The organism is Nocardia sp. JCM 34519.1 (genome assembly GCF_020361265.1).
Classification (GTDB): domain Bacteria; phylum Actinomycetota; class Actinomycetes; order Mycobacteriales; family Mycobacteriaceae; genus Nocardia; species Nocardia arthritidis_A.
In genome coordinates, this window is the sequence record NZ_JAIRBR010000026.1 from 1 (window position 1) to 56005 (window position 56005).

Genomic DNA, 56005 nt, shown 5'->3' on the forward strand with positions numbered 1-56005 from the left:
TCGAAGCGCGGATCCGAGAAGGACAACGACATGGAACCGGAGAAGTCCTCGATCGGCGAAAGCTCCTCGAGCACCTCCTCGAGTCCACCGACTAGGCCGACGTCACCACGAGCGGCGACCTTCTCACGCCATTCCGGTGAACCGATCAGCCATGCAAAGGAATCAGTTTGAAGATCGAGAAGACCCGGCACCTCCAAGGGTTCACGGATCTTCGCGAAAGACACCCGCTTAGGGGCTCCGGGGATTCCGGCAACTGCCTTGGTCTGGGTGGAGACTGCCAAGATGCGTCCTTCCAGCACCTCACGCGCGTCGCGTGGTGGTCCGCGACCGTCGCTTGTCTGCTACGAATTCCGCTGGTTACAACCCGAACGAAACCCGAACAGGCAACAACGGAAGTAACACCGGAAGGTGGAACTTACGTGTGCAAATCGAGGTATGGACAGGAGGCAGCCAGCGCAACGTCCAAACTTACACCAACACACACGGGGATGTCAAAGTACCACCCGTGTGGACTTCCACGTGGCTGGCGCGCCGGGCCGAATTCGCTGGCTGCGCGGTGGGCCGCGGGCGCCTGAAGCCACTGTGACAGCTGCCGCTGTTGTGAATAGCGTGACGGGTCGGGCGAAACTCGTCAAGTGGCAGGGCGCACCGCCGCGGCGGTACCGGATCGGCCGTTACGCGGCCGAGATCGACTGTCTCACTGGATGATCACCGCGATCGACCGCCCATCGGTCACTGCGGCGGGGCCTGCAGGACCGGCCGGTCCGGGATCTCGCTGGCCAGCCAGTGGCCGTTGACCTTCTGCATTCGCACGATGATGGGCCCGGTGGCGCTCGGCTGCGCCTCGCCGCCCTTGGAGGCGCTCACCACCAGGTTCACCAGCAGTTCGGCCCGGTCGTCGGTGAGCATCGTCACGCCGGTCGGCCCGGGTTTGGCATCGGCCTTGACCTGCGCCTGCCCCAGCGCGGAGAACGTGGTGTCGGCGTACTTGTCGAATTCGGCGAGCATGGTTCCGGTGAGCACGCCGCGCAGTGCGGCCTTATAGCCGTCGACGTTCTTCGCATCGGTGGAGTAGATGGTCTTCAGCGCGTTCTCGGCGGCGGCCTTGACCTCCTCCGTCGACTTGGTGTCGATGAACGCCTTATTACTGTCGTCGACGCCGGGACGCAGCGCGGCGAGCACCGCGAACGCGCCGAGCAGCACGGCGGCGACCGATAACGCCGCGACGCCGAACCAGGACCGCTTCGGACCCGCCGGGCGCGGCAACCTCAACTTCGGGCGCCGGGTAGGCGCGGCGGCGGGCTCGGGATCGCGCCGCGGTCGCGCCGCGGATCCGGAAACCCTGGTCCGCGTCGCGCGCGCGGCGGCCGGGCGCGGCTTGGCGCGCTGCGCGGTCTCCGCGGGCTTGCGCTTGGATGTGACCCGATTGACCGGTCGACCAGATGCCATCACTGTTCTCCTACGATCCGGGCTTCGGCGTCGGCTGCGCGGGCGGGGCCGGAGTCTGCGGGGCCGCCGGGTTGGCGGGCGCCTGGGTATCCGAGCCGAGCTCCACCGGCTGCTCCAGCGAGGCCACCTGCTCGGCCTTCCAGACATCGCCGACCTTGGCCATATTCAGGCTCCAGGTGTAGCGGTAGTTATCCGGCGGCTGCGAGTTGTCCTTCTTGGTCTCGGTCACCCGCAGCACCACGATGGCCGAGGCGCGATCGAGTTCGCTGTCGAGTTCGGTGAGCGAGGAGCCGACCACCTTCGAACTGACCTGCACGCCCGCGCTGGTCATCATCGCCTCGATCTGCTGCTGATTCTTGGTGGCCGAATCCAGCAGCGCACCGGTCATCGACGACCGCTGCAGCGCGGACGAGCCGGGCACATCGTCGAGGTTGGTGGTGGTCATATTGAGCGCGGCCTGCCGGGCGCCGTCCAGCGCGGCCTCGCGGGCTTGCGCGCGCGGGCCATCGGTGAAATAGGCCGCCCGCACCCAGCCGACACCGAACCAGGCGGCCGCGGCCAGCGCGACCACCAGCGCGGTAGCGGAGACCACGAATGCGATCGTGCGCGCCTTACCGGTGCCGACCTGATCGTTCGTTGACTTGGCGAGCCCCGCGGGCCGCTCGTCGGCCGAGGTTTGCCTCGGCTGCGAATCGGTTTCCTTGGTTATGTCGATGCTCACGCAAGACACCTAACGTCGTCGGTCTCGGTCACCGCTTCGGCGTGACCCCCATCAAAGTGGCCAGCTGGACGGCGACCGGGTTCAGATTCAGCTTGTCCGGATCGGTCTTCGGGACGGTATCCCACGGCTGCGCGATGCTGGGGTCGGCCAGCTCGGCGCGTTCGCCGCCGCGCACCGCCGTCGGATTACCGAACGGCACGGTGCACTTCGCGTCCTTGTTGAACGGGAACTCATCGCGGGTGTCGTCGAAATTCGGATCCTTGGCCTTCATCTCGGCCAGAATCCGCTGAGTGCCCTCGTAGCCGACCGTACACGCGGGCGGATTATTGGTTTCCAGCACCAGGCCGAAATGACTGGTGCCGTCGCCCGGTGCGGTCGAGGAACCGCCCACCGAGAGGTGCGGCAACATCTGCAACAGCGGTTTGATCGCGTAGAACTTCGGCGAGATCGTCAGCAGCAATTCGCGCAGGTTGCCGAAATCCTGGGTCAGCGCGGGGCCGCTCTCTTTGATCAATGCCTGCAGCGCCGCACCCGCATCCGTGCCGGTGCCGATCAAACGACGAATATCCGGGTCGTTGGAACGCAATTGGGCGGTGAGCTGATCGAGTCCGTCGCTGAACCTGCGGATCGCATCCGACTGGTCCACCTGGGTGCCGAGCGCGACCTTGCCGTCCTCGATCAACCGAATCGTCTGCGGCAGTGTGTCATTGAACGTGGCGGTGAACTTGTTGAGCGAGTCGACGAAGACCTTCAGATCGTCGCCCTTGCCGTTGAACGCCTTGCCGAGCTCGGTCACCGTGGTGTTCAGCGCGGTGAGATCGACCGTGCGCGTGAAGGTGTCGACGCTCTGCACCAGCGTCTCGACCGAAACCGGCGTGCTGGCACCGTGAATCACCGAACCGTCTTTCAGGTACGGCCCCTTGTCCACGTCCGGCTGCAGATCCAGATACTGCTCACCGATCGCGGAGCGGTTCGCCACAACGGCTTTCGCGTTGTCCGGGATCTTCGGCGCGTCCGAATTGAGTTCGAGATCCATGACGACACCGTCGGAGCTCAGCTCGAGATCGCCGACCCGGCCCACCGGAACGCCCCGATAGGTCACCTCGGCGCCCTTGTAGATGCCGCCGGTCTGCTTGGCCTGCACCTTCACCTGGTATTGGCCGAAGCCCAACATCTGGTTCAGCCGAATGTATTTCGCGCCGACGAAGACCACACCGACAACGGCGATCACCGCGAACGCGATCAGCTGCCACCGAACCAGCCTTGTCATCGCGGACCACCCACTCCCAGCTGTTCGAGGATCTTGCCGACCGGATCCTGCGGGCCCGGCACGCCGATCGCGGGTACCGGCGCGAGCGCCATATTCGGCGGCAGCGGCAGCAGCGACACCGTCGGCCAGCCCGGACGCGGACCGTTGCCGTTGTAGTAGGGGTTGGTCGGATTCACCGGCACCGGCGGGCCGGGCGGCGGAATGTAGACCGGATCGGGTTTGCCGACACCGAGATTGCTCAGCGTCTGACCGATCTGCAGATCCACCGACAGCCAGGTGTTCAGCTGGCCGCCGTAGAGACCGTCCAACGAGGAGTCCGGAAACGGATAGGTGGGGATCAGCGGGAACGCGGTCACCAAATCCGGTGCGGCCCTACCCAATTCCTGCAGCGTCGGCCGCAGCGAGGTGAGGTCGCGGATCAGATCGTCCTTCGACTTGTTCAGGATGTCGAAGCCGGCCTGACCGACCCGGTCCAGCTGCTGCAGCAGCGAGATCAGTTGCGGCCGTTGCTCGTTCAGGATCTTAATGCCCTGCGGCAGCTCGTCGAGCACCTTGCCGATCTGATCGTTCTGCGCCGCGACCCGGCCGCCGAGGGTGTTCAGATTGTCCAGGGCCCGGTTGATCTCGTCGACCTGCTGATTGAGACCGATCACCAATTTGTCGGCCTGTTCCAGCAGCGAGCGCACATGCGGCTCACGGCCGCCGAGGGTTTTGTTGAGCTCGGTGACGATCGGCGTCAGATTCGCCACGCCACCGCCGTTGAGCAGCAGCGACAGCGCGCCGAGCACCTGCTCCACCTCGGTGGCGTGCCGAGTGCGGGACGCCGGGATGGTGGCACCGCTGGACAGCTTCTGGCTGTCGGGCTCCTCGGTGGTCGGCTTGGACAGCTCGATGAACTTCTCGCCGAGCAGATTCGACTGCCGCACCTCGGCGCGTGCGTTGGCGGGCAGGTCGACCGAATTGTTCACCAGCACATGCACATCGGCGGTCCAGCCGTCCTTGGCCAGCCCGATATTCTCCACCCGCCCGACCGGAACGCCGTCCACCTTCACCGCCGACTGCGGCACCAGATCGAGCACGTCGTCGAATTCGATATTCAGGTTCATCGGATGCGCGCCGACATCGGCGCCGCCGGGCAGCGGGACGCTGTATATACCGTCGGACGCGCACGATGTCAGCAGCGTCGCCGAGAGGCCGATCGCCAGCACTGCGCCGAAAACACCTGCGCCGGAACGGATTCGACTACCCTTGCTCACCGGTCACCTCCCCGCTGGGACGGCGGCAGCTGATTCGACGGCGTGCCGGGCACGGTGCCGGGCACCGGGGCCCGCTGCTCGTTCTCACCGCTGAGGATGCCGAACGGCAGGATCAGCGACGGCGTCTTCACACCCGCGGTGATCTGATCGCTGAGCTCCTTGCAGTGATCGAGGATCGGCCGCATCTGCCTGCCGAGCGCCTCGAACTTGGGATCGCCCGGCCGCAGCTTGCTGACATCGATCAGCTTGCACATCACGCCGAACGGATCCTGCAGATCGGTGAAGTTGGAGCGCATATCGAGGGTGCCCGACTCGGCGTTGTGGATATTGACCAGATTGCTCAGCGCCAGCGGCAGCACCGGCAGCGCCTTGGCCAGATCGTCGCGCTGATCCGCGAGCGTCTTGGTGAGCGTGATCAGCGCGTCCGCATTGCCCTTGATCTGGTCACGGTTGTTGTCGACGAACCGGGCGACATCACCGAGCGCGACCGACAGCAGGTTCAGCGCCTGACCGAGCGTCTGGCGCTCATTGGCGAGGAAGCCGGACAGATCGGCCAGCTGCGCGTTGAAAGTCCGCACCTGATCGTCGTTCTGGGCCAGCATGGTGACGAATGTCTGCAGGTTCTTGATGGTGTCGAAGATGTCCCCGCGCGCGTCGGAGAAGTAGCGCGCGGCCCGCGAGAGCTGAGTCAGGCTGTTGGCCAACGCTTCTCCGTTGCCCGCCAGGTTCGCCGCCGAGGTGCGCACCAGCGTATTCACCGCACCGTCCTTGTTGGCACCGTTGGGGCCCAACGCATCCGACAGTTCGGTGATGCTCTTGTACAGCTGGTCCACCTCGACCGGGGTCACCGTGTGATCGCGCGGAATCGTCGCGGTGCGAGCCATTTTCGGCCCGCCCTGATAGACCGGCGTCAGCTGGATGTAGCGGTCGGACACGATCGACGGGGTGATCTGCGCGGCCCTGGCATCGGCCGGGATGTCGTACGAACGGTCAACGCTCATCACGATTTTGACCTGGTCGCCGATCGGCTGCACCGAATCGACATGTCCCACCGGCACACCGAGGATGCGCACGTCCGAACCCTCGTAGATACCCACCGAGCGATCGAAGTACGCGGTGATGGTCGTGGTGGTGAGCCGATCGAACAGCCACCACAGCGCGCCGACGGCAACCACCGCGGCCACGGTCACCAGCGCGATGACGGCCTTTGTGCCCCGGCCGGATTCGCGCAGCGCCGTGAGCGGTTCCCTACGCCAGTTCGCCAACTCAGTTACCTCCCAGGTTGCGCAATTCGCGCAGCGCGGTGGGCGGGTGAAAATGCCGATTCGCCAACTCAGTTACCTCCCAGGTTGCGTACCGGCGGACGGTTGCCCGGTACCTCCGGCAGGGCGGGCGGAATCAGGTTGACGATCACCGCGTCGAACCAGCGGCCGGTGCCGAGCACGTTCGCGTAGATGCCGTAGAACGGCGCGGCCAGTTCCAGCGTCTTGGACAGGTCCTGCTGGTGGGCGTTGAGCAGGTCGATCGCCGACTTCAGATTCGTCAGCGCCGGACCGATCTGCTGCTCGTTATCCTTCACCAGCGCGGTCAGCTCGGCGGCGACGGTGCGCGCGCCGGAAAGCAACTGCGCGATGGACTGCTGGCGGATATTGAGCTCGGTGAGCAGCTGCCCGCCGTTGCCGAGCAGCTTCTCGAACTGGGCGTTGCGGTCGGCGAGCACCTGGGTGACGCCGCGGGTGGCGGCGAACAGCTTCTTCAGCTCCTCGTCGCGCTTGGCCAGCGTCTCCGACAGCCGGGCCACACCGTCGATCGAGCTGCGGATCTCCGGCGGGGTCGTGGCGAACGCGTCGGAGAGCACCTGCATGCTGTTGGCCAGCTGGCCGGTATCGATCTGGTCGATCTGCTTGGCCGCATCGCTGAACGCGTCCACCACGTCGTACGGGGAAACGGTGCGCGACAACGGAATCGGCTTACCCGGATCGGCGGGACGCGACCCCTTGGGATCCAGCGCCAGATACTTCTGCCCGAGCAGGGTCTTGATCTGGATGGACGCGGTGGTCTCGTCCCCGATCCAGGCGTCCTGGGTGCGGAAATCGACCCGAACCTTGTTGCCGTCCAACCGCACATCCGACACCGAGCCGACCTTCACGCCGGCGATGCGCACCTCGTTGCCCTTCTTGAGGCCTGCGGCCTCGGAGAACTCCGCGGTGTACTTGGTGCCCGCGCCGATGATCGGCAACCGGTCGAGGAAGAACGCCGATACCGTCACCAGCAGGACCATCGCCAGGCCGAGCACGCCCATGAATGCGGGGCTGCGCTTGCCGAGCAGGATCCGGTCGTCCATTTAGTGGCCTCCCTTGCCACTGCAACGCGGCGCGGCGTTCGTGTAGAGCGGCTGATTGATCGTCGGCAGGTCGGCGGGCAGGTTCAGCTGCGGTGCGGAGACCGCGCCGGGACCGACGACGACATCGATACCGCACAGGTAGAACTGGAACCACGAACCGTAACTGCCGACGCGGCCGAGCTTTTCCATCTTGATCGGCAGATTCTTCAGCGCCTCGTTCACCTCGTCGCTGCGTTCGTTCAGCGTGCCGGTGAGTTGGCTGAGCCCGGCGATCGAACCCTGCAGCGTCGGGCGCACCGGAACGAGCAGGTCTGCGGTGGCCGAGGCCAGATTGCCCAGTGAGGTGACGGCGTGGCCGACGGTGTCGCGCTCCGCGGCCAGCCCGCTGACCAGCGCCTCGGTATAGGTGATGAGCTGGTCGAACTGATCGTCGCGCTTGTTCACCGTCTGCAGCACCTGGGTCAGGTTCGTCACCAGCTGGCCGATCACCGCATCCTTGTCGGCGATCTTGTTGGTCAGACTGGCGGTGGTGCCGACCAGATCCTGGATGGTGCCCTGCTCACCCTGGAAGACCTGAATGATCTCGTAGGACAGCTTGTTCACATCGTCGGCGGTGAGCGTGCGGAACAGCGGCCGGAAGCCGTTGAACAGCGTGGTCAGGTTCAGCGCCGGACGGGTCTGCTCGAGCGGAATCGTGCCGCCGCCGTTGATCTTTCGGCCCTGTGCGCCCGGCCCCTGCTCCAGCGCGATATAGCGCTGGCCGACCAGGTTGCGGTATTTGATGGTGGCGATGGTCGAGGCGGGCAGCCAATTGCGGTCGGTGAGTTCGAAATTCACCTCGGCCAGCCGCTTGTCCACGATCTTGACCCCGGTCACCTTGCCGACCCGGACACCGGCGATGCGCACCTCGTCACCGTTGTTGAGCGAGGTGACATCGGTGAACCGGGCCTTGAACGAGGTGCCGCCGCCGCTGTAATTGGCGATGGACAGCCCGAGGAAGACGGTGACGAACACCGTGACGACCACGAAGATGATCAGTTTGGTCAGCGGCCCGCCGAGGCCGCGCAGCTTCTCCCTCATCGCACGCTCACCTCGCTACCGCGCAGCGCCGGAGCGCCGATCCGGGTGATCCAACTCGGCACCTGTTCCGGCGAAACGCCTTGCGCCGCACCGTAGATCGCGCCGAGCGCGCGCTGCTCGGAGGGCGAGCCGACGGTGGTCGGCGCCTTGGCGGCCGGATACGCGCTGAACTGCGGCGGCGACAACTCACCGGTCGTCTGATCGCCCGGGTTGCGGCTGGGCACCGCGTAGGAACCGTCGCTGAACGGGCCGTGCGGATACTGACCCGGATCGACGCCGAGCGGCGGCTCGGGCACACACCACGGTCCCTCGGTGCTCAACCAGCGCGGCTCATCCTGATTCGGCAGGTAGCGGCCGCGAGTGTTGGTGAGCGCCACCGAAACTCGCGAACCGGGATGGTCCGAACCCTGGCCCATGATCTGGTCGATGCGCGGCTTCACCTTCGCGAAATTGGCCAGCGCACAGGCATAGCTCGGCGAGTAGTAGGCCAACTGTTCCAGCGCGGGCCGCGAATCGGCGGACACGTCGATGATGTTGTCGCGGTTGGCGATCAGGAAATCGGCGGTGGTCGCCGACGCCGGGGTCAGCACCGCGTACAGCGAATCGATATCGAAACGCCGCTGCACGATGGTGGCATTGGTGGTCCGGAAATTGTCCAGCGTCTCGACCAGCTGCGGCAGCGCGTCCGAGTAGGTCGCGGCGACATCGGCGAAACTCCTGATGTCCTGCTGCAGATCGGGCATCACGCCGTTGAGTCCGCGGAAGATATTGTCCAGCTTGTCGACGCTGTCACCGAGCGCAAGCCCCTGACCGGACAGCGCCTGCGCCAGCGAGCCGAGGGTGTTCGCCAGATCCTGCGGCGGAATCGCCTGCAGCAGCGGCAGCAGATCGTCGAACAGCTTGCTCAGCTCGATCGAATTGCCGCTCTTGTCCTGGTGCAGCGTGACGCCGTCGGTCAGCTTGCCGCTCGGCTGCTCCGGGACGATCAGATCCACGTACCGCTCGCCGAACAGCGTCTTCGGCAGCAGCCGCGCCGTCGCGTTCGACGGAATCTGTTGCGCCTTAGCGGGATCGATGGCCAGGTGCAACGTCACCTTGCCGCCCTCGGATTCGCTGGAGCGCACCTCGCCGACCGAGACGCCGCGCACCTTCACCTCGGCATTGCGGGTGAGCGCGTTGCCGACGGTATCGGTGATCAGGTTGACCTTCACGGTGTCGGTGAAGGTCTTGTTGTATATCGCGATCGTCGTCCAGAGGAACAGCGCGACGATCACGAAGAACGCGATACCGAGCAGCCGGACTCGCAGCTTCTCCGTCGCGCGCCAGGCCTGTACCGAGCTCATGACGCCCTCCCCAGCAACCGCCGCCTCATCCCGCGACCCGCACTGTCGTCGTCGTACCCCAAATCGCCAGGCTGAGGAAGAAATCGAGCACGTTGAGCAGCACGATCGCGGCGCGCACCGCGCGGCCGACCGCGACGCCGACGCCCGCCGGGCCGCCGGTGGCATGGAAGCCGTAGTAGCAGTGCACCAGGATGATCACGAATGCGAAGATCAGCACCTTCAGGAATGAATAGAGCACATCTTCGGGTGGCAGGAACAGGCTGAAATAGTGGTCGTAGGAACCGCTGGACTGTCCGTTGAACCAGACGCTGATCTGACGCGATGCGATGTAGGTGCCGAGCAGGCCGACGACGTACAGCGGGATCACCGCGACGAATCCGGCGATCACCCGGCTGGTCACCAGGAACGGCACACCGGGCACCGCCATGACCTCCAGCGCGTCGATCTCCTCGGAGATCCGCATGGCGCCGAGCTGCGCGGTGAAACCACAGCCCACCGTCGCCGACAGCGCGATCGCGGCGACCAACGGCGCGATCTCGCGGGTGTTGATGTAGGCGGTGAGGAAGCCGGTGAGCACCGAACTACCAAGGGCGTCAAGGGCTTTGAAACCCTGCAGACCGACGACGACACCCACCGAACCGGACATGAAGATGATCACGCCGATGGTGCCGCCGATGACGGCGAGCGCGCCGGAACCGAAGGTCACCTCGGCCAGCAGCCGCATGACCTCCTTCCGGTAGTGCACTGCGGTGCGCGGAATCCAGGCGATCGCCCTGGCGTAGAACGCCATCTGCTCGCCCGCGCGATCCACCACATTCAATGGGGCACGCACGATTTGCACGACTCGCCGGGTCGACTTGGCCAGGGCCGGGTTGCGATACGACGTTGCCACGGTTATGCGCCCTTGGCGGGGACGACCTGCAGGTACACCAGGGTCAGCACCAGGTTCACGAAGAACAACACCAGGAACGTGATCACCACCGATTGGTTCACCGCTTCACCGACTCCTTTCGGGCCCCCCTTGGGGTTGAGGCCCTTGTACGCGGCGATCACGCCTGCGATGACACCGAATATCGCGGCCTTGATCTCGCCGATCCACAGATCGGGCAGCTGGGCCAGCGCCGAGAAGGACGCCAGGTACGCGCCGGGCGTACCGCCCTGCAGGAGCACGTTGAAGAAGTAGCCGCCCGCGATGCCGACGACCGAGACCAGGCCGTTGAGCAGCAGCGCGACCAGGGTCATGCCGAGCACCCTCGGCACCACCAACCGGTGGATCGGATCGACGCCGAGCACCTCCATGGCGTCGATCTCCTCACGGATGGTCCGGGAGCCGAGGTCGGCGGCCACCGCCGAGCCCGCGGCGCCCGCGATGATCAGCGAGGTCACCACGGGGGCCGCCTGCTGCACGGTGGCGAGCACACTTGTTGCGCCGGTGAAGGATTCGGCGCCGAGCTGTTTGATCAGCGAGCCGGTCTGCAGTGCGACGACCGCACCGAACGGGATGGCAACCAGCGCACTGGGCAGGATCGAGACACTCGCGATGAACCACGACTGCTCGATGAACTCGCGCATCTGGAAGGGCCGGCGGAAGGTCTTGCGCACCACATCGATGAAGAGCGCAAAAATATTGCCGGCCTGGGCAAATCCCGACTCCAGTGGAGTCCGCAATCGCGCCAGGGTCGAATTCACGATCGCAGATGTTACCCGTTAGTTGGGTTGTGACGCACGGTGGTGTCGAACGACCCGCCCTGGTATCCCGCCAGGTCACCGTTGTTGTACGCGATCACTTGCGTATCATCGTTCTCCGCAAGTGACTCACGGATCGCCACCTGCGCCGCGTGCGGCAGGGTATGCATGATCTCTCTGACCCGCTCCTTGCGGCGTAGCACCGCCTGACGCACCGGCATGCCGGGGGTGGCCCGCATCTGCGGAATGATGCCCTCGACCTCCTCCGCACCACCGTGGTGGTGGCCGGCGTCGACCAGCGCCTGCTCGCGCGCCATCTGCGCCTCGTCCTTTTCCTCGCTCATGCCGATCGGGCCGATCATGCGGCCGTTGAGGAACTGTTTGACCACGGGCTCATCGGAGGTGAGCAGCACCTCGCGCGGGCCGAACATCACCAGCTGGCGGCGGAACAGCATGCCGATGTTGTCCGGCACGGTGCGGGCGAGGTTGATGTTGTGCGTGACGATCAGGATGGTGGCGTCGATCTGCGCGTTGATATCGATCAGCAGCTGGCTCAGATATGAGGTGCGCACCGGGTCCAGACCGGAGTCGGGCTCGTCCACCAGGATGATCTCCGGATCGAGCACCAGGGCGCGAGCCAGGCCGGCCCGCTTGCGCATACCGCCGGAGATCTCGCCGGGCAGTTTGCCCTCGGCCCCCAGCAGACCGGTGAGCTCCAGCTTCTCCATGACGATCTTCTTGATCTCCGACTCCTGCTTCTTCGTGTGCTCGCGCAACGGGAAGGCGACGTTGTCGAAGAGGTTCATGGAGCCGAACAGCGCGCCGTCCTGGAACAGCACGCCGAACTTCTTGCGGATTTCATACAGCTGCTTGTTGGTGCAGGTGGTGATGTCGACGTTGTCGATGTAGATCGAACCGCGTTCCGGGCGCAGTAGGCCGATGAGCGATTTGAGGAAGACGGATTTACCCGTACCGGACGGGCCGAGCAGCGCGCTCACCTCACCCGCGGGCAGGGTCAGTGAAACGTCCTGCCAAATACGCTGGGAACCGAAGGATTTCGTAACACCCTCGGTCCGGACTTCGACGCCCACGCCAACCTCCACAATTCTCAGCGAACTGCCCACCGGCGAACCGCGCGCTGGGACATCGCGGTGTGTCACGTCACAGTGGGTGCGGTCACTGTAACCCATGAGATTGACGGGGCACACCCCAACCTGACCGAAGAGTAACTAGGAATTGTGTCCAGCAAAACAAATCTCGGTCCGGTGTCGGCGGAAAAAGCAAACGGGCGGTCCCCCGAGTGGGGGACCGCCCGTTCAGCGATTCGCGGCGCCGCGGCGCCGAACAGATCGCGAATTACTTGACGGACACCTTGGCGCCGGCCTCTTCCAGCTTCGCCTTGGCGGCCTCGGCGGCCTCCTTGGCGACCTTCTCCAGGATCGGCTTCGGGGCGCCCTCGACCAGGTCCTTGGCTTCCTTCAGGCCCAGGCCGGAGACGATCTCGCGGACCACCTTGATGACCTGGATCTTCTTGTCGCCCGCGCCCTCGAGGATCACGTCGAACTCGTCCTGCTCCTCGGCGGCCTCGGCCGGAGCAGCGGCACCGCCGACGGCGGCGACGGCGACCGGAGCGGCCGCGGTGACCTCGAACTTGTCCTCGAACGCCTTCACGAACGCGGACAGCTCCAGCAGGGTCATCTCCGAGAAGACGTCGAGCAGCTCTTCGGTGGACAGCTTGGCCATTTGTATTTCCTTTCGGTAGTTGAATGTCTATGTGGGCGAACCCGCACAGGGTGATTACTCGGCGGCGGCTCCGCCTTCGGCCTGCTTCTTCTCCTGCAGCGCGGCGGCCAGGCGGGCCACCTGCGAGGCGGGAGCGTTGAACAGACCGGCGGCCTTCGACAGGTTGCCCTTCATGGCGCCGGCCAGCTTCGCCAGCAGCACCTCGCGGGTCTCCAGGTCGGCGATGCGCTCGACCTCGGACACGGACAGCGCGGCGCCGTCCATGTATCCGCCCTTGATGATGAGCGCCTTGTTGTCCTTGGCGAAGTTCTTCAGCGCCTTGGCCGCGTTGACCGGCTCACCGGTGATGAAGGTGATGGCGGTCGGTCCGACGAACAAGTCGTCCAGGCCCTCGACGCCCGCCTCGGCGGCGGCGCGCTTGACCAGGGTGTTCTTGGCGACGGAGTACGTGGCCTCCGCGCCGAGCGCGCGACGCAGCTCGGTGAGCTTGCTCACCGGCAGACCACGGTATTCCGTGACAACGGTGGCCGTTGAGCTCTTGAACTGCTCGACGATCTCCGCGACCGCGGTGACCTTCTCAGCTTTTGCCATACTTCGCCTCCTCTCTGAATGGTCGGTTCGTCTGCGAACTACCGATTCAGGGGCCGGCGACAAAACGAACGCCCCGGACGCAAGGCGTTCCGGGGCGCGACAGAAACAATCCGGGCCATGCCCGGATCGGTTCCCAGCCTCGGTTCTCCCTGCGTGGGCCGCCGGCAATGTCGCCGGACCTTCGACCGAACCCATGCGGGATCGGCGACCAACGGTCTTCGGTAGAACGGATTGGGTAGATATCGAACTCGTCGATAACTGACAGTCAGGGTACCTGGACCACCCGCGATCTGGCAATTCCGCCTCTCCGCGCCTTCTGGCCAGACTCGTGTGCCGCGAGACCGCCGCTGGCGCCCGGCGGTTGACATGGCATCAAGTTAGCCGGTCCCCGACGAGTTACCCATGTCCTCACGAAATCAGTTGTTTTTCAGATAATTCGTAGTGCGCATCACATTCGGCCGCGATTGTGACTGATCTCGCGCTCAACAAGCGTTACCGACAGTCACATTTACTGGTTCACTGCCAATTATGGCACTCTCCATAGTCGATCCACCGGTGTTGCTGGAACGACGTTTCCAGCGCTATCTCGCGCTCGCGGTGATCTGCCTGGCCGAACTGCTGGTTCTGCTGGACAACACCATCGTCAACGTGGCGCTGCCGTCCATCGGCGTGCAGCTCGCCACCGGCGTCAGCGGCCTGCAATGGGTCGTCGACGCCTACACCCTCACCTTTGCCGGACTGCTGCTGGCCTGCGGAAACCTCGGCGACCGCTACGGCCGCCGCCGGGTGATGACGATCGGCCTCGTCGGCGTCGGCATCATGTCGATCGCGGGCGCACTCTCCGAAACCATGGGCGGCGTCATCACCGCCCGCGCCGCCATGGGCGTCTTCGCCGCCGCGGTCTTCCCGGCGACGCTGGCGCTGATCATCAACATCTTCACCGAGAAACGCGAGCGTGCGCTCGCGATCGCGGCGTGGACCGCGATGGCCGGAATCGCCATCGCCATCGGACCGATCTCCGGCGGCTGGCTGCTGGAGCATTTCTCCTGGCATTCGGTGTTCTGGATCAATGTCCCGGTGGCCGCAGTCGCGACGCTCGCCACCATGCTGTGGGTGCCGGAATCCCGTGCGGCACAGGTGGGTCGGCTCGATCTGCTCGGCATCGCACTGTCCATTTCGGGCATCACGCTGATCGTGTGGGCCATCATCGAGGGTCCGCGCTACGGCTGGCTCTCGGTGACGACGCTCGCCGCGGGCGCGCTCGGATTCGCATTGCTCGCCGTCTTCGTCATCTGGGAATTGCGTACCAGCGCACCAATTCTCGATATGCGGCTGTTCGGAATTCGCCGATTCTCGTTGCCCGCCTTGGCAATCGCGGTCGGCTACTTCTCGATGTTCGGATTCCTGTTCCTCATCACCCAGTATTTCCAAGGGGTGCGTGAATACACACCGCTCGAATTCGGCATCGCCTCATTACCTTTCGCCTTCTCGGTGGGTGTCGGCGCACCCGTCGCGACGCTGCTGGCCCAACGGTTCGGCACCACGCCCGTCATCGTTGTCGGCCTGCTGACCATGGGCGTCGGCTTCTACCTCGGCGGCCAGGTGACGGTGGACAGCCCCTATCTCACCGATGTGCTGCCGTCGATGGTCGCGATGGCGCTCGGCGTGGCCATCGTGCAGGGTCCGGCCACCGAATCCATCATGGGCTCATTGCCTTTGGACGAGGCCGGGGCGGGTTCCGCGGTCAACGACACCACCCGCGAGATCGGCGGCACCCTCGGTGTCGCGGTACTCGGCTCCATCGTGGCCTCGTACTACACCACCCGGATGACCCCCAAGATCGACGTCATCCCCGCCGCCATCATGAACGACCGGGAAAAAGGCCTCGTCAAGGCGAGCCCGCTGAGCGTCCTCGAAATGCGCTCCCGCCCACTCCCCCCATTCCTGGACACCCAACGCGAAACCCTCATCACCGCAATGAAATCCGCGGCCCTCCAGGGCTCCCACGCCGCATCCCTAGTCGCCACCGGCGCGGTAATCGTCTGCGCCGTACTCGTAGCCATCTTCCTCCCCTGGGGCGCCCAACAGGGCGAGTCCATCCTCCTCGGCTGGCGCAAACCCCCTGAGCCCCAACCAGATTCAACCTCATAACTCAGTCAGCCGAGCCGAGCCCCACCGGTTCGACTCGGCTGATGCTCTTCACCCTATCGATTCCTCGATCGAATGAGGCGATACTCGAGCCCGGATCCGCCTCGGCAAGTGCCACCAGGTAGGCATCGGCGAAGGAGAGCCGATGGTGTTCGTAGACATCGATCGTGCGAATCAACAAGGCAGGGTCGTCGCTGATGATGTTGCGCGAACCGATGATGACTCTGGCCAACGCGGCAACCTGCGGACGTTCCACCCGATAAACGCTTTGCAGGACGTAAACCGTTTCAGCCAGTATCAGATCCGGCAAGTACAGCTCCTCGGCCTCAGCGAGGAAGGCGGTCGCTCGCTTGCCCATTTCCGGCGGATCCTGGGTGAGGTGACGAACCAGAACGTTCGTGTCCAGGAAAACCGTCACTCCCGGCCCTCCCACTGCGCGGTCCAAGCGCCATCTCTGATCTCATCCCAGGACTTCCCCCGCACATCGGGTGGGACGGGCACGCTACCGGCCAACTCCAGCAGGTCTGGGGTGCGTGCAAGCACGACGACCTGGCCTTCGACCCGGAAGTGCACGTTGTCGCCAACTTGCAGATGCAGCGCATCGCGCACCGCCTTCGGTACGGTCAGCTGACCTTTCGAGGTCAACCGGGCAAGTGCATCCATGGCTTCTCCTTACATTGGGGCCAATGTAAGGATAGCTACTAGGAGCTAGGAGCTAGGTCGAGTTTTCTGTCCGTTGCGTATTGGGCCAGGCGGGTCAGGGCATCGAGGGCGCCCTTTTGGAATTCGGGGGTGGTGACCGTGCCGTCGGGGGTGACGTCGTCGCGGAGGACGGTCAGTTTGGTGGGGCTGTTGGGGAGTATGTCGGCGCCGACGTAGCCGAGGACGGAGCGCAGGGTGGCGTCGGTGCCTTCGCCGCGGCCGGGGGCGGCGACATTGATCCAGGTGACCGGTTTTTCGTAGAGGTGGGCGGTGCCGACGGTCCAGTCGAGGAGGTTTTTGAAGCTGCCGGGGAGGGTGCCCGCGTATTCGGGGGTGCAGAGCAGGACGGCGTCGGCGTCGGAAAGGTGTTCACGCAGTGCGAGCACCGCGGGGTGGGCGGTGCCGTCGTCGTCGGGGCTGAAGGCCGGGAGTTCGGAAAGACCTTCGTACCAACGGGTTTCGATATCGGCGGGCGCCGTGGCAGCAACGGTGCGCAAGGCGGCGGTATTGGTGGACGCGGTCCGGGTGCTTCCGGAAATCAGCAGTACAACGGTCACATCATCAGGCAACGATCGCGGTGAGCGGATTAGTCCGGAAATAGAACAAGGGCGGGAACGCGATATGCGTTCCCGCCCTTGTGGTCTGCTACCTACGCGTCCTCGTCGAGGAGGTTGCGGGTGCGGTTCGGGTCCACCGGGATGCCCGGTCCGGTGTTCGTCGAAACCGTCACCTTCTTGACGTAGCGGCCCTTCGCCGTCGACGGCTTGACCCGCAGGATCTCGTCCAGCGCGGCGCCGTAGTTCTCGACCAGCTTGGCCTCGTCGAAGGACGCCTTGCCGATGACGAAGTGCAGGTTGGCCTGCTTGTCGACGCGGAAGTTGATCTTGCCGCCCTTGATGTCGTTGACGGCCTTGGTCACGTCGGTGGTGACGGTGCCCGTCTTCGGGTTCGGCATCAGGCCGCGCGGGCCGAGGACACGCGCGATCCGGCCGACCTTGGCCATCTGATCGGGGGTGGCGATCGCCGCGTCGAAGTCCAGCCAGCCGCCCTGGATCCGCTCGATCAGATCCTCGGCGCCGACCGCGTCCGCACCGGCGGCCTCGGCCTCGGCGGCCTTCTCACCGGCCGCGAACACGATGACGCGGGCGGTCTTACCGGTGCCGTGCGGCAGGTTGACCGTGCCGCGAACCATCTGGTCCGCCTTGCGCGGGTCGACACCCAGACGGACGGCGACCTCGACGGTCGCATCGGTCTTGGTGGTGGCGGTCTCCTTCGCGAGCCGCGTGGCGGCCAGCGGGGAGTAGAGCTTCGTGCGATCGACCTTGGCGGCCTGTTCCAGGTACGCCTTGCTTCGCTTTGCCATGATTCTCTGTCCTTAAAGTGCTTGGTTCAGAAGTGGTTACCGGGTCTGGCCGACCCTCCCACCGAGTTCAGCGGATCACGCCGCTGTACCTGATTGAAGCCTTCGCTTCGCTCAGGCTTCGACGGTGATACCCATCGAACGCGCGGTACCCGCGATGATCTTCGCCGCCTGCTCCACGTCGTTGGCGTTGAGATCTTCCATCTTGGTCTTGGCGATCTCGCGCACCTGGTCCATGGTGACCTTGGCGACCTTGTTGCGGTGCGGCTCGGCCGAACCCTTCTGCACACCGGCGGCCTTGAGCAGCAGCTTGGCGGCGGGCGGGGTCTTCAGCTTGAAGTCGAAGGACCGGTCCTCGTACACCGAGATCTCGACCGGGATGACGGTGCCACGCTGCGACTCGGTCGCCGCGTTGTACGCCTTGCAGAACTCCATGATGTTGACGCCGTGCTGACCGAGCGCCGGGCCGACCGGCGGGGCCGGATTCGCCTGGCCGGCCTGGATCTGAAGCTTGATGATCCCGGCGAGCTTCTTCTTCTTGGGGGGCATCTTTCTTTCCTAGGTGTTTGTAGTCCTTGCTCTTTGCAAGCCTCGTGCATCAACCCGTGGACCGGGCCGAATCATCCCGTCGTGTGTCGAACCGCCGACGGAAGCAACTAAATCTTCGCGACCTGGTTGAACGCCAGCTCGACCGGGGTCTCGCGACCGAAGATCGACACCAGCACTTTCACCTTCTGCTGCTCGGCGTTGACCTCGGAGATGGTGGCGGGCAGCGTCGCGAACGGGCCGTCCATCACGGTCACCGACTCGCCGACCTCGAAGTCGACCTCGATGACCGGCTTCGGCGCGATATCGGTGCTGGCCTCGGCGGCGGCGACGGCCGCGGCGACCGGCTTCTTCTGCTGCTGCGCGGCCGGGACCAGGAACTTCACCACATCGTCGATGGACAGCGGCGACGGGCGCGAGGTGGCGCCGACGAATCCGGTGACACCGGGTGTGTTGCGCACCGCGCCCCACGATTCGTCGTTGAGTTCCATCCGGACCAGGATGTAGCCGGGCAGCACCTTGCGGTTGACGTGCTTGCGCTGACCGTTCTTGATCTCGGTGACCTCTTCGGTCGGCACCTCGACCTGGAAGATGTACTCCTCGAGATCGAGGTTCTGCACGCGGGTCTCGAGGTTGGCCTTCACCTTGTTCTCGTACCCGGCGTAGGAGTGGATGACGTACCAGTCGCCGGGGGCGCGCCGCAGCGCCGCCTTCATCTCGGCGACCGGATCGGCGGGTTCGGCGTCGATCGGAGCGGGGGCAGCGGGCTCGGATTCCTCGACCTCGGAGTCCTCGACGGTCGCGGCATCGTCGATGGTGGGTTCCACCACCGCGTCGTCGACCGGGAACTCGTCGTTTGTGTCGTTCTCCGGGGTGCTCACTGCGGCACTCGCTTCCTGTGTCGTCACGTACATCCTCTGCTGGGCCAGGCGCGGCGGATAGTCCGCCCGTCCGCCCCGAATCGGCTACCGGCTTCGGCGTCGCTGATTCGAGCGACCTGTGAGCGGTCGCTACGGCCCGGCTAGCCGAACAGCCAGTTGACACCCTTGATGAACGCCAGGTCCAACCCGCTGATGAACGCGACCATGAAGATCACGAACACCAGAACAACGCTCGTATAGGTGACCATCTGCTTCCGGTTGGGCCAGATCACCTTACGCAGTTCCGCGACGACCTCTCGCAGGAACTTGATCAGGCGCTTGAACGGGTTACCCGTCTTGGCGCGCTTGGCCTTTCCGGCAGTTTTATCCGCCTTCCGCGACGTATCCGGCCGGTCGAGCGTGGCAATGGTGCCCGTATCGGCCGATGAGGACGAACGTGCCCGCCGGGCGGACCGCTTACCGCTCGGCCGAACCGCTGCGGCGGTGCCATCGCCCTCGTCGGCGGCATGCGCGCCGTGGCGAGTGTCCCGCTCGTCGGTCACGTCGATACCTCTCTCGTCGCTGGCATCTGGCCCTTTCGAGCGACCGGCAAGCGGCCGCTACGGAAAGCAGGGGCGACAGGACTTGAACCTGCAACCTGCGGTTTTGGAGACCGCTGCTCTGCCAGTTGAGCTACGCCCCTTCGGTTGAACCTTGGTGCTGTTCAACCATATTCAATTTTCGTGCCGGACATCGCTGCCCGGCACTGGCGTCACACAATACGCGCGCCGCTCCGGCGGTGGCCGGCCCCGTGGGCGGTGGCCGGAGCTACCGCCTGGAACCAGCCCCATAGAGCAGCGCGCAGCGGCTGGTGACCCCAGAAACCCGAGTGTACGTTACCGCCCACCGCAATAGCCAATCAGGGTCACTCGACCAGGTCAGGACAGCTGCACCGTGGCGGTGGCCCGACCGAAGATCTTCTTGCCGCCGGACTTCGCCACGATCGCGATGACCGCGGTACGCGTCTCCGGATCGACCGATTTCACTTTACCCGTGTATTCGACCTCGGCCGCCTCGTCGACGCCGACGTAGACCGGGCTGGTGAAGCGCACGTTGTATTCCTTCACCGCGCCGGGATCGCCGACCCAGGAGCTGATGAAGCCGCCGCCGAGCCCCATGGTGAGCATGCCGTGCGCGACAACGTTTTCCAGGCCGACGAGCTTGATGACCTCGTCGCTCCAGTGGATCGGGTTGGCATCGCCCGAGACGCCCGCGTAGTTGACCAGGTCGCCGCGGGTGAGCCGGACGATGCGGGGCGGAAGTTCGGCGCCCTCGGTGACGTCCTCGAAACGCAGCGCCCGCTTGCTCGGCACCACCTTCGGCTGGGTGGTGACCGGCACCGGCGGCGGTTCGACCGGCGGTGTGCTGCGCGGGTGGTGGCCCGGCTCCTCGGGGCCGATGCCGTGCATGAGCACGTTGCGGACGGCGTTGTTGAGGTTCGGGTCGATATCGCCGCCGCTGCGGCCGACGAGGGTGGTGTACGTGGTCTGCACCAGCTCGTCGTTCTGCGCGGTGACGATGTTCTTGGTGACGATGATGTCGCCGCCGAAGGCCTGCCGGAACGAGTGCAGGTAGACATCGCAGGTCAACTGGTCGCCGACCTTGATGGGCCGGTGGAATTCCAGGATCTGGTCGGTCTGCATGATCTGGCTCAGGTCGTAGCCGGTGACGATCTGCTCGAACAGCTTGCGCTGGGCCAGGATTCCGACGAGCGAGATGAAGGTGAGCGGCGCGAGCAGGCCGTCGTAGCCGTACTCCTGCGCGACGTCCTCGTCCCAGTGCACCGGGTGGTAGTCCTGCACGGCGCGGGCGTATTCGCGGACCTTCTCGCGACCGACCTCGTAGTAGTCGTCGACGCGGTAGTGGTGACCGACCATGGCCGCCGCGTGCGCAGCGGGGTCGAAGTCCTCGGCTCCGACCGCCTGGACCGCTTCGTCTGTACCGGTGTTGATTGTCACGTGGAGGACTGTACCTATCTGACTCCGCGACCCGGAGTCGACGGAGCGATCACGACCCGGCCGGACTCCGGCCGCGACATGACCGCGTTGGTGGTTGTGTCCGATCTTCGCGCGTTCAGCGACCGCACATACCCGTGAAACGCGTCAGGGCCGGACGGATGTCCGGCCCTCGCAGTTCCACGGAACCCAACCACGCGGTACTGCACGCGTGGCGCGAATCAGCGGGATTCGCGGTGCGCCCGGTGCGTGCCACAGTTCGGGCAGAACTTCTTCAGTTCCAGCCGATCCGGGTCGTTACGCCGGTTCTTCTTGGTGATGTAGTTACGGTGCTTGCACTGCTCGCAGGCCAAGGTGATCTTTGGCCGGATATCAGTGGACTTCGCGGCCACGATTCTGCCTTCTTTCCGGTCAACCAGAGGGGGTCAATCAGTATGGGGTAGCGATGGCCGGACTTGAACCGGCGACACAACGATTATGAGTCGTTTGCTCTACCGACTGAGCTACACCGCCATGCGCGGTCTGCACAGCGGCGCCCGGCTCTGGAGTGCCAAACCCGGTCACCACCGGCAATCCGGCGAGCCCCCTAACGGAATCGAACCGTTGACCTTTTCCTTACCATGGAAACGCTCTGCCGACTGAGCTAAGGGGGCATGACTACATCCGCACCGAGACTGCTTTCGACAACCCCGGGGCGGTGAAGCCTTGAACGAGGTTACACACTCCCCCGTCCCACCTCCAAACCGCGTGGTCAAACCAGGTTTTGAAACCACCGCCCGCCACCTGTGAGCCCGAGCCCCTCCACCCGAGCAGACAAGTAGATCACCCCGATGGCATTCAGTTGGATACGCCCGCGCCGCAACGCCCGTTCCGACGAATCGGCAATTTGGGTTGTCGGGCAGGTTCCGGATCGGACTGAATCGCGCGAGGTATCCGCGGGGCCACTTCACCAGCCGCCGCACCGGCCTCCATCTGGTCACCTACCACAATCGAGAACCACCCACGGATAGCTGCCGATCAACCAGACTCCAACGCCCCCAACAAATCCCACAAGCCAAAAGCAACAACCCCTAAAAACGCAACCACCCATCAAGGGGGCAAGGGGCGGAGCCCCGTGGGGGGTTCCGGGGGGCAAAGCCCCGCCGGGCGGGGTGTGGGGGTTGCACCCCCACAAAGCACAACGAAAAGCGACCCCTGTACGCGCTTTTCGCGTACAGGGGTCGCCTAGGAGCGTTCGTGGCAGGTGTAGGATTCGAACCTACGTAGGCTTTCACCGACAGATTTACAGTCTGCTCCCATTGGCCGCTCGGGCAACCTGCCGTTCGCGCACTGTTTTGGTGCGGTGAGCAGAATACAACGTACCCTCCCCCGAAATGCAAACCGGCTGGCTATCGGCCGTGCGACGGGACTAACGTGCTCCTTCCGGGTAGAACTGACGATGCCGGTTTTCCGGCGTTCGTGACCCGTCGGACCGTCTGGACAGGAGCGCAGTGTGGCTGATTCGTCTTTCGATGTTGTGAGCAAGGTTGACCGGCAGGAGGTCGACAACGCCCTTCATCAGGCGGAGAAGGAGCTGAACACCCGTTATGACTTCCGTAACACGGGCGCGAAGATCGAGTGGTCCGGCGAGGACAAGATCGTGTTGTCCGCGGAGGCGGAGGAGCGGGTGAAGGCGGCCTTGGATGTGTTCAAGGAGAAGCTGATTCGCCGCGATATCTCGTTGAAGGCGTTCGATGCGGGCGAGCCGCAGCAGTCGGGGAAGTCGTATCGGATCACCGGCACGCTGGTGCAGGGTATCGATACCGAGCATGCGAAGAAGATTTCGAAGAAGATCCGCGATGAGGGCCCGAAGGGTGTGAAGGCCCAGATTCAGGGCGATGAGCTGCGGGTGAGCAGTAAGAAGCGGGATGATCTGCAGGCCGTGATCGCGCTGTTGAAGGGCGAGGATTTCGGTATCGCGCTGCAGTTCGTCAACTACCGCTAGGCACGTATGCCGGACGAGCGTGGCGCCGGGGTCGATGAGAGTATCCGGGCGCTGTTGTTGTTGATGCCGCGGGTGGTGGGCCGGGCGAAGCGGTTGCGGGTTCCGCCGGAGCTGGAGTCGTTTTCGCTTGCGCCGCGGCATCTTTCGCTGTTGGCGAATCTGGTGTTCGATGGGCCGACGTCGATCAACGAGTTGGCGGCGCGGCTTGAGGTCGCGCCGACGACGGTGAGTTTGATGGTGGGCGAGTTGAGCAGGCAGGGGGTGTTGGAGCGGCGCGAGGATGCGGCCGATCGCAGGCGGGTGCTCGTGGGGATCGCGGCGGCCCATCAGAAGGCGGTGAACAAGTGGCTCGGGCGCAGCGCGCAGGCGTGGCGTTCGGTGCTGGAACCGCTTGCGCCGGAACAGCGTCGGTTGTTCGTCGAGACGTTCCGGGCGTATGAGGAGCGGTTGGCGGCGGACGAGGCCTAGCGCCGCCCGCCCGCCATATCCTCGAGCCGGGCGATCCGGTCGGCCATCGGGGGGTGGGTGGAGGACCAGCGGGCGGCGCGCTCGCCCGCGCGGAACGGGTTGGCGATCATCAGGTGTGACTGGGCGGTCAGCTGCGGCTCAGGCGGCAGCGGGGCGGCCTGTACGCCGCGTTCCAGTTTGCGCAGCGCCGACGCCAATGCCAGTGGGTCGCCGGTTAATTCGGCGCCGGATTGGTCGGCCTGGTACTCCCTGGAGCGGGAGACGGCGAGCCGGATGAGGCTGGCCGCGATGGGGCCGAGCAGCGAAACCAGCAGCACGCCGAAGATGTTGGGGCCCTCGCCATCTCGGCCGCCGCCGAACATGGAGGCGAAGAAGGCCAGGTTCGCCAGGCCCGAGATGACGGCGGCGAGCGCGCCCGCGATCGATGAGATCAGGATGTCGCGGTTGTAGACGTGCGAGAGTTCGTGGCCGAGCACCGCGCGGAGTTCGCGTTCGTCGAGGATTTGCAGGATGCCGCTGGTACAGCAGACGGCGGCGTGACGCGGGTTGCGGCCGGTGGCGAAGGCGTTGGGCGCGTTGGTGGGGCTGATGTAGAGCCGGGGCATCGGCTGACGGGCCGTGGTGGCGAGTTCCCGCACGATGCGGTAGATGACCGGCGCCTCCAGTTCGCTGACCGGCTGGGCGTGCATGGCCTTCAACGCGATCTTGTCGCTGTTGAAATAGGCCCACGCGTTCATGCCGACGGCCAGCAGGATGGCCAGGAACAGGATGGTCGGGCTGCGGAACGTCGCCCCGGCGAACACGATCAGCGCGGAAAGCCCGACCATCAACCCGAGCGTCTTCAGTCCATTCGCATACCCGTGCGTGTGCATCTAGCCCGTCCGCCTCTCGCGTCTACGAATTCAGCTGCCGCGTCGACATCGTCTCGCGTGTGCATTACACCAGGTCAACGACGGAAGTTGACCGAAGGTTCCGAATCGGAGGGTGAGTGGGCGGGCGGACCGGTGGTTATCCGACCCGTTCGATGGTGTAGCGGACCAGGTGTTCCAGCGCGTCGTTGGCCGGTCCGGACGGCAGCGCGGACAGTTCCGCATGCGCCAGATCGGCGTAGCCCTGCAGCTTTTCCTTGGCCAGCACCATGCCGCGGGAACGCGACAGCAGTTCGAGCGCCTCCGCCACCTCGTCGTCGGTGTGCAGCGGGTGGGCGAGCAGTTTGCGCAGGCGGTCGCCCTCGGCGCCGTCGTCGCGCAGCGCGTACAGCACCGGCAGGGTGTGCACGCCCTCGCGCAGGTCGGTGCCCGGGGTTTTGCCGGACTGTTCGGAGACCGAGGCGATGTCGATGATGTCGTCGGAGATCTGGAACGCGGTGCCGACGGCGTCGCCGAGCCGGGCGAGCCGTTCGACGTGGTCGGGGCCCGCACCGGAGAAGGTGCCGCCGAAGCGGCCGGAGGCGGCGATCAGCGAGCCGGTTTTCTCCCACACCACGCGCAGATAGTGCTCGACCTTGTCCTGTGATTCGCGGGCGCCCATGGTTTCCCGCATTTGGCCGGTGACGAGTTCGGCGAAGGTTTCGGCGATGATGCGCACCGCGTCGGGGCCGAGGGTGGAGGTGAGCCGGGAGGCGTGCGCGAACAGGTAGTCGCCTGCCAGGATGGCGATATTGTTCCCCCAGCGCGAGTTGACGCTCTGCGCGCCGCGACGCATCGACGCCTCGTCCATCACGTCGTCGTGGTAGAGGGTGGCCAGGTGCACCAGTTCCACCACGGTGGCCGCGGTGATCAGCGCCGGGTCGGTGGGGCGCGGGCCGAGCTGACCGGTGAGGATGGTGAACAGCGGTCGGAATCGCTTGCCGCCGGCCTTGGCCAGGTGCAGCGCCGCCTCCTGTAGGAATTCCTCCCCGTCGGACAGTTCGGCTACGAGCAGCTTCTCGACCTCTTCGAGGCCGTTGCGCACCGTCTCGGCGAGCTCGAGGTCGCCGAGGTCGACCCCGGCCACCACCGTGCCCTCCCCGTCGGCTCCGCCTCCTACCCTCTCCGAGTGCTGATCCACAGCCGATGTGCTCATCTCTTCTCCCAGCGCTGCGTCCGACCCCACGGTAGAGAACCTAGCGTGTCCCCGTCCGATGGCCCATGAACACCGTCACTATGCGGTGTACCAGACACTTTCGCATACGCTCGCACGCGAGTCGGTTACCCACACTCGCAGACACTATTGAGCGACCGCGCGCCAGGTGATATCCCCTTCATCGACACCGCCGAGATCGTCCTGCGAGTATGGACGCCATGGGTGCACCGGACGTAACTCCCGCAACCGAACCCGGGGACGCTCCCGGCGCGCTGCCCGACCGGGCCGAGGTGCTGGTCGTCGGCGCGGGCCCGGCGGGTTCGGCGGCGGCAGCGTGGGCGGCGCGGGCGGGCCGGGGCGTATTGCTGCTCGATTCCGCGGTGTTCCCACGCGACAAGACCTGCGGCGATGGCCTGACACCGCGCGCGACCGCGGAGATGGAACATCTCGGACTCGGCGAATGGGTGCGCGCACACACCGTGAACCACGGCCTGCGACTGTCCGGATTCGGGTGCGAGGTGCAGCTGCCGTGGCCGGGCGGATCCTTCCCGACATATGGAAGTGCCGTTCCCCGAACGGAACTCGACGACAAACTGCGTGAGACGGCGGTGAAGTCCGGCGCGGCGATGGTGGACGGCGCGAAGGTGGTCGATATCACCCGCGAGGGCGACCGGGTCACCGGTGTGATCGTCAAGACCGCTTCCGGCGCCCGCACCATCGGCTGCCGCACGCTCGTCGTCGCCGACGGTGTGCGCTCCCCCGTCGGCAAGATGCTCGGGCGCACCTGGCATCGGCGCTACGCGTACGGCACCGCGGCGCGCGCGTACATCAAGTCCGGGCGCAGCGACGATCAATGGATCACTTCGCATTTGGAATTGCGCAACGCCGCCGGTGAGCTGGTGCCCGGCTACGGCTGGGTGTTCCCGCTCGGCAACGGCGAGGTGAATATCGGCGTCGGCTCGCTGGCCACCGAGCGGCGGCCCGCGCATATCGCGCTGAAACCGTTGCTGGAGCACTACACCGGGCTGCGCCGCGCGGAGTGGCAGTTCGACGGTCCGGTGCGCGCCGTCGCCTCGGCGCTGCTGCCGATGGGCGGTGCGGTGTCGAATGTGGCTGGGCGCAACTGGGCGCTGGTCGGTGACGCGGCGGGCTGCGTGAACCCGTTGAACGGCGAGGGCATCGACTACGGCTTGGAGGGCGGGCGCCTGCTGGCCGGGCTGTTGGACGAGCCGGATCTCACGCGGGTGTGGCCGGAGCTGCTGCGGGCACGCTACGGACGCACCTTCTCGGTGGCGCGACGGATCGCCGCGCTGGCCACCCACCCGCGTATGGTGCCGTTGGGCGGGCCGCCGGTGTTGCGGTCGAAGTACTTGCAGCGCACCGCCGTTCGGGTGATGGGCAATCTGGTCACCGACGAGGACGCCGATGTCACCGCGTGGGCGTGGCGGACGGCGGGACGCGCGTCGATGCGTCTCGACCAACTGCAGCCCTTCGCGTAGGGGCACGGCGATGGCGCGACCCGGGCGGACACAACCGCCGCTGCAGCTGCTCACCTATCTGCGCCGGGCCCGCGATCACGCCGACCGCAACTACGCCGAGCCGCTGGATCTCGACGAATTGGCCGCTGCCGCAGGGATTTCCAAATACCACTTCCTGCGCGCGTTCGCCGCGGTGTACGGGGTGACGCCCGCGGCGTATCTGGCCGAGCGGCGGATCGAGCGCGCGCAGGATTTGCTGCGTGCGACGAACCTGATGGTCACCGAGGTGTGCATGCTGGTCGGATACAGCAGCCTCGGATCGTTCAGCAGTAAGTTCCGGGAGCTGGTCGGGGTGACGCCATCGGAGTATCAGGCGAAGTTCGCCGACGGCGCGCCCCGGGTTCCGGGTTGCTACGTCTTCATGCACGGGCTCTCGGACCGCAAACCCCGGGCCTGATATTTCCGCAATTCCGGAGAAGCACACGCGTCGGCCTCGACGATAGCCTGCTCGCATGACGATCACCAATGTTTCCCTGACCACGATCTATGTCACCGATCAGGATGCGGCCAAGCAGTGGTACATCGAAAAGCTCGGTTTCGTCGAGCACACCGATATCACGATGGGCGACAATGGTTTTCGCTGGGTCACCGTCGTACTGCCGAATCATCCGGAGCTGGAGGTGACGCTGATGATCCCCGGGCCGCCGCTGGACGAGAACTATGCCGAGGCGATCCGGCGGGCGCTGGCCAACGGCACCAACGGCGCGCTCGGGCTGCGAACCGACAACTGCAAGAAGACCTTCGACGAGCTGACCGCCAAGGGCGTCGAAGCCATCCAACCGCCCGCGGAGCGTCCGTACGGCACCGAGGCGATCATCCGGGACAACTCCGGCAATTGGCTGGTGCTGGTGGAGCCCAAGGAGTTCACGCCCGCGGACTTCGCGTGACCTCCCCGGCGTCCCCCGGACAGGGGGACGCGGGGGTTGTCGGTCACACCGCGGACTGGGTGGCGTACCACTCCTCGATGAACTTGCGCTCGCTGTTGAGCACCCGGTGGTGCAGCTGCTCGGCGAGCGGTTCGATCGCGCCGCCGACCACCGGCACCTTCACCTGCACGGTGCCGACCACCTCGATCTCGGAACCCTCTGCGGTGGAACGCATTTCGTAGGTTCCGGACATCTCGGTGACGATGCCCTGGGTGGCTCCGGCGAACGAACCCCGTGCCACCTCGCCGTCGAGTGCGCCCCAGTTGTCGGTGCGCTCCAGCACCAGCTGGCTCTTGAGCACCTTACTAACGATGCTGGGAACCTTTTCGTCACTTGCCTTTTCGGTCATATGGATGCGAATGGTGTTGTCGCCCTCCGGATGCGACAGCTCCAGTGTCGCCGTCTCGGCCCCCGAGAAACGGGCATGCCAGAGCTCGTCGTTGGTTACCGCCCGGTGAAGCTCTTCTACCGGGACGGTGTAGGGCACGGTGAAGCTGAATTTTCGGGACATGGCCGCACACGGTAGCCGAGCCGCGAAGTAGCCTGTTGCGGTGTCGGAAACCACGCAGTCTGATCGCCGCAGGCCAGGCCTTCGCGCGGCCGTGCGCGCTGCCGTGGACGGCCCGCCGGACCGGCGCCGGATTCGGCTGCGGCGGGCGGCGATCGGCGTCGTCGTCGCGGCGTCGGTGGTGAGCGCGCTCACGGTGCTGCTGGTGGCGGCCGCCTGGCGCAACGACTATCTGATCAATTCGGACAAGGGTGTCGCCACCGCCGAGGTGTTGTCGGCGGGGCGGCTGCGGTCCGCGGTCATGTTCGTCACGCCGGACGGCAAGTCGCACAATCCGAAGGTCGGCGTGTTGTATCCGACCAATCTGACGGCCGGGGAACGGATCAACGTCGAGTACTCGCGCAGCGATCCCGATCTGGTGCGGGTGGCCGGGCGCGATGTGCGCGTCGCGATACCACCCGCGCTATCGGTGATCGCGGTGAGTTGGGCGGTCGCGCTACCGACGCTGCTGGTGCTGCGCCGGGCGGCCCGGCGCAAGACCGCGGACTAAAGCGCCCACGGCGGCCGCACGGCGGTGCCATCGGCCATCTCGGCGGCGAAACCCGCCGCGATCGCGACGATGGCCTCGGCCGGTTCGTCGCTCGGGTTGGCGACGGCGATGGGTTCGCCCGCGGGGACGACGACGGTGTCGCCCGCGCGCACGACCCGACCGCTGATCTCGAGCCGACCCGAGGTGAGCATGAAGATTTCGTCGCGATCGAGTACGTGCGGATCGTCGCTCGCCCGATGGGGTGCGACGGTGATGCGCCAGGTACAGAGCTCTTTCGAACCGCGGCTGGGCGCGGCCATTCCGGTGAATTCGACGCCGGGAACCTCGAACTTCGGGGTTTCCTCGGCCTGGATGACGTGCATGACGCTCCTAGATAGACAAGCCAACTTGAACAAGTTGGCTTGTCTATCATGGCGGTATGAGCGCAACGCCGCAAGACCTCGGCATCCTCATGGGCCTGGCCTACCAGGAATTCGTCCGCCAACTCCGAGAAGCACTGGCCGAACAGGGTTTCGGTGACGCGGGCCCGTCCTACGGCTACGTATTCCGCAGCCTCGCCGAGCGGCCGATGAACACCAGTGAGCTGGCCGACCGATTGACGATCACCAAACAGGGTGCGGCCCAACTGATCGAGGAGATGTGCGAGCGCGGCTACGTCGAACGCCGCGCCAACCCGGCCGACCGCCGCGCCAAACTGCTCTATCTGAGCGATAAGGGCAATCGGGCGCTGGCCGCCGCCCGGCGCTTCCACCGCGACTTCGAGCGCGAACTGATCGAGGCCAACGACGCGGACAGCGTCGCGGCGCTGCGGCGCATGCTCACCGCGATCGCCACCGAGGAACGGCTGGCCGATCCGCGGTGGCGATCACCGCATGTGTGAAACAGGGCAAGCGTTTGCCGTAACTTTCCGCGCTCTTCACGTCGGTGTCGGGGTGTGGCGCGCTGGCCCGGTCACTCTGAAAACGTGCGTGTAGCGATCGTCGCGGAGTCGTTCCTGCCGAATATGAACGGCGTCGTCAACTCCGTGCTGCGGGTCCTGGACCATCTGGACCGCCACGGTCATGAGGCGCTGATCGTCGCGCCGGACACCGTGCGCGGTCTGCCGCGCGCGCCGCACCGGCACGGCCGCTTCCCGGTGCACCGGGTGCCCGCCGTAATGGTGCCGAAGATCAGCTCGCTGCCGGTCGGCCTGCCGCAGCCCGGCATCACCGCGGCCATCGCGGCCTTCGACGCCGACGTCGTGCATCTGGCTTCGCCATTCCTGCTCGGCGCCGGCGGGCTCGGCGCCGCGCTGCGGCTGGACCTGCCGACGGTCGCGGTGTACCAGACCGATGTGGCCGGTTTCGCCAAGAGCTACGGGCTCGGGTTGGCAACGCGCGCGGCCTGGGCCTGGACCCGCCGCATCCACGAGGGTGCCACCCGGACGCTGGCCCCCTCCAGTGCTGCCGCGGAAGACCTTGCGCGCCATGGCATTCCGCGAATCCACCGGTGGGGCCGGGGTGTCGACATCGCGCGGTTCACCCCGTCGGCGCGGCGGACCGAGCTGCGCGCGACCTGGCTGCGCGGCGACGACCGGCTGCTCGTCGGATTCGTCGGGCGGCTCGCGCCGGAAAAGCATGTCGACCGGCTCGCGGCGCTGGCCGACGATCCCGGCATCCAGCTCGTCATCGTCGGTGACGGACCGGAACGGGCCCGCTTGGCGCGGCTCATGCCCGGCGCGGTGTTCACCGGCGAACTCGGCGGCGACGAGCTGGCACAGGCCTATGCGAGCCTCGATGTGATGGTGCATCCGGGTGAGCACGAGACGTTCTGCCAGGGCGTGCAGGAGGCGCTCGCCTCCGGTGTCCCGGTGATCGGGCCCGACGCGGGCGGGCCGCGCGACCTGATCGCGCACTGCCGCAACGGATATCTACTACCGGTCGACCGCTTCACCGAACTGCTGCCCAGCGCCGTTGCGGCACTGCGGGATCCGCGGTTGCGGACCAGATTCGCCGGTGCGGCGCGCAAATCGGTGCTACACCGCACCTGGCCCGCCATCTGCACCGAGCTCATGGGTCACTACGCGGACGTCATCGGCACGCGAATTTCCTTGCCGCATACCGCATAAATCGCGCACGTCGGATCCGGCGGCCCTTTCCGACGGATAATCCACCACTGCGGCCGAGCCGACCCCGACGGCATTTATTAGGGTCGTTGCGTGGCGAATACACAATCGACTCGCGCATCGCTGGACAAGCAGCCGCACGAGGTCGCGTCGATGTTCGACGGTGTCGCGAAGCGATACGACCTGACCAATACCGTGATCTCGCTGGGTCAGGACCGCTACTGGCGGTGGGCGGTGCGCCGGGCGGTGGCGCCCCGGCCCGGCGAGCGGGTGCTCGACCTCGCGGCTGGCACCGGCATCTCCACCCTGGATCTGGCGAAATCCGGCGCGTGGTGCCTGGCCGCCGATTTCTCGCAGGGCATGCTGGCCGCGGGCAAATTCCGCGGGGTACCGATGGTGGCGGCCGATGCGACGAATCTGCCGTTCGCCGACGACTCCTTCGACGCGGTGACCATCTCCTATGGCCTGCGCAACATCTCCGACTCGGACCGGGCGCTGCGCGAAATGCTGCGCGTCACGAAACCGGGCGGGCGGCTGCTGGTATGCGAATTCTCCACGCCGATCATCCCGGTCTTCCGGACCGTGTACATGGAATACCTCATGCGGGCGCTGCCCGCGGTGGCACGCGCGGTGAGCAGCAATCCGGACGCCTACGTCTACCTGGCGGAATCCATTCGCGCCTGGCCCAACCAGCGTCAACTCGCGGTGCGGATCGCCGATGCCGGGTGGTCCTCGGTGAAATGGCGTAACCTCACCGGCGGCATCGTCGCGCTGCACCGCGGCTACAAGCTGGGCTGACCGGCCGAATTCAGCCGACGAAAATTCTTCCTCACCGTCGCCCCGCCCCGGGGTGAGGGGGATCGTCACGCACCGATAACGCGAGGTAAAGCCGCCGAAATCGGCGCTGACCATGATCGGTGCCATGGCGGAAACAGTCTCGGCCCCCGGTACGCGCATCGCCAGAACGGCGTGCTCGTACTGCGGCGTCGGTTGCGGGATAACCGTCGAGACCAAGTCCGACGCGCAGGGCGCACCGGTAATCGCCAAGGTCGCGGGCGACAAACTGCATCCGACGAATGCGGGCCGGTTGTGCACGAAGGGCGCCACCCATCTGGAGCTGATGCGCACACCGGGCCGGATGGCCACGGCGTACCGGCGGCCCGAGCGCGACGCCACCCCGCTGCCGGTCCCGGTCGACGAGGCCGTGCGCGAGGCCGCCGGACGGCTGCGGGCAATTCTGGACGAATACGGACCGGACGCGATCGCGCTGTACGTATCGGGCCAGATGTCGCTGGAGGCACAGTATTTGGCGACCAAACTGGCCAAAGGCTATCTGCGCACGGTACATATCGAGGCCAATTCGCGGCTGTGCATGGCCAGCGCGGGCACCGGATACAAGCAGTCGCTCGGCGCCGACGGGCCGCCGGGATCCTATGACGACCTCGAAAAGGCCGATCTGTTCTTCGTGATCGGCGCGAATATGGCCGACTGTCATCCAATTCTGTTCCTGCGCATGGCCGATCGGCTCAAGCAGGGCGCGAAATTGATCGTGGTGGATCCGCGGCGCACCGATACCGCGGCGCGCGCCGATCTCTTCCTGCAGATCGCGCCGGGCACGGATCTGGCCCTGCTCAACGGATTGCTGTTCCTGCTGCTCGAAAACGGCGATATCGACAAGGATTTCATCGCCGAACATACCGAGGGCTGGGACGCGATGCCGGAATTCCTCGCCGACTATCCGCCGCACCGGGTGGCCGAGATCACCGGGCTCGCCGAGGCCGATATCCGCACCGCGGCACGCTGGATCGGCACGGCGGGCGAATGGATGAGCCTGTGGACGATGGGCCTGAACCAGTCGACCCACGGCACCTGGAGCACCAACGCGATCTGCAACCTGCACCTGGCGACGGGCGCGATCTGCAGGCCGGGTAGCGGACCGTTCTCGCTGACCGGGCAGCCCAACGCCATGGGCGGGCGCGAAATGGGTTATATGGGACCGGGTTTGCCGGGGCAGCGCAGCGTCCTCTCCCCCGCCGATCGGACCTTCGTGGAAACGGCGTGGGGTATCGAACCGGGCAGCCTGCGCACCGAGGCCGGGCCGGGCACCATCGAGATGTTCCGCGAAATGGCCGACGGCCGGATCAAGGCGGCCTGGATCATCTGCACCAATCCCGTTGCCAGCATCAGCAATCGGAAGACGGTGATCGCCGGGCTGGAGGCCGCCGAGCTGGTGATCGCCCAGGACGCTTACCTGGAGACCGCGACCAACGCCTACGCCGATATCCTGCTGCCCGCCGCGCTGTGGGCCGAAGCCGATGCGGTGATGGTGAATTCGGAGCGCAACGTCACCCTGCTGCAACAATCGGTCGATCCGGTGGGCGCGGCGCGAGCCGACTGGCGGCTGATCGCCGACGTGGCCACCGAAATGGGTTTCGACGGCTTCCAATTCGATTCCAGCGCGGAGATTTTCGAGGAGATCAAGCGGTTCGCCAACCCGGCCACCGGTTACGACCTGCGCGGGATGAGCTATGACCTGCTGCGTGATGGGCCGATGCAGTGGCCGTGCCCGGATCCGGCCCGGCGGCGCAATCCGCTGCGCTATCGCAACGACGGGGTGAGCCAGGACCTCTATGTCGACGCCGACGGTCACCGGCCGGAATTGGCCTTCCCGACGCCGAGCCGGCGGGCCGTCTTCTGGCCGCGCCCGCACCTGCCCGCGGACGAAATGCCGGACGACGACTACCCGTTCGTGCTGAACACCGGCAGGCTGCAACATCAGTGGCACACCATGACCAAGACCGGGAAGATCGACAAGCTGAACAAGCTGAACGGGCAGCCCTTCCTGGAGATCCACCCGGATGACGCCGAGCGGCTGGAGCTGCGCGACGGCGATCAACTCGAAATCACCTCGCGCCGTGGGCGAGCCGTGCTGCCGACGCGGATCAGCGACCGGGTGCGGCCCGGCGACTGCTTCGCGCCGTTCCACTGGAACGACGAGCAAGGCGAATACCTGACCATCAACGCGGTGACCAACGACGCGGTGGACCCGTTCTCGCTGCAGCCGGAATTCAAGGTCTGCGCGGTGGCGCTGCGGCGGGTGGCACCGATGACCGAATCCACAACGAGCACAGGGCTTTCCATCGACGCCACGGCGGTGCTCGCGCCCGATGCGCCCGCACACCCGCTGGCCGGGGCGCTCGGGCTGGACGCCGCCGCGACGCCGACGCTCACCGAGACCGAACGCATCTACCTCAGCGGGTATCTGACCGCGCTGCAGGCGATTCCGGTGCACGGACAGCCGGTGCTGCCGGATTCCGCACCGCTGGCGCCGCACAGCAGGCTCTGGATCGACGGCCTGCTCGCCGGAATGTATTCGCGGGCAACGGTGGCCGGTGCGGCCGCACCGGCGGTCCAGCGCCCGGTGACGGTGCTGTGGGCCTCGCAGACCGGGACGGCGGAGGAATTCGCGGCGGTGGTGGCCGAGCGGCTCACCGAAACCGGCTTCACCCCGCGACTGCTCGACATGGATTCCTGTGAGCTGACGGGGCTGACCGGCGATGTGCTGGTCATCAGCAGCACCTTCGGCGACGGCGGGCCGCCGGACAACGGGGCGGATTTCTGGGATCGGCTGCACGACAGCACGATCGGGCTCGCGAACGTGCGGTACGCGGTATTCGCCCTCGGCGACTCGTCATACGACGATTTCTGTGGGCACGGGCGCAAACTCGACGAAACCTTCGCCGAACGCGGTGCGACCCGGCTGCTTCCGCGCCTGGACAGCGAGGCCGATCTCGGCGAACCCGCGACCCAGTGGCTCGACGATATCATCGCGGTACTCGCTGGAGAGTCGAATATCCCTGCAGCACAGTCTGATTCAGACGCCATGCCGACCGAAACCCGACCGCGCGGCGCGACGATGCTGACCGCGCCGACGCGCATCCAGCGCGCACCGGCCCAGTTCACCCGCAGCGCGCCGGTGCACGCCCCGCTGCTGCGCAATGAGGTGCTCTCGCAGGCGGGCACCTCGAAGGAGGTGCGGCAGTTCGGCTTCGACCTACGCGGGCTGGAGGCGAGCTACGAGGTCGGCGATTCGCTCGGCATCTGGCCGACCAATAACGAAGCGCTGGTCGCGGAATGGCTCGCCGTGACCGGGTTGGACGGACGCCGCGTCGTCGAACTCGACGACCGGGAGCTGCCGCTCTCCGAGGCGCTGCGCACGCACTACGACATCAGCAAGGTCGGCGCGGAACTGCTCGGCTTCCTCGCCGCCAGGAATGCCAGCCCGCAACTGGCCAAGCTGCTGCGCCGGGACAACCGCAACGAGCTCGACAACTATCTGTGGGACCGTCAGGCCGTCGACGTGCTGCGCGATTTCCCGGTGCGCGCCGATCTGGTCGACTGGCTCGGCATGCTGAAAAAGCTGCAACCGCGCCAGTATTCGATCTCGTCGAGCCCGCTGGTCAGTCCGGACGAGGTGCAGCTGACCGTCAGCGTCGTGCGCTACGGCGAGCGCGGCGGGGTGTGCTCGACATATCTGGCCGACCGGGTCGGCGCGGCGCCCGTGCCGATATTCCTGCAACGGGCGCCGCATTTCCGGCCGCCGCAGGATCCGGCGGCGGCGATGATCATGGTGGGGCCGGGCACCGGCATCGCGCCGTTCCGCGGCTTCCTGCAGGAGCGGCGCGCCGTCGGCGCCACCGGACGCAACTGGCTGTTCTTCGGCGAACAGCATGCGGCACACAACTTCTACTACCGCGCCGAGCTGGAGGATATGTTCCGCTCCGGCTTCCTCACCCGGCTAGATCTGGCCTTCTCCCGCGACCAGCGCGAGCGGATCTACGTGCAGCACAGGATGATCGAACACGGCGCCGAACTCTGGGCCTGGCTGCGCGACGGCGCGCACTTCTACGTCTGCGGTGACGCGACCCGGATGGCCAAGGACGTCGACGACGCGCTGCTGCGCATCGCCCGCATCCACGGAAAGCTCGACGAGGCAGGCGCACTCGCGTTCCGCAAGCAGATGATCGCCGAAAAACGTTACGTCCGAGACGTTTACTGAGCTACGCCGCCGGGGGATTCAGCCTGGCAAAGTCCGGGAGGCGGTAGTACGGGTAGTAGGGGTAGGGCGGGGTTGTCGCGCTTGCCTTGTCGAGGCGGGCGATTTGGGTTGGGTCCAGTTGCCAGCCGAGGGCGCCGAGGTTCTGGCGCAGCTGGTGTTCGTCGCGCGCACCGACGATTACAGTGGCTACGGTTGGACGCTGGAGCAGCCAGTTGAGCGCGATCTGCGGCACCGTTTTGCCCGTCTCCGCGGCGATTTCGTCCAGGACGTCGACCACGTTGTAGAGCAGTTCGTCATCGACGGGCGGGCCGGCCTGCGCGGTCCGGTGCAGCCTGCTGCCCGCCGGAAGTGGTTGGCCGCGGCGGATTTTGCCGGTGAGCCTGCCCCAGCCGAGCGGGCTCCACACCACCGCGCCGACACCCTGATCCCGAGCCAGCGGCATCAGCTCCCACTCGTAGTCGCGGCCGACGAGCGAGTAGTAGACCTGATGCGCCACATAGCGGGTGAGCCCGTTCCGGTCCGCCGCCGCAAGGGATTTCATCAATTGCCAGCCCGCGAAGTTGGATGCGCCGAGGTAGCGGATCTTGCCTGCCCGCACCAGATCGTCGAGCGCCGCGAGCACCTCGTCGACCGGGGTGCCCGCATCGAAGGCGTGCAGCTGGAACAGATCGATGTGGTCGATGCCGAGCCTGCGCAGTGAGGCATCGACCGTGCGGATCAGCCGGGCGCGCCCGGAACCCGCGTCGAACGGGCCGGGTCCGGTGGGCAGCGAGGCCTTGGTGGAGATCAGCACCTGATCGCGGCGGCCGCGAATGGCGGCGCCGAGCACCTCCTCCGATGCGCCGTCGGAGTAGACGTCGGCGGTGTCGAACATGGTGACGCCCGCCTCCAGGCTGATGTCGATCAGCCTGCGGGCCTGGGCCGCATCGGTTCGACCCCATGCCTCGAACAGTTCGCCCCGCCCGCCGAAGGTGCCCGCGCCGAAGCTCAGGGCCGGGACCAGCAGACCTGATGCACCGAGCCGCCGGTACTCCATAATGACTCCTAAAGGGTCTATAGTTCCGTTAACGCTTCGAACCTTACACCCGGTTCGCCATAAATGAAACTGGAGTTCCGTTATGACTTTGGAGAGCACACCGCCGGGCTCGATCCGCCCCGGCGGCCGCACCGCCCGCGTCCGCGAATCCGTGCTGCGCGTCGCGGGCGATCTACTGGCCGAACGCGGCTTCGCCCACCTCGACCTGACCGAGGTCGCGGCGCGGGCCGAGGTCGGCAAGACCACCGTCTACCGGCGCTGGCGCACCCCGACCGGACTCGTCACCGACCTGCTGGCGGAGATGGCCGAGGAGTCCGTGCCGCGCGCCGACACCGGATCACTGCTCGGCGACCTCACCGCCAACGCCCGCCTGGTCGCGCGCACCCTCGCCGACCCGCGCCAGGGCAGGCTCTTCCGCGCCGTCATCGCGGCGGCCACCTGCGACGAGACCGCGGCCGCCGCCCTGCGCCGCTTCTACGACATCCGGCTCACCGAATGGGCGCCCTGCGTCGAGGCGGCCATCGCCCGCGGCGAGGCCCCGACCGGCACCGACCCGCGCGCGGTGCTGTCCGCGGTTTCCGCGCCGCTCTACTACCGGCTGCTCGCCAGCGGTGATCCGATCGACGACCGAGTCGCGGTGCAGTCCGCCGAGGCGGCGGTGAATGCCGTTGCCGCAGGGACTTTCGCCCCATGACCCGTCTTGGTGGCATCCAGAAGTGATCGGCACGTCAGCTGACTGGCCATGCCGCTACGACGAGTGCGGACTACGCCTGCCAGGAAGGTGATCGGCCGCTGCGGGCGATCACGCGATCAAGGGCGGACGCGTCGTCGGGCACCGGGACGGCCGGGGCGAACATGCCGGGCATACCCTCGGCGGGCACATTCTGCCACCAGCCCTGTAGTACCTCCAGATCACTTGGCGCGCAGTCGAATTGCTGACCGGTCGCGACCGCGAGATCCCAGCCGTGCACGACCAGTTCGTCGAGCGCGATACGCGCCCATGCCGACGCGGGGCGGGTACCGCCGAACACCTCCACATCGCCGTCCCAGGCCGCGGGCTCCCGCCAGGCGATGACCAACCCCTTCAGCTGGGTCGGGATCAGGTCGCGCCAGTCCGCAGGCAGTTCCTTCGACGGCGCGGAGACCTGCTCACGCGCGGCCAGTCGGCGCAGTGCGTCGACGGCATCCGAGGTGTGCGCGAGCAGTTGCCGCACAGTGAAATCCGAGCACGGCGTCGGCTCGTCGAGTTGGGCTTCGGTGATCCCGCCGACTACGCGCGCCAGTGCGTCGGCGGCCTGCTCCATATCGAATTCCGGTTGCATTTCAGCTCCTACCGTTCATTCGGGTTCTCCCCTGTGTCGAGACTATGCGGCCCAGCGGAATTCATCGGCGTCTCCGCATTTTCCGGCGCGCGAATTGTCGGCAATCCGATACGTTGCGGTCGCGAAAGCGTCTCGGCCCGATGACAACTCGGCCGGAAGCCCGCGCCGAAACCATCCTGTAGCGGCGAAAACCGCTAGAAAAGCGGAGAATTGGTAGATGAAGGGCGATCGGGTGGAGATCGTCGTCGATGTCGGCGACGGTACTCGCAATTACGAGGTGACGGCGACGAGGGCCGGGCGGCGCGTCGAGGTGCGGATCGCGCGCGGCGTCGTGGAGGTCAGCGAGGTGACCAGGACGGGAACACCGGTGCGCACGGCACGGTTCATGTCGGCCCGCACGCTGGCGCTGGTCGAGCATCCGGCGAACGGGACCGGTCCGGTCGACGGCGAATAACCCGGACCGACCGGTTGCCGTAATGGTGCGGGAGGGGCATCCTCGATGCTGTCGGCTGTTCATTTCAGTGCACCGCCGACACCGCCGATCCACAACGGGGAGAGGAGCGCCGATGACAGACCGCAGCACACCCCGCTTCCTGGATGAGGTGCCGGAAGCGGACTTCGCCGAGCAGTCCGTACCCGCGTACCCCGACGACGGGCTGTACACGGATGACGCCACTGATGACACGGTCGACGAGGTGGCCGCCCTGATCGAGCGCGATGCGTTCAGCGCCGATCCGGCCGATATCGTCGAGCAGTCGATTCCGGTTCCGCTCGACGACGAACCCGATCAGCAACCCGTGTACTGACACACGTCTGCCCCGCACCCATCGGGGTGCGGGGCAGCCGAATATCCTTGGGCGCCCGCGGATTTCAGGGTGCGATTTTGGCGCGCACGGTCGCGTGCAGCTCACGCAGGCTCGACCGCTCGGTGGCCACCTCCAGCACCCGCATGCCATGCGTCTGCGCGGCCAACTCGACGGCCAACCGCTCCGGATCCACCTGGCGGTGCGGAATCCGGTAGGCCGCGCACAACGCCGCGAGATCCATCCCGTGCGGGGTGCCGAAGACCCGCTCGAACACCCCCGCGTACTGCGGATCGCCCTGTTCGAGCAGTTCGAAGATGCCGCCGCCGTCATCGTTGGCCACCACGATGGTCAGGTCGGCGGGCCGCGGTTCGCCGGGACCGATCAGCAGCCCGGACGCGTCGTGCAGGAAGGTCAGGTCGCCGATCAGCGCGATGGTCCGCCCGGGATGGTGCAGCGCGGCGCCGACCGCCGAGGAGACCGTGCCGTCGATACCCGCGACGCCGCGGTTGGACAGCACCTTGACGCCCGGCTTCGGCTGTGAGACCAGCGCCGCGTCCCGCACCGGATTGGACGCGCCGAGCAGTAGCTGATCGCCCTCGTGCAGCGCATCCATCACCACGGCCGCCACATGTAGTCCGGTCGGCTTCGGATGCCGGGCCAGCTCGGCGCGAACCACCTGGTGCGCCTTGGCATTCAACTCGCGGCAGTGCGCAAGCCATTCGGGCCGCGGCGCACCGGTCGTCACCGCGCGGGTGCCGGTGCCCAGCACGTTGCCGGAGACATCGGGCCAGCGCGGGCCGGTGGTCAACGCGTAGACCATGACCGCCGGGTCGGCGAGCACCTTGGCGACCTGGCGGTGCAGGGTCGGCCGACCCGTGATGACGGCCTGGCGCGGCTTCAGCAGCGGCAGCGCGAGCGGATGCAGCGCCGGACCGTGCATGGGCGCGGTGGGTTCCGCGACCGTCGGCAGGTCGGCCAGTTCCGGCCGGAGTCCGGCACCGTGCCCGGAGATCACCACGGTGTCGGGGCTCAGGTCGAGGTCGAGCGGGACATCGAGGGTGGCGTACTTGGTCTCGGTCCAGGCTCGGTCGTCGATACGGCCGGGCGGCACCGCCTCGCCGGGCGCGATATCGGGGACCAGCGGTTCGCGCAGCGGGATATCGAAGTGCACCGGCCCGGCATTGCCGGAGCGGGTGCCGCGGGCCGCGGCGAGCACCCGGCAGACGGCGGTGCGCCACTGGCTGTTCTGATGCCGGTAGGGCGGGCATTCGGCGGATCCGGACTCCGCCTCGGCCAGGCCGAGGCTGACCGTGAGCCGCACCTGGCTGCCGAACAGACCGAGCTGTTCGATGGTCTGGTTGGCGCCGGATCCGAGCATTTCGTACGGCCGGTTGGCGCTGAGCACGATCAGCGGCACCCTGGCGTAGTTGGCCTCCAGGACGGCGGGACCGAGATTGGCCACCGCCGTCCCCGAGGTCATCACGACGGGTACGGGCAGGCGGCTGGACACCGCGAGCCCGATGGCGAGGAATCCGGCGGTCCGTTCATCGATGCGCATGTGCAACCGGAGCCGACCGGCCGCGTCGGCCGCCTGTAGGGCGAACGCCAGCGGCGCGTTGCGGGATCCGGGGCACAGGACGACATCCCGCACACCCCCGCGCACAAGTTCGTCGACGACGACCTGTGCCTGTGCTGTAGACGGGTTCACACCCCCAGCCTCTCAGACAGTCCGGCCCACGTCTGCGTCACCCTACTCACAGTGTCTGATCGGCCACCAAGCCCTTGCGCGAACCCCGGACACCTCTGGCGCGCCGCATCCCGAAAGCCGTTCCTGCCAACGGCTTCCGGTGCTGCGACGCGCTCGACGCGCACGGCGTGCGCGAACTCAGTTGGCGTGGCGCTGAATCAGGTCGCCGACGCGCGGCAGCGCCTCGATGACGTGCTTCTTGGCCGAGCCACGCATCGAGGAGTACACCTTCTGCAGCGCGGGCCGGGTCGAGCCCTGCGCGCGCTCGTCGGTGACGGCGAGCAGCGCCTCGGCCACCTCGTCGGACTTGGCGGTGAGCAGGTCGGCGAAGTTGCCCGCCGAGCCGGCCGCCGCGTATTCCTGCCAGAACGGCTCCAGCTGCGTAAGCATCTTGGGCGCCAACGAATCCAGCAGATCCGGCACGATCGACGGGCTGATCTTCTTGACCGCCGCGTAGCCGCCCTTCACGGCCAGCCCGGACGCACCACCCTTGTCCGAGACCTCGGCGTCGAGAACCTCGACGGCGTCGGCAAGGAAGGCCTTACGCTTGGCGTCGTCGAGCAGGGATTCAGACAGTGCTGCAACCACTTTCAGGTTCCTCCGGATAGGTTTCGATGAACGAGCAGCCGCAACTATACGTGCCACGGCCGGAGTTCACGCTCTATGGCTGCCACGGCAGCAACTGGACCATCAGCCCTTCACAATCGGCGAGCAAATCGCCCTGCTCATCGCGCAATTCGGCGGTGACGAAGGTTTTGCGCCCCTCGATCCGATCGACACGGCCGCACACCGTCAACGGGGCTTGCAGCGGAGTGATCTTGCGGTAGTTCACATGTAGGTACGCGGTGCGGCTGATCGGCCGTCCGGCGTAGTGCACGATCATGCCGAGCAGATCGTCGAACAGCAGCGGCAGCACGCCGCCGTGCGCGGCGCCGTTGCCGCCCAAGTGGTATCGGCGGAATTCGCCCGCCATGGTGATGCCGTCGGGCCCGGCCTCCAGCACCCGCCACGGCAGCAGCAAAAGGCTGCCGCGCCCCGGCAATTCGACGGCGCGACCGGCCGGGCCCTGCAGTTCGGGCGCGCGGTGCGGTTCGAGCAGTTCGATCATCCGATCGGCGAGTGCGACCGCTTCGCCATAGGTCTCGTCGGGCGCGTCGACCGAGACGGCCAGATCCTGCAATGTGCGCATGGCCTCGACGAAGGGTCCGAAGTTGGCGCCGATCGCCGCGCGGCTCACCTTCGGGAAGCCGCCGTGCCGCTCGTAGCGGGATTCGTCCACCGCGCTGCGGTCGATCCGCGGACCTGTTCCATTGCCAGCTCCTGGAACAGGTTTCACTCGCTCGCTCATATTTGCACGTTATCGCGAAGCTTTACACCGTCAAGTCGAATTGCTGGTTCCAGCAACGGGAACTGCGGGCCCTGCACCCCGAACGCCAGGACAATAATCGGACCGGTGACGTTCAATCCCAAACTGTGGCGGCCCGTTCCCGGATTCGAGAACCTGACCGATATCACCTATCACCGGCACGTCGACCAGGGCACCGTGCGTGTCGCCTTCGACCGGCCGGAAGTGCGCAACGCCTTCCGCCCGCACACCGTCGACGAGCTGTACCGCGCGCTCGACCACGCCAGGATGACCTCCGATGTCGGCGCCGTGCTGCTCACCGGCAACGGCCCGAGCCCGAAGGACGGCGGCTGGGCCTTCTGCTCCGGCGGCGATCAGCGCATTCGCGGCCGCAGCGGCTACCAGTACGCCAGCGGCGAGACCGCCGACACGGTGGACAAGGCCCGCGCGGGCCGACTGCACATCCTGGAGGTGCAGCGGCTCATCCGGTTCATGCCGAAGGTGGTGATCGCGCTGGTGAACGGCTGGGCCGCGGGTGGCGGACACAGCCTGCACGTGGTCTGCGACCTGACCCTGGCCAGCCGCGAGCACGCCAGGTTCAAGCAGACCGACGCCGATGTCGGCAGCTTCGACGGCGGCTACGGCAGCGCGTACCTGGCGAAGATGGTCGGGCAGAAATTCGCCCGCGAGATCTTCTTCCTCGGCCGCCCGTACACCGCCGAGGAAATGCACCAGATGGGTGCGGTCAACAAGGTGGTCGACCACGCGGAGCTGGAGAATGTCGCGCTGGAGTGGACCGCCGACATCAACGGCAAATCGCCGCAGGCGCAACGCATGCTGAAGTACGCGTTCAACCTGCTCGACGACGGGCTGGTGGGCCAGCAGCTGTTCGCGGGCGAGGCGACCCGGATGGCCTACATGACCGACGAGGCGGTCGAGGGCCGCGACGCGTTCCTGGAGAAGCGCCAGCCCGACTGGACCCCGTACCCGTGGTACTTCTGATCTGACGGCACCCTCGATCGCGGACGGAGAACCTTGGACATCCTCAGCAGCCGGGTGCTCCTGCGCCCGGCCGACTACGAACGCACGCTCGCGTTCTACCGGGACGGGCTCGGGCTGGCCATCGCGCGTGAATATCCCGGCGGCACGGTCTTCTTCGCCGGTCAGTCGCTGGTGGAGATCGCCGCGCACGGCGCAACGGGCAACCCGTCGGCGTTCGACGGGGCGCTGTGGCTGCAGGTCCGCGACGCCGCCGACGCGGCCGCCGAGTTGGCGCTCAAGGGAATTCCGATCGACCGGCCCCCGGTGCGCGAGCCGTGGGGCCTGATCGAGATGTGGCTGCGCGACCCGGACGGAGTTTCGATCGTTTTGGTCGAAGTTCCGACCGAGCATCCGCTTCGACGCGATTCGCGCTGGTCACCGCCGTAATTGAAGCCTGGAATAGGGCATTTGCACGGTAGGCCGGGTTGCCAAGCGGCAGCGCGGCGAGGACGATAGCGCTCGATGCCTCCCCGACCACCGACGTCCGAGGTGGCCGCCGATGACAATCGTCCGACGAGGGAATCGCTGTCTCGATGCCTGGCCTTCCAGAACCCCATTCCTTTGGGGTGGCCGCCGTACGCCCGCGCCACCCCAGCAAACCGCCGGTGCGCGGACATGACACGATCGCAGGCGTGAAGGGCAAGGAGGGGTCGTGACAAGAACACTGCGCACGCTGCCCATGCCGACCGGATCCGGTGTCGGCGATGTACTGCCGCACCTGCGTGAGGCATTGGAGGGCGGCGGCCCGGCGTGGCTGCCGATCCCGACCTCGGATCGTCGCGAGGCCAGACGGCTCAGCGACGCGCTCTCGCCCGGCGAGGCGATCGATGACGAAGTGGCGCTTGTGGTTACGACCTCCGGCACCACGGGTGTGCCCAAGGGCGCGCTGCTGAGCGCGGCCGCGCTGCGGGCGAGCGGCAATGCGACACACGATCGGCTCGGCGGTCCGGGCAGCTGGCTGCTCGCGCTGCCGACCCATCACATCGCGGGTCTGCAGGTGCTGCTGCGCAGCATTCTCGCCGGCACCGAACCCACCGTGCTCGACGTATCCGGTGGCTTCCTGCCCGAGGCGCTGGCCGGGGTCATCTCCGGAATGCGCGGCGAGCGCCGCTACACCGCGCTGGTGCCCACCCAGCTGATCAAGGCCCTCGACGCGCCCATCGCGACGAAGGCGCTCACCGAACTCGATGCGGTGATCGTCGGCGGCGCCGCGACGCCGCTGCCGGTCTACGAGCGGGCGCTCGACGCCGGTATCAACGTGGTCCGCACCTACGGCATGAGCGAAACCTGCGGCGGCTGCGTCTACGACGGCGTCCCGCTCGACGGCGTGCGGGTGCGCGTCAACGACGGCCGAGTGCTGCTCGGCGGCACCGTGCTCGCCTCCGGCTACCGCGGCCAGCCCGACCATCCCGCCTTCGCCGAACCCGGCTGGTTCCGCACCGATGACGCGGGAACCTTCGACGACGGCAAGCTGACGGTGACCGGACGGCTCGACGAGGCCATCATGACCGGCGGACTGCTCGTCATCCCGCAGGTGGTGGAGGCGGTGCTGAGCACGCATCCGGCGATCACCGAATGCGTCGTGCTCGGTGTGCCGGACGAGCGGCTCGGTCAGCGGGTCGCGGTCGCGGTGGTGCCCACCCGCGATGCGGTGCCGACCCTCGACGAACTGCGCGAGCATGTGATGCGCGAGCTGGATCCGATCGCGGCGCCACGCGAATTGACGCTGGTCGAGGAGATTCCGCTGCGCGGACCCGGCAAGCCGGATCGGGCCAGGTTGCGCGAGCATCTGCTGGCTGAATCGGCGCACTGACACTACGCAAGCGGGTGTAAGCGGTCGCGCCATCGCGGTGCAAGGACCGTGCAAGACGCGGACCGCACAGTTGGCGCATGACTTCTTACGCACCAACTTCAGCGCTCGCCGTCGAGGCGGACCGGCTGGTCAAGGTGTTCGGGGAACAGCGTGCCGTGGACGGAGTGAGCCTGGCGGTACCGCAGGGCGCGGTGTACGGCGTGCTCGGACCGAACGGCGCGGGCAAGACCACCACCATCAAGATGCTGGCCACCCTGCTGCGACCGGATGGCGGCAGCGCCCGCATCTTCGGCCACGACGTGGTCGCCGAACCGACGGCCGTACGGTCGCTGGTCGGCGTCACCGGGCAGTACGCCTCGGTGGACGAGGACCTGTCGGCCACCGAAAACCTGATCCTGTTCTCCCGCCTGCTCGGGTTGAGTCGCGGCGGCGCCCGGCGCAAGGCGGCCGAACTGCTCGAGGAATTCGATCTCGTCGAGGCGGCGAACAAGCCGCTGAAGAACTTCTCCGGCGGTATGCGCAGGCGACTCGATCTGGCGGCCAGCTTGATCGCGGCCCCGCCGCTGCTGTTCCTCGACGAACCGACCACCGGGCTGGACCCGCGCACCCGCGCGCAGATGTGGGAGACCATCCGCCGGCTGGTCCGCGAGGGCGCGACGGTGCTGCTCACCACGCAATACCTGGACGAGGCCGACCAATTGGCCGACCGCATCGCGGTGATCGACCACGGCAGGGTGATCGCCGATGGCACGGCCGATGAGCTCAAGGCCTCGGTGGGCGGCTCCTCGCTGCACCTCACCCTGGCCGACCGAGCGCAACTGCCCCAGGCCCGCCGCGTGGTCGGCGAATTCCTCGGCGCGGAAGCGACGATCACCCCGGAGGCGGGCAGGCTGACCGCACCGCTGCCCGATGCGGACGTCACCGCGGATCTGCTGATTCGCTTGCGCGAGTGGGAGATTCCGATCGACGAGATCACGGTGACCAAGCCGAGCCTCGACGAGGTCTTCCTCACCATCACCGGCCATCCGGCCGAAGACGAATCCGAAAGGAGCGCGGCATGACCACCATCACCGCACCCAGTCCGGCGCGCCATGCCGCGCGCGAGATTCCGGCCGCGAGCAACCGGATCTCGTTGCGGCAGACCGTACAAACCTCGTTCACCATGGCCTATCGCGGGCTGCTGAAGATCAAACACAATCCGGAACAGCTGTTCGACGTCACCGTCCAGCCGATCCTGTTCACGGTGCTGTTCGCCTACATCTTCGGCGGTGCGATCTCGGGCAATGTGCACGATTACCTGCCGACGCTGATCCCCGGCATCTTCGTGCAAACGGTGATCATGACCTCCGTCGTCACCGGAACCCAATTGCGCGAGGATATGGACAAGGGGGTGTTCGACCGGTTCAAATCCCTTCCCATCGCCCGCATTTCGCCGTTGGCGGGTGCGCTGCTGGCGGACGTCGTGCGCTATCTGCTCGCATCCGTGCTGACGATCGTGGTCGGTCTTTGCCTCGGCTACCGGCCGGAGGGCGGGTTCTTCGGCGTCGCGGTGGCCGGGTTGGCCATCATCTTCTGCTCGTTCGCCGTGAGCTGGATCTGGGCGCTTGTCGGCGTCACCGGTAAGAGTGCGTCTGGCGTGCAAGGCATTTCGATGATGATCATGTTCCCGCTGACCTTCATGTCCGGCGTGTTCTCCGGCGTCGCCACCATGCCGGGCTGGCTGCAGGGACTGAACAAGGTGAATCCGATCTACTACATGGTCAACGCTTGCCGTCAGCTGATGAACGACGGCACCTATAGCGCGGATCTGGGTTGGTCGCTGCTCACCTCGGTGGCCGTGATCGCGATCTTCGCGCCGCTGGCCGTCGCCGCCTACATGCGGCGGGCGTAAACCCTTGCCGGACAACGCCGGACAGCCACGAGCTGTCCGGCGTTTCGTCATGCGGCGAAATCGGCGCGATGCGCCAGCGCCCAGTCCCGGAAGGGGCGGGCGGGGTGACCGGTGACGCGTTCGACGGTATTTGTGAGCGCGGCGGGGACGTCCACCGATCTGGCCGAGGTGTCGAGCAGGATCTCGAGTACCGGCGCGGGCAGCGTCGCCCGTGCCAGTGCCTGTTCCCTGGTCAACTCGTCGACCGGAATCTTTTGCCCCAGAACATCTCCCAGAGTGTCGACCAGATCGCGCAGGCGCAGCGATTCGGGTCCGGTCAGCATCAGCATGCGCGCCCGATTGTCCTCGCGCACCAGAAGGTTCGCGGCGACCTCGGCGATATCGTCGATATGGATGGGCGAAACCCTGGCGTCCGGGTAAGCCATTGCGACGCGACCCGTCTCACGAATTTGCGCGCCCCAATCCCGGCGGGCGTTGGTTGCCAGCCAGCTCGGATACAGAATCGTGTGCGACAGACCGGATTTCACCAGTGCGGCCTCGGCGGCGCGGTGCAGCAGGCCGATTCGCTTGTCGAATTCACCCGCCTCGAATGCGGCAGGCGATGACAGCAGGACGATGTGTCCGACACCGAGTTCCTGTGCGGCGCACAGGAATTCCGTGGTATCGGCGCGGGTCGTGTACAGGAATACGGCCGAGACGTTGTGCAGTGCGGCGGCAACGTTGCGCGGCGCGGTGATATCGAGTTCGACAGCGGGCACGCCGGGTGGCAGATCCGTCAGATCGCGTGCGGAGGCGCGAATATCGTGCCCGGCCGCCGCGAGGGTGGCGATCAGGCGGGCGCCGATATTGCCGCGCGCGCCGGTGACGAGGATGGTCATCGCGAAACCCACTGTCCCGAGCCGTGACTCGATCGCAATTTAGCTTTAGTTACAAAGCTAAATTGCGACCGCGCGGCTGTCAAAGATCCGTGGCGAGCTCCGCGAACAGCTGCATAATTCGCCTGGCGGAATCGTGCCTGCGCAGGTGCGCATACTTGGCACGGACCGAATCGACCCGCTCGGCGCCGAGCGCCGCCCTGGCCGCCTCGACGTGCGATGCCATCAACAACGATGGAAAATCCTGGCGGGCATAGACATTCGGCACCAGGGCGAGCAGTTCCAGACCACGGTCGATATCCCGCCCCGTCACAACGCAGTGCGAGCCGACCACGGTCGCCGCGCAACCGACCTGCGGCAGATCCTGTAACTGGGACAGCGCCACCCTCGAGTGCGCGATCAGGCTGTCCATCAACGGCTCCGTCGCGACAGCCCGGCCGTGCAGCACCCGAGCGCCGAGCGCGGCGGCCCCGATCATGATGCCGCCGGGGCCGGGCCCCAGCGCCTGGTCCGGCCAGCCGAAGATCTCCAACGCCCGGTCGAACCTGCGCAGCCCGAATTCGATATCACCCTCGGCGAGGCTGAGTTCGGCGAGACCGGCCACCACGGTGGCCAGTAGCGGGTTGGCGTTGGTCCAGCCGCCGCCGTCCACCAGACCATCCGGATCGGCGCTGCCGAGTGCGATGACCAACTGCTGGCGCGCCTCGGTCAGCGCACCGGCCCCGACCATCGCCGCGGCCAGCATGGCCCGGGTCTCGGTGGCCTCCGAGTGCGCACCCAACTGCCGCAGGTCATCGATGGCTTCCAGATAATGATCGACCGACAGCGCATACTGGCCCGTCTGTGCGTAAACCCCGCCGAGATGCCGGGACACCGCAGACCGGGCGAACAGATCGCCGGGCTGAATGAACCGCAGCGCCCGCTCGGCGTCGAGCTTCGAACCCCAGATATCGCCGAGGTTTTCGCGAATATTGGCGCGCATGATCAAGGCCGCCGAACGGACGTCCAAGTCGTCGTCCCGGGTGGCCTCGGCGATGAGCCGGAACAAGCCCCTACCGTCGGAGCGAGCGGTCATGACCCGGGCGAACAAGATCGAGAGCGGGCCGAGATCCGTACTGGTACGCAGCAATCGACGCACCCGCACTCGCAGGCGCCCCAGCGCCCGGAAATTGTCGCCCAAATGAGCCAGGTGCATGAACAGCGCGGCGTACGCGCACAGGTGCAGATCTCCGGATGGCGAATCAGGTTGGCCCACAACCGGTTCCAGGTCGAGGACCCGGGCCTGCCAGGACAGCACCTCGTCGTGCAGACCGCGCGATACCCACAGGATGGCGAGCACCGGGAAGATGGTGTACACCGAGTTGGCATCGCGCCGCTCGACGGCGTATCGCATTGCCGCGAGCAGATTGTCGAGGTCGACGGAGATCTCCGAAACCACGGCGACCTGTTCGGGCGTTTTCAGGCGCAGCGCCGCATCGTTGGTGAAATCGCGGGCCCACGACACGATCCGGGACATCACCAGATCCGCCTCGCCGGGCAGCGCCGCGAGCTGTTCCTCGCCGTATTCGCGCACTGTCTCCAGCATCCGGCACCTGGTACCGAAGCCGACGTCGAGCACGGTCAGCAGCGACTGGTTGACCAGTCCGTCGATCGCGCTCGCCACATCGGGGAGATCCGGCCCACCCGCAACGGCTTCCGCGGCGGCCAGCGTGAAACCCGCCGGGAACCGGCACAATCGGCGCAGCGCGATCTGCTGCGGCTCGTCGAGCAGATTCCAGCTCCAGTCGATCACCGCGTGCAGCGTGCGATGCCGCTCGGGCGAACTGCGATCGGTGTTGCGCAGCAGGGCGAATCGGTCGCGCAGCCGCGTGCTGATCTCCTGCACGCTCATGGTTCGCGCCCGCGCCGCGGCCAATTCGATGGCCAACGGCAGGCCGTCCAGGGTGTGGCAGAGCCAGGCGATTTCCTGCGGGTCGAGCCGGATACCCGGTCGCACCGCCCGCGCCCGTGCGATGAACAGATCGGTGGCCGGTGAGCCCGCCGCGTCAACGGTCAAGGGCGGCAACGGATATACCGCCTCCGCGGTGATCATCAGCGGCGCACGGCTGGTGGTGAGCACGGTGAGCCGATCACACGCGCCGACGAGATCGGCCACCACGACGGCCACCGCATCGACCAGGTGTTCGCAGTTGTCCAGGATGAGCAGAATCGGCCGGGCGCCCAGCGCCTCGCGTAGCCGCTGCCGCACATCCGGCGTGCGCCCGCCGCGCAGCGCGGCCGTGCCGTCGAGGTAGCGCTCGCCGAGGCCGAAGGGGGCGCCGATGGCGGCCTCGATCTCCAGCCGGGCCTCGTCGATGTTCTCGGCCCGCACCGAGGCGAGCTCGACCAGCACGACGGACTGCCGGGACGCGACCCGCGTGCCCAATTCGTTTGCCACACGGGTCTTTCCGGTGCCGCCGGGGCCGAGCACGGTGGTGGCCCGGGAGCTGGACAGCAAGCGCTCGAGCTCGGCGAGGTCGGCTTCGCGGCCGAGCAGGGCGTTCGGCGCGGCCCGCAGCCCGATCGGGGCGGGCACCACGGATGCCGTGAATGATTCCGGCATTCGGGTTGCGCCCAAGGCGAATTCGACGGGGGCGTAGGTCAGGCCGTCGGCGGTCGTTCGGATCGCCGCGGAAACCGTTGTCGCGGTATCTCGGTGGTTCGGCACGGCGGAAATGCCATCCCGCTCGACAACGGGCCCCGGCGCTGATGCGCCGTGCCCGAACGGTTCTCCGCGCAGAATTGCCGTATTCAATTCCACCAGCGCACGTCCCGGATCCGCGCCGAGCTCATCGGCCAGCATGGACCGGAACGCGGCGAAGGATTCCAGCGCCTCGTTCGCCCGCCCCGCCGTCGCCAGCAGCCGCATCAGATCGGCCTGCGCGGGCTCGTCCAGCGGGGCGGCGGCGGTCCTGGCGCGGGCGATGCGCAGCGCGCCGGCCAGGTCGCCGGTGGATTCGCGGGCCGCCAGCTCGATATCGTCCAATTCGCCGCGGCGGGCGGCGGCCATCGTGCGCAGTTCGTCGGCGACCGGACCGTCGGGCAGATCCGCGCCCGGTTCGCCGCGCCACAGCGCGCGAGCCCGCGCGACCGCGGCCAGGCAGCCGGGCACATCACCGGCCACCCGGCAGCGCCGTGCCGCGCCGACCAGTTCGTCGACGGCCGCCAGATCCACCTGTTCGGCGGATAACGCCAGCCGGTAACCGGCGGGACCGATCTCCAGCGCACCGTCGGGCAGTGCGGCGCGCAGCCGCGACACCTGGGTGTGCAGTGCGTTCATCGGCGCGCGCGGCGGCTGCTCACCCCATACGTCGTCGATGAGCGCCTGCGCGCTGCGGCTGCGGCCCGGCCGCAGCGCCAGCGCGGCGAGCAGCAGGCGCGAGCGGGCGCCGGGTAGTGCGGCGAGCGCACCGTCGCGGCGTAGCGCGATCTCGCCCAGCAGGGCCACCACGAGCGACTCACCTGTGGACGCAGTCAACGTTTGTCCGCGGCCCACCTGGCCGCCCTGGTCCGGAAACATCCCACGGACATCGTATGCGAGCAGGCTGGAATGGGTCTTCATGGTTTTCTTCCCCCTTTTCCGGCGCAGGGAACCTACGCTTTTCCGCATGGCTGAGTTCGAAGTGGTCCGGCAGGCCGTCATCTCGGCCGAGCCGTCGCGCGTGCACGAATTGATCGACAACTTCCACGAATGGCCCGCGTGGTCGCCGTGGGAGGACATCGATCCGCAGCTGCGGCGCACCTATTCCGGCGCCGAATCCGGCGTCGGCGCCCGGTATTCCTGGAGCGGTAACCGCAAGGTGGGCAGCGGCAATATGGAAATACTCACCAGCACCGACCGCGAGATCGGTATCCGGCTCGAGTTCGAGAAGCCGTGGCAGGCCACCAACCAGGTGACCTTCGAACTGAATCCGGTCGAGTCCGGCACCGAGGTGGTGTGGCGGATGCGCGGCAAACAGCGGGGCCTGATGGGCCTGCTGTCGCGGGTGTTCCCGATGGACCGGATGGTGGGCAGGGACTTCGAGAAGGGACTTGCCCGGCTCGGGACGGCCGCCGAGAACTGAACGAACTACGCTGCGATCATGGCTACAGCAGCGCAATGGCTCGAGGGCGCCCGGCCCCGCACCCTCCCGAACGCGATAGCGCCCGTCATCGCCGGAACCGGGGCCGCCGCCGCGTACGACGCCGTGAACTGGCCGAAAGCCGTTCTCGCGCTGTTCGTTTCGCTCGCACTGATCATCGCGGTCAATTTCGCCAACGATTACTCGGACGGCATCCGGGGCACCGATGAGGTGCGGGTCGGGCCGGTGCGGCTGGTCGGGCAGAAGCTGGCCGAGCCGGCGCATGTGCGCAATGCCGCATTCGCCAGCATGGCCGTCGCGGCCGTGCTCGGCCTGATCCTCGCGGCGACGACGGCGTGGTGGCTGGTGCTCGTCGGTGCGGCCTGCATGGCGGGCGCCTGGTTCTATACCGGCGGCAGCAAACCGTACGGCTACCGCGGTTTCGGCGAGGTCGGCGTCTTCGTATTCTTCGGACTCGTCGCCGTACTCGGCACCGAATACGTTCAGGCCGAACATCTTTCGTGGGTGGGTCTGGGGATGGCGGTCGGCGTCGGCAGCTTCTCCTGCGCGGTGCTCGTCGCGAACAACCTGCGCGACATCCCGACCGACAGCCAATCCGGAAAGACCACGGTCGCGGTCAAAATCGGCGATTCCCGCACCCGCACGCTGTACATGACGCTGGTCATCGTGCCGTTCGTGATCACGCTGGCGCTCATCGCCAAGACCCCGTGGGTATTGGCCGGACTGGTGGCGGCGCCGCTGGTGCTGCGCGCCAGCGCCCCGGTCCGCACGGGTCAGGGCGGGCCGAAACTGATTCCCGCGCTGAAGGATACGGGCTTGGCGATGCTGGCCTGGGCGCTCGTCACGGCGCTTGCGCTGGGCTTCGGCAGCTGACCGGGCCGAGTGCCCGGCTAGTCCTCGTCCGGGACGAGGATGCCGAGCACCCAGTTGACCAGCGAAATGATGATCGCGCCGACCACCGCGGTCCAGAACCCGGTGACCCGCAGACCGTAATCGCTGCTGGCCGCCTCGGTGATCTTGGCGGTGAGCAGCAGCATCAGCGCGTTGATCACCAGCAGGAACAGGCCGAGGGTCACCACCACCAGCGGCAGCGACAGTAGTTTGACGATCGGCTTGACCAGGGCGTTCACAATGGTGAACACCAGGGCGATGCCAAGGACGACAAGGACTTTCACCCCGGTGCCCTTGTCCGGCGGGCTGAGGATGTCGATCTTGTCGACCCACGCGGCCGCGAGCCAGATGGCGACCGCGTTGATGATCAACCGAATCACTAGCGTCATGCGGCCATGCTAAAGCCGCCGGGCCGGTATGCGCTGTCCGTAACCGGCGTGGCGGTGACGGTCGCGCATACATCGAGTCGTCCGTTTCGCCGATCTCAGGCCGCCGCGTCCAGCAGCGCGTGCACCTTGGTGCGCAGCACGCTGATGCCCTCGGCGCCGCCGAGCAGGCCGCTGACGGTTTCGTTGGGCGCGCGCAGGATGCCGAGCAGTACATGCCCGGCTTCGATGCTGCGGTCCTTCCTGGCCAGCGCCTCGCGCAGGGCCAGTTCGACCACCTTCTTCGCATCGCGGGAGAACGGGATGTGGCCGAAGTTCATCCTGTCGCGCCCGCGCCCGAAGGGGCCGGGTCGCTCCTCCCTCGGCAGCGGGCGATCGAGTGCGTCGGCGCCGAAGGTGGCCTCCAGGCTCTCCCGCACCGCGTCGAGGTCGATGCCGATCGAGCGCAGCGCCTCGGCATCCTCCGCGCCGAGCGGAATCCCGTTGCCCGCCTGCCGAAGCCGCTCCATCGCGCCCTTGTGGGTGAGCCCGGCCTCGGCGAGCAATTGCTTGAGCTCGGGTTCGCCCTGCGAAAGCAGGCCGAGCAGCACGTGCTCCACCTCGATCCGCGGTGCGCGCAGCTCCCTGGCGTCCTCCTGGGCGATGACGATCGCGGTCTTCGCCGACCTGCTGAATCGTTCGAACATCAGCGGTCCCTGCCTCTCCGGTTGTATTTCTGGTGAACCGCCTGCTTGCTGACCTCCAACGCCTCCGCGATCGCCTGCCAGGACCAGCCCTGTGCGCGGGCATTGTCCACCTGGATCGCTTCAAGACGTTCGAGCAGCCGACGCAGTGCCAGCACCGCGCGCAGCCCGACCCTGGGGTCGGGGCTGCCTGCGGCGGCCGCCAGTGTGGTTGCCTCAGTCATATCGTCAATTTAAATTGACACTCGCGCGGTGTCAACAAAAATTGACGACAGAGTCGCGAGCGATCCGAAACAGCGAGCGGCCCCGCCCTCCGGATCTCCGGAAGACGGGGCCGCTCGGTCGTCGAATGGGCGCTGCTGGAACGAGATTCGGCGTCGCGGTCGGCTAACCCGACCAGGCGCCGGTGGTGAAGAACTTCTCCAGCACCGCCGCGGGCTCCGCCAGATCCAGCCCCTGCGACTGGATCCACGCATCGTCGTAATACGTTCCCGCATAACGATCTCCGCCGTCGCACAGCAGCGTCACCACGCTGCCGCTGCATCCGTCGGCGATCATCTCGGCGATGAGCGCGAAAACGCCCCACAGGTTGGTGCCGGTGGAGCCGCCGACGCGGCGGCCGAGCGCCTTACTCGCGTGCCGCATGGTCGCGATGGAGGCGGCATCGGGCACCTCGATCATCCGGTCCACCACCTGACCGACGAACGACGGCTCGACCCGCGGGCGGCCGATTCCCTCGATGCGCGAAGGCATTCCGGTCTGGTAGCCGGCATCACCGGTCTCGTAACCGCCGTAGAACGCCGAGTTCTCCGGATCGACCACCGCCAATTTCGTTGCATGCCTGCGGTATCGGATATAGCGCCCGATGGTCGCGCTGGTGCCGCCGGTGCCCGCGCCGACCACGATCCACTCGGGCACCGGATGGGACTCCAAAACCATTTGCTGGAAAATGGATTCGGCGATGTTGTTGTTGCCGCGCCAGTCGGTGGCCCGCTCGGCATTGCTGAATTGATCCATGTAGTGGCCGCCGCACTCGCGGGCCAACCGCGCCGCCTCGGTGTACATATCCGGTGGCCGCTCGACGAAATGGCAACGGCCGCCCTGCGCTTCGATGAGCGCGATCTTCTGCGGCGAGGTGCTGGCCGGCATCACCGCGATGAAATCCAGGCCGAGCAGTTTGGCGAAATACGCCTCGCTCACCGCGGTGGATCCCGACGACGCCTCCACGACGGTGGTGTTCTCGGTGACCCAGCCGTTACAGATCGCGTAAAGGAACAGCGAACGCGCGAGCCGATGTTTGAGGCTGCCGGTGATGTGGGTCGATTCATCCTTGAGGTAGAGCTGCACATCCCACTCGCGCGGCAACGGATACCTGAGCAGGTGGGTGTCGGCGCTGCGCTGGGTATCGGCATCGATCAGCCGGACCGCGTTATCCACCCAATCGCGCGGTGTGCTGCGATCACAGGATCTCATGCCTGTGCGTCCTCGCCGGATTCGCCGCGCAGCCTGGCGCGCAACTGGGCCTTGTCGTGACGGCGCTTCTCGTCCACCAGCGCGATGTCCTCGTTCACCCGCGCGCGCAGCCGCTTGAACAGCGTCAGCGATAGCGGCAGCGCGATGACCAGCGCGAACAGAATCGCGACGATCACCGGGATATCAACCTTCACCAGCTTGGCCACCAGCACGATCACCGCGGTGATGACGGCGACCAGCACCAGCCTGGCCAGGGTGTA

At 66.6% G+C, this 56005-nt stretch carries 60 protein-coding genes and 4 tRNA genes (1 of these 64 cut by a window edge); 21 read left to right on the top strand and 43 right to left on the bottom strand.

The genetic code is table 11. From position 1 onward, the window contains the following. The 14 genes from LGY53_RS38020 to rplJ all read right to left on the bottom strand — a co-directional run. Positions 1-299, bottom strand: a 299-nt coding sequence (locus tag LGY53_RS38020; protein ID WP_225731543.1) for a hypothetical protein, incomplete at its 3' end; no start/stop codon positions are given. A gap of 433 nt (positions 300-732) precedes the next feature. After that, entirely contained in the window at positions 733-1449 is a 717-nt protein-coding gene (locus LGY53_RS38025) for a hypothetical protein (RefSeq protein WP_225731544.1), read from the bottom strand. Between the two features lie 10 nt (positions 1450-1459). Continuing rightward, complete coding sequence (locus LGY53_RS38030; RefSeq protein WP_225731545.1) at positions 1460-2170, bottom strand: hypothetical protein; 711 nt, start codon at positions 2168-2170, stop codon at positions 1460-1462. 28 nt (positions 2171-2198) lie between these two features. Then, complete coding sequence (locus LGY53_RS38035) at positions 2199-3440, bottom strand: MCE family protein (protein ID WP_225731546.1); 1242 nt, start codon at positions 3438-3440, stop codon at positions 2199-2201. Next, positions 3437-4696 (bottom strand): MCE family protein, encoded by a 1260-nt coding sequence (locus LGY53_RS38040; RefSeq protein ID WP_374111295.1) that lies wholly within the window; start codon positions 4694-4696, stop codon positions 3437-3439. The genes LGY53_RS38035 and LGY53_RS38040 overlap by 4 nt, the downstream gene beginning before the upstream one ends. Beyond that, on the bottom strand, positions 4693-5928 hold the full coding sequence (locus tag LGY53_RS38045; protein WP_225731642.1) for an MCE family protein: 1236 nt from the start codon (positions 5926-5928) through the stop codon (positions 4693-4695). Before LGY53_RS38045 ends, LGY53_RS38040 begins: the two co-directional genes overlap by 4 nt. Positions 5929-6029: 101 nt before the next feature. Next, positions 6030-7040, bottom strand: coding sequence for an MCE family protein (locus tag LGY53_RS38050; RefSeq protein WP_225731547.1), 1011 nt, complete (start codon positions 7038-7040; stop codon positions 6030-6032). Continuing rightward, a complete protein-coding gene (locus LGY53_RS38055; RefSeq protein ID WP_225731548.1) occupies positions 7041-8120 on the bottom strand; it encodes an MCE family protein in 1080 nt (359 codons plus the stop codon). Further along, positions 8117-9463, bottom strand: a complete 1347-nt coding sequence (locus LGY53_RS38060; RefSeq protein WP_225731549.1) for an MCE family protein — start codon at positions 9461-9463, stop codon at positions 8117-8119. The genes LGY53_RS38055 and LGY53_RS38060 overlap by 4 nt, the downstream gene beginning before the upstream one ends. Positions 9464-9488: 25 nt before the next feature. Then, positions 9489-10253 (bottom strand): ABC transporter permease, encoded by a 765-nt coding sequence (locus LGY53_RS38065; RefSeq protein ID WP_225731643.1) that lies wholly within the window; start codon positions 10251-10253, stop codon positions 9489-9491. A 104-nt stretch (positions 10254-10357) separates the two neighbouring features. Further along, complete coding sequence (locus tag LGY53_RS38070) at positions 10358-11152, bottom strand: ABC transporter permease (RefSeq protein WP_167478156.1); 795 nt, start codon at positions 11150-11152, stop codon at positions 10358-10360. 11 nt (positions 11153-11163) lie between these two features. Then, entirely contained in the window at positions 11164-12240 is a 1077-nt protein-coding gene (locus LGY53_RS38075) for an ABC transporter ATP-binding protein (protein ID WP_225731550.1), read from the bottom strand. Positions 12241-12505: 265 nt separating this feature from the next. Further along, complete coding sequence (gene rplL / locus LGY53_RS38080; protein WP_167478158.1) at positions 12506-12892, bottom strand: 50S ribosomal protein L7/L12; 387 nt, start codon at positions 12890-12892, stop codon at positions 12506-12508. 54 nt (positions 12893-12946) lie between these two features. Then, positions 12947-13483 (bottom strand): 50S ribosomal protein L10, encoded by a 537-nt coding sequence (rplJ, locus tag LGY53_RS38085; RefSeq protein ID WP_167478159.1) that lies wholly within the window; start codon positions 13481-13483, stop codon positions 12947-12949. Between the two features lie 528 nt (positions 13484-14011). Between rplJ and LGY53_RS38090 the strand changes: the two genes are divergently transcribed. Continuing rightward, positions 14012-15634 (top strand): MFS transporter, encoded by a 1623-nt coding sequence (locus LGY53_RS38090; protein WP_225731551.1) that lies wholly within the window; start codon positions 14012-14014, stop codon positions 15632-15634. A gap of 1 nt (position 15635) precedes the next feature. Here LGY53_RS38090 and LGY53_RS38095 read toward each other — a convergent pair whose 3' ends face one another. The 13 genes from LGY53_RS38095 to LGY53_RS38155 form a co-directional block, all read right to left on the bottom strand. Next, the gene (locus LGY53_RS38095) at positions 15636-16049 is read right to left on the bottom strand and encodes a PIN domain-containing protein (protein WP_225731552.1); all 414 of its coding nucleotides are present in this window, start codon (positions 16047-16049) and stop codon (positions 15636-15638) included. Continuing rightward, entirely contained in the window at positions 16046-16294 is a 249-nt protein-coding gene (locus LGY53_RS38100) for an AbrB/MazE/SpoVT family DNA-binding domain-containing protein (RefSeq protein WP_225731553.1), read from the bottom strand. Before LGY53_RS38100 ends, LGY53_RS38095 begins: the two co-directional genes overlap by 4 nt. 38 nt (positions 16295-16332) lie before the next feature. Beyond that, positions 16333-16890, bottom strand: coding sequence for an NADPH-dependent FMN reductase (locus LGY53_RS38105; protein WP_225731554.1), 558 nt, complete (start codon positions 16888-16890; stop codon positions 16333-16335). 92 nt (positions 16891-16982) lie between these two features. Beyond that, positions 16983-17696, bottom strand: a complete 714-nt coding sequence (gene rplA / locus LGY53_RS38110) for a 50S ribosomal protein L1 (RefSeq protein ID WP_167478164.1) — start codon at positions 17694-17696, stop codon at positions 16983-16985. A gap of 111 nt (positions 17697-17807) precedes the next feature. Continuing rightward, positions 17808-18242, bottom strand: coding sequence for a 50S ribosomal protein L11 (gene rplK, locus LGY53_RS38115; protein WP_225731555.1), 435 nt, complete (start codon positions 18240-18242; stop codon positions 17808-17810). 107 nt (positions 18243-18349) lie between these two features. Continuing rightward, positions 18350-19120, bottom strand: coding sequence for a transcription termination/antitermination protein NusG (nusG, locus tag LGY53_RS38120; RefSeq protein WP_225731644.1), 771 nt, complete (start codon positions 19118-19120; stop codon positions 18350-18352). A gap of 140 nt (positions 19121-19260) precedes the next feature. Beyond that, entirely contained in the window at positions 19261-19662 is a 402-nt protein-coding gene (secE, locus tag LGY53_RS38125; protein ID WP_167478166.1) for a preprotein translocase subunit SecE, read from the bottom strand. Between the two features lie 67 nt (positions 19663-19729). After that, positions 19730-19802, bottom strand: a tRNA-Trp gene (locus LGY53_RS38130). Positions 19803-20037: 235 nt separating this feature from the next. Next, the gene (locus tag LGY53_RS38135; RefSeq protein WP_308103069.1) at positions 20038-21111 is read right to left on the bottom strand and encodes a fused (3R)-hydroxyacyl-ACP dehydratase subunits HadA/HadB; all 1074 of its coding nucleotides are present in this window, start codon (positions 21109-21111) and stop codon (positions 20038-20040) included. Between the two features lie 224 nt (positions 21112-21335). Beyond that, complete coding sequence (rpmG, locus tag LGY53_RS38140; RefSeq protein ID WP_029925945.1) at positions 21336-21506, bottom strand: 50S ribosomal protein L33; 171 nt, start codon at positions 21504-21506, stop codon at positions 21336-21338. A 48-nt stretch (positions 21507-21554) separates the two neighbouring features. Further along, a tRNA-Met gene (locus tag LGY53_RS38145) sits at positions 21555-21627 on the bottom strand. A 67-nt stretch (positions 21628-21694) separates the two neighbouring features. After that, positions 21695-21767: transfer RNA gene (locus LGY53_RS38150), tRNA-Thr, on the bottom strand. A gap of 584 nt (positions 21768-22351) precedes the next feature. Continuing rightward, positions 22352-22434, bottom strand: a tRNA-Tyr gene (locus tag LGY53_RS38155). Positions 22435-22606: 172 nt separating this feature from the next. Here LGY53_RS38155 and LGY53_RS38160 point away from each other — a divergent pair. Both LGY53_RS38160 and LGY53_RS38165 read left to right on the top strand, forming a co-directional pair. Beyond that, the gene (locus tag LGY53_RS38160) at positions 22607-23098 is read left to right on the top strand and encodes a YajQ family cyclic di-GMP-binding protein (RefSeq protein ID WP_167478167.1); all 492 of its coding nucleotides are present in this window, start codon (positions 22607-22609) and stop codon (positions 23096-23098) included. Between the two features lie 6 nt (positions 23099-23104). Continuing rightward, on the top strand, positions 23105-23566 hold the full coding sequence (locus tag LGY53_RS38165) for a MarR family transcriptional regulator (protein WP_225731556.1): 462 nt from the start codon (positions 23105-23107) through the stop codon (positions 23564-23566). Here the strand turns inward: LGY53_RS38165 and htpX are convergent. Then, on the bottom strand, positions 23563-24438 hold the full coding sequence (htpX, locus tag LGY53_RS38170) for a zinc metalloprotease HtpX (RefSeq protein WP_225731557.1): 876 nt from the start codon (positions 24436-24438) through the stop codon (positions 23563-23565). The two genes, LGY53_RS38165 and htpX, sit on opposite strands and share 4 nt — an antisense overlap. A 136-nt stretch (positions 24439-24574) precedes the next feature. Continuing rightward, positions 24575-25630, bottom strand: a complete 1056-nt coding sequence (locus LGY53_RS38175) for a polyprenyl synthetase family protein (RefSeq protein ID WP_225731558.1) — start codon at positions 25628-25630, stop codon at positions 24575-24577. A gap of 218 nt (positions 25631-25848) precedes the next feature. Between LGY53_RS38175 and LGY53_RS38180 the strand changes: the two genes are divergently transcribed. From LGY53_RS38180 to LGY53_RS38190, 3 genes are read left to right on the top strand one after another with little or no spacing between them, the layout of a single operon-like run. Further along, complete coding sequence (locus LGY53_RS38180) at positions 25849-27129, top strand: geranylgeranyl reductase family protein (protein WP_225731559.1); 1281 nt, start codon at positions 25849-25851, stop codon at positions 27127-27129. A gap of 10 nt (positions 27130-27139) precedes the next feature. Continuing rightward, positions 27140-27565: a helix-turn-helix transcriptional regulator gene (locus tag LGY53_RS38185; protein WP_225731560.1), complete on the top strand. Its 426-nt coding sequence runs from the start codon at positions 27140-27142 to the stop codon at positions 27563-27565. Positions 27566-27620: 55 nt separating this feature from the next. After that, positions 27621-28055 carry a VOC family protein gene (locus tag LGY53_RS38190; RefSeq protein WP_225731561.1) on the top strand — a complete coding sequence of 145 codons (435 nt, stop codon included), beginning with the start codon at positions 27621-27623 and terminating at the stop codon, positions 28053-28055. Positions 28056-28098: 43 nt separating this feature from the next. Here LGY53_RS38190 and LGY53_RS38195 read toward each other — a convergent pair whose 3' ends face one another. Beyond that, a complete protein-coding gene (locus tag LGY53_RS38195) occupies positions 28099-28605 on the bottom strand; it encodes a DUF2505 domain-containing protein (RefSeq protein ID WP_225731562.1) in 507 nt (168 codons plus the stop codon). A gap of 91 nt (positions 28606-28696) precedes the next feature. Between LGY53_RS38195 and LGY53_RS38200 the strand changes: the two genes are divergently transcribed. After that, the gene (locus LGY53_RS38200; RefSeq protein WP_374111300.1) at positions 28697-29152 is read left to right on the top strand and encodes a DUF3592 domain-containing protein; all 456 of its coding nucleotides are present in this window, start codon (positions 28697-28699) and stop codon (positions 29150-29152) included. On the opposite strand, the gene LGY53_RS38205 is transcribed toward LGY53_RS38200, so the two are convergent. Continuing rightward, positions 29149-29514 carry a cupin domain-containing protein gene (locus LGY53_RS38205; RefSeq protein ID WP_225731563.1) on the bottom strand — a complete coding sequence of 122 codons (366 nt, stop codon included), beginning with the start codon at positions 29512-29514 and terminating at the stop codon, positions 29149-29151. The two genes, LGY53_RS38200 and LGY53_RS38205, sit on opposite strands and share 4 nt — an antisense overlap. A 56-nt stretch (positions 29515-29570) precedes the next feature. Here LGY53_RS38205 and LGY53_RS38210 point away from each other — a divergent pair, with 56 nt between their 5' ends. The 4 genes from LGY53_RS38210 (at position 29571) to LGY53_RS38225 (ending at position 36315) form a co-directional block, all read left to right on the top strand. After that, entirely contained in the window at positions 29571-30032 is a 462-nt protein-coding gene (locus tag LGY53_RS38210; protein WP_225731564.1) for a MarR family winged helix-turn-helix transcriptional regulator, read from the top strand. Between the two features lie 84 nt (positions 30033-30116). Further along, on the top strand, positions 30117-31259 hold the full coding sequence (locus LGY53_RS38215; protein ID WP_225731565.1) for a glycosyltransferase family 1 protein: 1143 nt from the start codon (positions 30117-30119) through the stop codon (positions 31257-31259). Positions 31260-31349: 90 nt separating this feature from the next. Next, positions 31350-32054, top strand: coding sequence for a demethylmenaquinone methyltransferase (locus tag LGY53_RS38220; protein ID WP_225731566.1), 705 nt, complete (start codon positions 31350-31352; stop codon positions 32052-32054). A gap of 124 nt (positions 32055-32178) precedes the next feature. Then, positions 32179-36315, top strand: coding sequence for a bifunctional nitrate reductase/sulfite reductase flavoprotein subunit alpha (locus tag LGY53_RS38225; RefSeq protein WP_225731567.1), 4137 nt, complete (start codon positions 32179-32181; stop codon positions 36313-36315). A 1-nt stretch (position 36316) separates the two neighbouring features. Here LGY53_RS38225 and LGY53_RS38230 read toward each other — a convergent pair whose 3' ends face one another. Continuing rightward, complete coding sequence (locus LGY53_RS38230; protein WP_225731568.1) at positions 36317-37351, bottom strand: aldo/keto reductase; 1035 nt, start codon at positions 37349-37351, stop codon at positions 36317-36319. Positions 37352-37433: 82 nt separating this feature from the next. Between LGY53_RS38230 and LGY53_RS38235 the strand changes: the two genes are divergently transcribed. Continuing rightward, positions 37434-38045 carry a TetR/AcrR family transcriptional regulator gene (locus tag LGY53_RS38235; protein ID WP_225731569.1) on the top strand — a complete coding sequence of 204 codons (612 nt, stop codon included), beginning with the start codon at positions 37434-37436 and terminating at the stop codon, positions 38043-38045. Positions 38046-38115: 70 nt separating this feature from the next. On the opposite strand, the gene LGY53_RS38240 is transcribed toward LGY53_RS38235, so the two are convergent. Beyond that, the gene (locus LGY53_RS38240; RefSeq protein ID WP_225731570.1) at positions 38116-38673 is read right to left on the bottom strand and encodes a TIGR03086 family metal-binding protein; all 558 of its coding nucleotides are present in this window, start codon (positions 38671-38673) and stop codon (positions 38116-38118) included. Positions 38674-38890: 217 nt separating this feature from the next. On the opposite strand from LGY53_RS38240, the gene LGY53_RS38245 reads away from it, so the two are divergent. Next, positions 38891-39127 (top strand): hypothetical protein, encoded by a 237-nt coding sequence (locus LGY53_RS38245; protein WP_167478180.1) that lies wholly within the window; start codon positions 38891-38893, stop codon positions 39125-39127. Between the two features lie 112 nt (positions 39128-39239). After that, positions 39240-39479 (top strand): hypothetical protein, encoded by a 240-nt coding sequence (locus tag LGY53_RS38250; protein ID WP_225731571.1) that lies wholly within the window; start codon positions 39240-39242, stop codon positions 39477-39479. Between the two features lie 64 nt (positions 39480-39543). Here LGY53_RS38250 and menD read toward each other — a convergent pair whose 3' ends face one another. The 3 genes from menD to LGY53_RS38265 all read right to left on the bottom strand — a co-directional run bounded on the left by menD (position 39544) and on the right by LGY53_RS38265 (position 42574). Beyond that, on the bottom strand, positions 39544-41187 hold the full coding sequence (menD, locus tag LGY53_RS38255; protein ID WP_225731572.1) for a 2-succinyl-5-enolpyruvyl-6-hydroxy-3-cyclohexene-1-carboxylic-acid synthase: 1644 nt from the start codon (positions 41185-41187) through the stop codon (positions 39544-39546). A gap of 177 nt (positions 41188-41364) precedes the next feature. After that, positions 41365-41814: a hypothetical protein gene (locus tag LGY53_RS38260; protein ID WP_225731573.1), complete on the bottom strand. Its 450-nt coding sequence runs from the start codon at positions 41812-41814 to the stop codon at positions 41365-41367. Positions 41815-41887: 73 nt separating this feature from the next. Next, on the bottom strand, positions 41888-42574 hold the full coding sequence (locus LGY53_RS38265) for a PaaI family thioesterase (protein WP_225731574.1): 687 nt from the start codon (positions 42572-42574) through the stop codon (positions 41888-41890). Positions 42575-42679: 105 nt separating this feature from the next. On the opposite strand from LGY53_RS38265, the gene LGY53_RS38270 reads away from it, so the two are divergent. From LGY53_RS38270 to LGY53_RS38290, 5 genes are all read left to right on the top strand, one after another. Beyond that, a complete protein-coding gene (locus tag LGY53_RS38270) occupies positions 42680-43573 on the top strand; it encodes a 1,4-dihydroxy-2-naphthoyl-CoA synthase (RefSeq protein WP_167478184.1) in 894 nt (297 codons plus the stop codon). A gap of 33 nt (positions 43574-43606) precedes the next feature. Then, positions 43607-43999 (top strand): VOC family protein, encoded by a 393-nt coding sequence (locus tag LGY53_RS38275; protein WP_225731575.1) that lies wholly within the window; start codon positions 43607-43609, stop codon positions 43997-43999. Between the two features lie 292 nt (positions 44000-44291). Next, on the top strand, positions 44292-45425 hold the full coding sequence (menE, locus tag LGY53_RS38280; protein ID WP_225731647.1) for an o-succinylbenzoate--CoA ligase: 1134 nt from the start codon (positions 44292-44294) through the stop codon (positions 45423-45425). A gap of 77 nt (positions 45426-45502) precedes the next feature. After that, positions 45503-46486 carry an ATP-binding cassette domain-containing protein gene (locus LGY53_RS38285; protein ID WP_225731576.1) on the top strand — a complete coding sequence of 328 codons (984 nt, stop codon included), beginning with the start codon at positions 45503-45505 and terminating at the stop codon, positions 46484-46486. Next, positions 46483-47316, top strand: coding sequence for an ABC transporter permease (locus tag LGY53_RS38290; protein WP_225731577.1), 834 nt, complete (start codon positions 46483-46485; stop codon positions 47314-47316). The genes LGY53_RS38285 and LGY53_RS38290 overlap by 4 nt, the downstream gene beginning before the upstream one ends. A 47-nt stretch (positions 47317-47363) precedes the next feature. On the opposite strand, the gene LGY53_RS38295 is transcribed toward LGY53_RS38290, so the two are convergent. Both LGY53_RS38295 and LGY53_RS38300 read right to left on the bottom strand, forming a co-directional pair. After that, positions 47364-48194: an NAD(P)H-binding protein gene (locus LGY53_RS38295; RefSeq protein ID WP_225731578.1), complete on the bottom strand. Its 831-nt coding sequence runs from the start codon at positions 48192-48194 to the stop codon at positions 47364-47366. A gap of 79 nt (positions 48195-48273) precedes the next feature. Further along, positions 48274-51792 (bottom strand): BTAD domain-containing putative transcriptional regulator, encoded by a 3519-nt coding sequence (locus LGY53_RS38300; protein ID WP_225731579.1) that lies wholly within the window; start codon positions 51790-51792, stop codon positions 48274-48276. A gap of 46 nt (positions 51793-51838) precedes the next feature. Between LGY53_RS38300 and LGY53_RS38305 the strand changes: the two genes are divergently transcribed. Together LGY53_RS38305 and LGY53_RS38310 are read left to right on the top strand one after the other, a co-directional pair. Then, complete coding sequence (locus tag LGY53_RS38305; RefSeq protein WP_225731580.1) at positions 51839-52294, top strand: SRPBCC family protein; 456 nt, start codon at positions 51839-51841, stop codon at positions 52292-52294. Between the two features lie 18 nt (positions 52295-52312). Beyond that, positions 52313-53185 carry a 1,4-dihydroxy-2-naphthoate polyprenyltransferase gene (locus LGY53_RS38310; protein ID WP_225731581.1) on the top strand — a complete coding sequence of 291 codons (873 nt, stop codon included), beginning with the start codon at positions 52313-52315 and terminating at the stop codon, positions 53183-53185. A 17-nt stretch (positions 53186-53202) separates the two neighbouring features. On the opposite strand, the gene LGY53_RS38315 is transcribed toward LGY53_RS38310, so the two are convergent. The 5 genes from LGY53_RS38315 to LGY53_RS38335 form a co-directional block, all read right to left on the bottom strand. Continuing rightward, a complete protein-coding gene (locus LGY53_RS38315) occupies positions 53203-53592 on the bottom strand; it encodes a phage holin family protein (RefSeq protein WP_167478191.1) in 390 nt (129 codons plus the stop codon). A gap of 95 nt (positions 53593-53687) precedes the next feature. Next, complete coding sequence (locus tag LGY53_RS38320; protein ID WP_225731582.1) at positions 53688-54275, bottom strand: Clp protease N-terminal domain-containing protein; 588 nt, start codon at positions 54273-54275, stop codon at positions 53688-53690. Next, positions 54275-54496: a helix-turn-helix domain-containing protein gene (locus LGY53_RS38325; protein WP_225731583.1), complete on the bottom strand. Its 222-nt coding sequence runs from the start codon at positions 54494-54496 to the stop codon at positions 54275-54277. The genes LGY53_RS38320 and LGY53_RS38325 overlap by 1 nt, the downstream gene beginning before the upstream one ends. Before the next feature lie 163 nt (positions 54497-54659). After that, positions 54660-55745: a PLP-dependent cysteine synthase family protein gene (locus tag LGY53_RS38330; RefSeq protein WP_225731584.1), complete on the bottom strand. Its 1086-nt coding sequence runs from the start codon at positions 55743-55745 to the stop codon at positions 54660-54662. Continuing rightward, positions 55742-56005, bottom strand: the 3' portion of a protein-coding gene (locus tag LGY53_RS38335; protein ID WP_225731585.1) for a DUF4229 domain-containing protein. It continues 84 nt past the right edge of the window; only the last 264 of its 348 coding nucleotides appear in the window; the start codon falls outside the window, past its right edge — the gene reads right to left on this strand; the stop codon is at positions 55742-55744. Before LGY53_RS38335 ends, LGY53_RS38330 begins: the two co-directional genes overlap by 4 nt.

Bases quoted from the DNA above. Each gene is read 5' to 3' on its own strand.
- LGY53_RS38025 (WP_225731544.1), bottom strand. From the start codon at position 1,449: ATGGCATCTGGTCGACCGGTCAATCGGGTCACATCCAAGCGCAAGCCC.
- LGY53_RS38035 (WP_225731546.1), bottom strand. From the start codon at position 3,440: ATGACAAGGCTGGTTCGGTGGCAGCTGATCGCGTTCGCGGTGATCGCC.
- LGY53_RS38050 (WP_225731547.1), bottom strand. From the start codon at position 7,040: ATGGACGACCGGATCCTGCTCGGCAAGCGCAGCCCCGCATTCATGGGC.
- LGY53_RS38055 (WP_225731548.1), bottom strand. From the start codon at position 8,120: ATGAGGGAGAAGCTGCGCGGCCTCGGCGGGCCGCTGACCAAACTGATC.
- LGY53_RS38060 (WP_225731549.1), bottom strand. From the start codon at position 9,463: ATGAGCTCGGTACAGGCCTGGCGCGCGACGGAGAAGCTGCGAGTCCGG.
- LGY53_RS38065 (WP_225731643.1), bottom strand. From the start codon at position 10,253: ATGGCGTTCTACGCCAGGGCGATCGCCTGGATTCCGCGCACCGCAGTG.
- rplL (WP_167478158.1), bottom strand. From the start codon at position 12,892: ATGGCCAAGCTGTCCACCGAAGAGCTGCTCGACGTCTTCTCGGAGATG.
- rplJ (WP_167478159.1), bottom strand. From the start codon at position 13,483: ATGGCAAAAGCTGAGAAGGTCACCGCGGTCGCGGAGATCGTCGAGCAG.
- LGY53_RS38090 (WP_225731551.1), top strand. From the start codon at position 14,012: ATGGCACTCTCCATAGTCGATCCACCGGTGTTGCTGGAACGACGTTTC.
- LGY53_RS38100 (WP_225731553.1), bottom strand. From the start codon at position 16,294: ATGGATGCACTTGCCCGGTTGACCTCGAAAGGTCAGCTGACCGTACCG.
- rplA (WP_167478164.1), bottom strand. From the start codon at position 17,696: ATGGCAAAGCGAAGCAAGGCGTACCTGGAACAGGCCGCCAAGGTCGAT.
- rplK (WP_225731555.1), bottom strand. From the start codon at position 18,242: ATGCCCCCCAAGAAGAAGAAGCTCGCCGGGATCATCAAGCTTCAGATC.
- LGY53_RS38165 (WP_225731556.1), top strand. From the start codon at position 23,105: ATGCCGGACGAGCGTGGCGCCGGGGTCGATGAGAGTATCCGGGCGCTG.
- htpX (WP_225731557.1), bottom strand. From the start codon at position 24,438: ATGCACACGCACGGGTATGCGAATGGACTGAAGACGCTCGGGTTGATG.
- LGY53_RS38175 (WP_225731558.1), bottom strand. From the start codon at position 25,630: ATGAGCACATCGGCTGTGGATCAGCACTCGGAGAGGGTAGGAGGCGGA.
- LGY53_RS38180 (WP_225731559.1), top strand. From the start codon at position 25,849: ATGGGTGCACCGGACGTAACTCCCGCAACCGAACCCGGGGACGCTCCC.
- LGY53_RS38185 (WP_225731560.1), top strand. From the start codon at position 27,140: ATGGCGCGACCCGGGCGGACACAACCGCCGCTGCAGCTGCTCACCTAT.
- LGY53_RS38190 (WP_225731561.1), top strand. From the start codon at position 27,621: ATGACGATCACCAATGTTTCCCTGACCACGATCTATGTCACCGATCAG.
- LGY53_RS38195 (WP_225731562.1), bottom strand. From the start codon at position 28,605: ATGTCCCGAAAATTCAGCTTCACCGTGCCCTACACCGTCCCGGTAGAA.
- LGY53_RS38205 (WP_225731563.1), bottom strand. From the start codon at position 29,514: ATGCACGTCATCCAGGCCGAGGAAACCCCGAAGTTCGAGGTTCCCGGC.
- LGY53_RS38210 (WP_225731564.1), top strand. From the start codon at position 29,571: ATGAGCGCAACGCCGCAAGACCTCGGCATCCTCATGGGCCTGGCCTAC.
- LGY53_RS38225 (WP_225731567.1), top strand. From the start codon at position 32,179: ATGGCGGAAACAGTCTCGGCCCCCGGTACGCGCATCGCCAGAACGGCG.
- LGY53_RS38230 (WP_225731568.1), bottom strand. From the start codon at position 37,351: ATGGAGTACCGGCGGCTCGGTGCATCAGGTCTGCTGGTCCCGGCCCTG.
- LGY53_RS38235 (WP_225731569.1), top strand. From the start codon at position 37,434: ATGACTTTGGAGAGCACACCGCCGGGCTCGATCCGCCCCGGCGGCCGC.
- LGY53_RS38240 (WP_225731570.1), bottom strand. From the start codon at position 38,673: ATGCAACCGGAATTCGATATGGAGCAGGCCGCCGACGCACTGGCGCGC.
- LGY53_RS38245 (WP_167478180.1), top strand. From the start codon at position 38,891: ATGAAGGGCGATCGGGTGGAGATCGTCGTCGATGTCGGCGACGGTACT.
- LGY53_RS38250 (WP_225731571.1), top strand. From the start codon at position 39,240: ATGACAGACCGCAGCACACCCCGCTTCCTGGATGAGGTGCCGGAAGCG.
- LGY53_RS38265 (WP_225731574.1), bottom strand. From the start codon at position 42,574: ATGAGCGAGCGAGTGAAACCTGTTCCAGGAGCTGGCAATGGAACAGGT.
- menE (WP_225731647.1), top strand. From the start codon at position 44,292: ATGCCGACCGGATCCGGTGTCGGCGATGTACTGCCGCACCTGCGTGAG.
- LGY53_RS38285 (WP_225731576.1), top strand. From the start codon at position 45,503: ATGACTTCTTACGCACCAACTTCAGCGCTCGCCGTCGAGGCGGACCGG.
- LGY53_RS38290 (WP_225731577.1), top strand. From the start codon at position 46,483: ATGACCACCATCACCGCACCCAGTCCGGCGCGCCATGCCGCGCGCGAG.
- LGY53_RS38295 (WP_225731578.1), bottom strand. From the start codon at position 48,194: ATGACCATCCTCGTCACCGGCGCGCGCGGCAATATCGGCGCCCGCCTG.
- LGY53_RS38300 (WP_225731579.1), bottom strand. From the start codon at position 51,792: ATGAAGACCCATTCCAGCCTGCTCGCATACGATGTCCGTGGGATGTTT.
- LGY53_RS38305 (WP_225731580.1), top strand. From the start codon at position 51,839: ATGGCTGAGTTCGAAGTGGTCCGGCAGGCCGTCATCTCGGCCGAGCCG.
- LGY53_RS38310 (WP_225731581.1), top strand. From the start codon at position 52,313: ATGGCTACAGCAGCGCAATGGCTCGAGGGCGCCCGGCCCCGCACCCTC.
- LGY53_RS38315 (WP_167478191.1), bottom strand. From the start codon at position 53,592: ATGACGCTAGTGATTCGGTTGATCATCAACGCGGTCGCCATCTGGCTC.
- LGY53_RS38320 (WP_225731582.1), bottom strand. From the start codon at position 54,275: ATGTTCGAACGATTCAGCAGGTCGGCGAAGACCGCGATCGTCATCGCC.
- LGY53_RS38325 (WP_225731583.1), bottom strand. From the start codon at position 54,496: ATGACTGAGGCAACCACACTGGCGGCCGCCGCAGGCAGCCCCGACCCC.
- LGY53_RS38330 (WP_225731584.1), bottom strand. From the start codon at position 55,745: ATGAGATCCTGTGATCGCAGCACACCGCGCGATTGGGTGGATAACGCG.